The organism is Enterococcus sp. 3H8_DIV0648 (genome assembly GCF_002140655.1).
Classification (GTDB): Bacteria; Bacillota; Bacilli; order Lactobacillales; family Enterococcaceae; genus Enterococcus_A; species Enterococcus_A hulanensis.
Genome location: NZ_NGLG01000001.1, coordinates 2,418,419 through 2,475,350 on the forward strand (window position 1 = coordinate 2,418,419; position 56,932 = coordinate 2,475,350).

60 protein-coding genes and 1 riboswitch are annotated in these 56,932 nt (G+C 42.5%); of the genes, 12 read left to right on the top strand and 48 right to left on the bottom strand.

Annotation, left to right across the window (positions count from 1 at the left end; all coding sequences use genetic code 11):
* Positions 1 to 288: 288 nt before the first annotated feature.
* On the top strand, positions 289 to 1,269 hold the full coding sequence (locus A5875_RS11065; protein ID WP_088933634.1) for an L-lactate dehydrogenase: 981 nt from the start codon (positions 289 to 291) through the stop codon (positions 1,267 to 1,269).
* Positions 1,270 to 1,478: 209 nt separating this feature from the next.
* Positions 1,479 to 2,885: a L,D-transpeptidase family protein gene (locus tag A5875_RS11070; RefSeq protein ID WP_088933635.1), complete on the top strand. Its 1,407-nt coding sequence runs from the start codon at positions 1,479 to 1,481 to the stop codon at positions 2,883 to 2,885.
* A 78-nt stretch (positions 2,886 to 2,963) separates the two neighbouring features.
* On the opposite strand, the gene A5875_RS11075 is transcribed toward A5875_RS11070, so the two are convergent.
* The 20 genes from A5875_RS11075 to A5875_RS11170 form a co-directional block, all read right to left on the bottom strand.
* Positions 2,964 to 3,686, bottom strand: coding sequence for a YebC/PmpR family DNA-binding transcriptional regulator (locus A5875_RS11075; protein WP_088933636.1), 723 nt, complete (start codon positions 3,684 to 3,686; stop codon positions 2,964 to 2,966).
* A gap of 73 nt (positions 3,687 to 3,759) precedes the next feature.
* The gene (locus tag A5875_RS11080) at positions 3,760 to 4,263 is read right to left on the bottom strand and encodes a VanZ family protein (RefSeq protein ID WP_088933637.1); all 504 of its coding nucleotides are present in this window, start codon (positions 4,261 to 4,263) and stop codon (positions 3,760 to 3,762) included.
* A 63-nt stretch (positions 4,264 to 4,326) separates the two neighbouring features.
* Positions 4,327 to 5,736, bottom strand: a complete 1,410-nt coding sequence (locus tag A5875_RS11085; protein ID WP_088933638.1) for a C40 family peptidase — start codon at positions 5,734 to 5,736, stop codon at positions 4,327 to 4,329.
* A 217-nt stretch (positions 5,737 to 5,953) separates the two neighbouring features.
* Positions 5,954 to 6,484 (bottom strand): rod shape-determining protein MreD, encoded by a 531-nt coding sequence (mreD, locus tag A5875_RS11090; RefSeq protein WP_088933639.1) that lies wholly within the window; start codon positions 6,482 to 6,484, stop codon positions 5,954 to 5,956.
* Entirely contained in the window at positions 6,481 to 7,341 is an 861-nt protein-coding gene (mreC, locus tag A5875_RS11095) for a rod shape-determining protein MreC (RefSeq protein WP_088933640.1), read from the bottom strand. Before mreC (A5875_RS11095) ends, mreD begins: the two co-directional genes overlap by 4 nt.
* A 159-nt stretch (positions 7,342 to 7,500) precedes the next feature.
* Positions 7,501 to 8,139 (bottom strand): thiamine diphosphokinase, encoded by a 639-nt coding sequence (locus tag A5875_RS11100; RefSeq protein ID WP_088933641.1) that lies wholly within the window; start codon positions 8,137 to 8,139, stop codon positions 7,501 to 7,503.
* Positions 8,139 to 8,789, bottom strand: coding sequence for a ribulose-phosphate 3-epimerase (rpe, locus tag A5875_RS11105; RefSeq protein ID WP_088933642.1), 651 nt, complete (start codon positions 8,787 to 8,789; stop codon positions 8,139 to 8,141). Before rpe ends, A5875_RS11100 begins: the two co-directional genes overlap by 1 nt.
* A gap of 97 nt (positions 8,790 to 8,886) precedes the next feature.
* Positions 8,887 to 9,768 carry a ribosome small subunit-dependent GTPase A gene (rsgA, locus tag A5875_RS11110; protein WP_088933643.1) on the bottom strand — a complete coding sequence of 294 codons (882 nt, stop codon included), beginning with the start codon at positions 9,766 to 9,768 and terminating at the stop codon, positions 8,887 to 8,889.
* Between the two features lie 154 nt (positions 9,769 to 9,922).
* Positions 9,923 to 12,079, bottom strand: a complete 2,157-nt coding sequence (pknB, locus tag A5875_RS11115; RefSeq protein WP_088933644.1) for a Stk1 family PASTA domain-containing Ser/Thr kinase — start codon at positions 12,077 to 12,079, stop codon at positions 9,923 to 9,925.
* The gene (locus tag A5875_RS11120) at positions 12,076 to 12,819 is read right to left on the bottom strand and encodes a Stp1/IreP family PP2C-type Ser/Thr phosphatase (protein ID WP_088933645.1); all 744 of its coding nucleotides are present in this window, start codon (positions 12,817 to 12,819) and stop codon (positions 12,076 to 12,078) included. The genes pknB and A5875_RS11120 overlap by 4 nt, the downstream gene beginning before the upstream one ends.
* Before the next feature lie 21 nt (positions 12,820 to 12,840).
* Positions 12,841 to 14,193 carry a 16S rRNA (cytosine(967)-C(5))-methyltransferase RsmB gene (gene rsmB / locus A5875_RS11125; protein WP_088933646.1) on the bottom strand — a complete coding sequence of 451 codons (1,353 nt, stop codon included), beginning with the start codon at positions 14,191 to 14,193 and terminating at the stop codon, positions 12,841 to 12,843.
* Positions 14,194 to 15,135 carry a methionyl-tRNA formyltransferase gene (fmt, locus tag A5875_RS11130; RefSeq protein WP_088933647.1) on the bottom strand — a complete coding sequence of 314 codons (942 nt, stop codon included), beginning with the start codon at positions 15,133 to 15,135 and terminating at the stop codon, positions 14,194 to 14,196.
* Entirely contained in the window at positions 15,128 to 15,619 is a 492-nt protein-coding gene (def, locus tag A5875_RS11135) for a peptide deformylase (RefSeq protein WP_088933648.1), read from the bottom strand. Before def ends, fmt begins: the two co-directional genes overlap by 8 nt.
* Positions 15,620 to 15,647: 28 nt before the next feature.
* A complete protein-coding gene (priA, locus tag A5875_RS11140) occupies positions 15,648 to 18,050 on the bottom strand; it encodes a primosomal protein N' (RefSeq protein WP_088933649.1) in 2,403 nt (800 codons plus the stop codon).
* A gap of 161 nt (positions 18,051 to 18,211) precedes the next feature.
* Entirely contained in the window at positions 18,212 to 18,514 is a 303-nt protein-coding gene (rpoZ, locus tag A5875_RS11145; protein WP_088933650.1) for a DNA-directed RNA polymerase subunit omega, read from the bottom strand.
* A 4-nt stretch (positions 18,515 to 18,518) separates the two neighbouring features.
* A complete protein-coding gene (gmk, locus tag A5875_RS11150; RefSeq protein ID WP_088933651.1) occupies positions 18,519 to 19,133 on the bottom strand; it encodes a guanylate kinase in 615 nt (204 codons plus the stop codon).
* 111 nt (positions 19,134 to 19,244) lie between these two features.
* Entirely contained in the window at positions 19,245 to 20,129 is an 885-nt protein-coding gene (locus A5875_RS11155; RefSeq protein WP_088933652.1) for a YicC/YloC family endoribonuclease, read from the bottom strand.
* A gap of 34 nt (positions 20,130 to 20,163) precedes the next feature.
* Positions 20,164 to 20,379: a YdbC family protein gene (locus A5875_RS11160; RefSeq protein WP_088933653.1), complete on the bottom strand. Its 216-nt coding sequence runs from the start codon at positions 20,377 to 20,379 to the stop codon at positions 20,164 to 20,166.
* A 46-nt stretch (positions 20,380 to 20,425) separates the two neighbouring features.
* On the bottom strand, positions 20,426 to 22,045 hold the full coding sequence (locus A5875_RS11165) for a patatin-like phospholipase family protein (protein ID WP_088933654.1): 1,620 nt from the start codon (positions 22,043 to 22,045) through the stop codon (positions 20,426 to 20,428).
* Positions 22,046 to 22,166: 121 nt separating this feature from the next.
* Positions 22,167 to 22,871, bottom strand: coding sequence for a class A sortase (locus A5875_RS11170; RefSeq protein WP_088933655.1), 705 nt, complete (start codon positions 22,869 to 22,871; stop codon positions 22,167 to 22,169).
* 266 nt (positions 22,872 to 23,137) lie between these two features.
* Here A5875_RS11170 and A5875_RS11175 point away from each other — a divergent pair, with 266 nt between their 5' ends.
* Complete coding sequence (locus tag A5875_RS11175) at positions 23,138 to 23,908, top strand: hypothetical protein (protein ID WP_088933656.1); 771 nt, start codon at positions 23,138 to 23,140, stop codon at positions 23,906 to 23,908.
* Between the two features lie 48 nt (positions 23,909 to 23,956).
* Here A5875_RS11175 and thiT read toward each other — a convergent pair whose 3' ends face one another.
* The 3 genes from thiT to A5875_RS11190 form a co-directional block, all read right to left on the bottom strand.
* Positions 23,957 to 24,544 (bottom strand): energy-coupled thiamine transporter ThiT, encoded by a 588-nt coding sequence (gene thiT, locus A5875_RS11180; protein WP_088933657.1) that lies wholly within the window; start codon positions 24,542 to 24,544, stop codon positions 23,957 to 23,959.
* 51 nt (positions 24,545 to 24,595) lie between these two features.
* Positions 24,596 to 24,694: riboswitch (TPP riboswitch) on the bottom strand.
* 69 nt (positions 24,695 to 24,763) lie between these two features.
* Positions 24,764 to 25,126: a hypothetical protein gene (locus A5875_RS11185; RefSeq protein WP_088933658.1), complete on the bottom strand. Its 363-nt coding sequence runs from the start codon at positions 25,124 to 25,126 to the stop codon at positions 24,764 to 24,766.
* Positions 25,127 to 25,190: 64 nt separating this feature from the next.
* Positions 25,191 to 25,649, bottom strand: a complete 459-nt coding sequence (locus A5875_RS11190) for a low molecular weight protein-tyrosine-phosphatase (RefSeq protein WP_088933659.1) — start codon at positions 25,647 to 25,649, stop codon at positions 25,191 to 25,193.
* A gap of 53 nt (positions 25,650 to 25,702) precedes the next feature.
* Here A5875_RS11190 and A5875_RS11195 point away from each other — a divergent pair, with 53 nt between their 5' ends.
* The gene (locus tag A5875_RS11195; RefSeq protein ID WP_088933660.1) at positions 25,703 to 26,671 is read left to right on the top strand and encodes a 2-hydroxyacid dehydrogenase family protein; all 969 of its coding nucleotides are present in this window, start codon (positions 25,703 to 25,705) and stop codon (positions 26,669 to 26,671) included.
* Positions 26,672 to 26,673: 2 nt separating this feature from the next.
* Here the strand turns inward: A5875_RS11195 and A5875_RS11200 are convergent, their stop codons facing one another.
* The 12 genes from A5875_RS11200 to A5875_RS11255 form a co-directional block, all read right to left on the bottom strand.
* Positions 26,674 to 27,249, bottom strand: a complete 576-nt coding sequence (locus A5875_RS11200) for a TetR/AcrR family transcriptional regulator C-terminal domain-containing protein (protein WP_088933661.1) — start codon at positions 27,247 to 27,249, stop codon at positions 26,674 to 26,676.
* An 11-nt stretch (positions 27,250 to 27,260) separates the two neighbouring features.
* Positions 27,261 to 28,265, bottom strand: coding sequence for a Holliday junction branch migration DNA helicase RuvB (ruvB, locus tag A5875_RS11205; RefSeq protein WP_088933662.1), 1,005 nt, complete (start codon positions 28,263 to 28,265; stop codon positions 27,261 to 27,263).
* Positions 28,266 to 28,278: 13 nt separating this feature from the next.
* A complete protein-coding gene (gene ruvA, locus A5875_RS11210) occupies positions 28,279 to 28,872 on the bottom strand; it encodes a Holliday junction branch migration protein RuvA (RefSeq protein ID WP_088933663.1) in 594 nt (197 codons plus the stop codon).
* A gap of 136 nt (positions 28,873 to 29,008) precedes the next feature.
* Positions 29,009 to 30,469: a helix-turn-helix domain-containing protein gene (locus tag A5875_RS11215; protein WP_088933664.1), complete on the bottom strand. Its 1,461-nt coding sequence runs from the start codon at positions 30,467 to 30,469 to the stop codon at positions 29,009 to 29,011.
* Between the two features lie 51 nt (positions 30,470 to 30,520).
* Positions 30,521 to 31,219 (bottom strand): LrgB family protein, encoded by a 699-nt coding sequence (locus tag A5875_RS11220; RefSeq protein WP_422851526.1) that lies wholly within the window; start codon positions 31,217 to 31,219, stop codon positions 30,521 to 30,523.
* Positions 31,200 to 31,628 carry a CidA/LrgA family protein gene (locus A5875_RS11225; protein WP_088934679.1) on the bottom strand — a complete coding sequence of 143 codons (429 nt, stop codon included), beginning with the start codon at positions 31,626 to 31,628 and terminating at the stop codon, positions 31,200 to 31,202. The genes A5875_RS11220 and A5875_RS11225 overlap by 20 nt, the downstream gene beginning before the upstream one ends.
* A 143-nt stretch (positions 31,629 to 31,771) precedes the next feature.
* Positions 31,772 to 32,200 (bottom strand): peptide-methionine (R)-S-oxide reductase MsrB, encoded by a 429-nt coding sequence (gene msrB / locus A5875_RS11230; protein WP_088933666.1) that lies wholly within the window; start codon positions 32,198 to 32,200, stop codon positions 31,772 to 31,774.
* 121 nt (positions 32,201 to 32,321) lie between these two features.
* Positions 32,322 to 32,879, bottom strand: coding sequence for a Maf family protein (locus tag A5875_RS11235; RefSeq protein WP_088933667.1), 558 nt, complete (start codon positions 32,877 to 32,879; stop codon positions 32,322 to 32,324).
* A 21-nt stretch (positions 32,880 to 32,900) separates the two neighbouring features.
* Positions 32,901 to 34,901: a DNA mismatch repair endonuclease MutL gene (gene mutL, locus A5875_RS11240; protein WP_088933668.1), complete on the bottom strand. Its 2,001-nt coding sequence runs from the start codon at positions 34,899 to 34,901 to the stop codon at positions 32,901 to 32,903.
* A gap of 19 nt (positions 34,902 to 34,920) precedes the next feature.
* Positions 34,921 to 37,476 carry a DNA mismatch repair protein MutS gene (gene mutS, locus A5875_RS11245; RefSeq protein ID WP_088933669.1) on the bottom strand — a complete coding sequence of 852 codons (2,556 nt, stop codon included), beginning with the start codon at positions 37,474 to 37,476 and terminating at the stop codon, positions 34,921 to 34,923.
* Positions 37,476 to 37,862 carry a YlbF family regulator gene (locus A5875_RS11250; protein WP_088933670.1) on the bottom strand — a complete coding sequence of 129 codons (387 nt, stop codon included), beginning with the start codon at positions 37,860 to 37,862 and terminating at the stop codon, positions 37,476 to 37,478. Before A5875_RS11250 ends, mutS begins: the two co-directional genes overlap by 1 nt.
* A 15-nt stretch (positions 37,863 to 37,877) precedes the next feature.
* Positions 37,878 to 38,672: a TIGR00282 family metallophosphoesterase gene (locus A5875_RS11255; RefSeq protein ID WP_088933671.1), complete on the bottom strand. Its 795-nt coding sequence runs from the start codon at positions 38,670 to 38,672 to the stop codon at positions 37,878 to 37,880.
* A gap of 184 nt (positions 38,673 to 38,856) precedes the next feature.
* On the opposite strand from A5875_RS11255, the gene A5875_RS11260 reads away from it, so the two are divergent.
* The 4 genes from A5875_RS11260 (at position 38,857) to A5875_RS23995 (ending at position 41,865) form a co-directional block, all read left to right on the top strand.
* Positions 38,857 to 39,765 (top strand): ABC transporter ATP-binding protein, encoded by a 909-nt coding sequence (locus A5875_RS11260; protein WP_088933672.1) that lies wholly within the window; start codon positions 38,857 to 38,859, stop codon positions 39,763 to 39,765.
* Position 39,766: 1 nt separating this feature from the next.
* Entirely contained in the window at positions 39,767 to 40,534 is a 768-nt protein-coding gene (locus A5875_RS11265) for a hypothetical protein (RefSeq protein ID WP_088933673.1), read from the top strand.
* A 9-nt stretch (positions 40,535 to 40,543) separates the two neighbouring features.
* Positions 40,544 to 41,290: an ABC transporter permease gene (locus A5875_RS11270; protein ID WP_088933674.1), complete on the top strand. Its 747-nt coding sequence runs from the start codon at positions 40,544 to 40,546 to the stop codon at positions 41,288 to 41,290.
* A gap of 74 nt (positions 41,291 to 41,364) precedes the next feature.
* Positions 41,365 to 41,865: a helix-turn-helix domain-containing protein gene (locus A5875_RS23995; RefSeq protein ID WP_207113946.1), complete on the top strand. Its 501-nt coding sequence runs from the start codon at positions 41,365 to 41,367 to the stop codon at positions 41,863 to 41,865.
* Between the two features lie 48 nt (positions 41,866 to 41,913).
* Here A5875_RS23995 and A5875_RS11280 read toward each other — a convergent pair whose 3' ends face one another.
* The 4 genes from A5875_RS11280 to A5875_RS11295 all read right to left on the bottom strand — a co-directional run bounded on the left by A5875_RS11280 (position 41,914) and on the right by A5875_RS11295 (position 46,380).
* A complete protein-coding gene (locus A5875_RS11280) occupies positions 41,914 to 42,990 on the bottom strand; it encodes a hypothetical protein (RefSeq protein WP_088933675.1) in 1,077 nt (358 codons plus the stop codon).
* A complete protein-coding gene (locus A5875_RS11285) occupies positions 42,983 to 44,101 on the bottom strand; it encodes a DUF4352 domain-containing protein (protein WP_088933676.1) in 1,119 nt (372 codons plus the stop codon). The genes A5875_RS11280 and A5875_RS11285 overlap by 8 nt, the downstream gene beginning before the upstream one ends.
* Positions 44,102 to 44,946: 845 nt before the next feature.
* The gene (locus tag A5875_RS11290) at positions 44,947 to 45,726 is read right to left on the bottom strand and encodes a Cof-type HAD-IIB family hydrolase (RefSeq protein ID WP_088933677.1); all 780 of its coding nucleotides are present in this window, start codon (positions 45,724 to 45,726) and stop codon (positions 44,947 to 44,949) included.
* A 15-nt stretch (positions 45,727 to 45,741) separates the two neighbouring features.
* On the bottom strand, positions 45,742 to 46,380 hold the full coding sequence (locus tag A5875_RS11295) for a DNA alkylation repair protein (protein WP_088933678.1): 639 nt from the start codon (positions 46,378 to 46,380) through the stop codon (positions 45,742 to 45,744).
* Positions 46,381 to 46,741: 361 nt separating this feature from the next.
* Here A5875_RS11295 and rpsD point away from each other — a divergent pair, with 361 nt between their 5' ends.
* Positions 46,742 to 47,353 (top strand): 30S ribosomal protein S4, encoded by a 612-nt coding sequence (gene rpsD, locus A5875_RS11300; protein ID WP_088933679.1) that lies wholly within the window; start codon positions 46,742 to 46,744, stop codon positions 47,351 to 47,353.
* 372 nt (positions 47,354 to 47,725) lie between these two features.
* On the opposite strand, the gene mreC (A5875_RS11305) is transcribed toward rpsD, so the two are convergent.
* Positions 47,726 to 48,574 carry a rod shape-determining protein MreC gene (gene mreC / locus A5875_RS11305; protein WP_088933680.1) on the bottom strand — a complete coding sequence of 283 codons (849 nt, stop codon included), beginning with the start codon at positions 48,572 to 48,574 and terminating at the stop codon, positions 47,726 to 47,728.
* A 179-nt stretch (positions 48,575 to 48,753) separates the two neighbouring features.
* Between mreC (A5875_RS11305) and A5875_RS11310 the strand changes: the two genes are divergently transcribed.
* Positions 48,754 to 48,999 (top strand): DUF3592 domain-containing protein, encoded by a 246-nt coding sequence (locus A5875_RS11310; RefSeq protein ID WP_088933681.1) that lies wholly within the window; start codon positions 48,754 to 48,756, stop codon positions 48,997 to 48,999.
* 82 nt (positions 49,000 to 49,081) lie between these two features.
* On the opposite strand, the gene A5875_RS11315 is transcribed toward A5875_RS11310, so the two are convergent.
* From A5875_RS11315 to A5875_RS11325, 3 genes are read right to left on the bottom strand one after another with little or no spacing between them, the layout of a single operon-like run.
* Complete coding sequence (locus A5875_RS11315; protein WP_088933682.1) at positions 49,082 to 49,615, bottom strand: helix-turn-helix domain-containing protein; 534 nt, start codon at positions 49,613 to 49,615, stop codon at positions 49,082 to 49,084.
* 28 nt (positions 49,616 to 49,643) lie between these two features.
* Positions 49,644 to 50,027, bottom strand: a complete 384-nt coding sequence (locus A5875_RS11320; protein ID WP_088933683.1) for a hypothetical protein — start codon at positions 50,025 to 50,027, stop codon at positions 49,644 to 49,646.
* Entirely contained in the window at positions 50,028 to 50,240 is a 213-nt protein-coding gene (locus A5875_RS11325; protein ID WP_088933684.1) for a helix-turn-helix transcriptional regulator, read from the bottom strand.
* Between the two features lie 181 nt (positions 50,241 to 50,421).
* Between A5875_RS11325 and A5875_RS11330 the strand changes: the two genes are divergently transcribed.
* Positions 50,422 to 51,336, top strand: coding sequence for a DUF975 family protein (locus tag A5875_RS11330; RefSeq protein WP_088934680.1), 915 nt, complete (start codon positions 50,422 to 50,424; stop codon positions 51,334 to 51,336).
* Positions 51,337 to 51,380: 44 nt separating this feature from the next.
* On the opposite strand, the gene A5875_RS11335 is transcribed toward A5875_RS11330, so the two are convergent.
* A complete protein-coding gene (locus tag A5875_RS11335) occupies positions 51,381 to 51,968 on the bottom strand; it encodes a TetR/AcrR family transcriptional regulator (RefSeq protein WP_176244662.1) in 588 nt (195 codons plus the stop codon).
* 155 nt (positions 51,969 to 52,123) lie between these two features.
* On the opposite strand from A5875_RS11335, the gene A5875_RS11340 reads away from it, so the two are divergent.
* Positions 52,124 to 53,242, top strand: coding sequence for an alpha/beta hydrolase family protein (locus A5875_RS11340; RefSeq protein ID WP_176244663.1), 1,119 nt, complete (start codon positions 52,124 to 52,126; stop codon positions 53,240 to 53,242).
* A gap of 53 nt (positions 53,243 to 53,295) precedes the next feature.
* On the opposite strand, the gene A5875_RS11345 is transcribed toward A5875_RS11340, so the two are convergent.
* The 4 genes from A5875_RS11345 to A5875_RS11360 all read right to left on the bottom strand — a co-directional run bounded on the left by A5875_RS11345 (position 53,296) and on the right by A5875_RS11360 (position 56,788).
* Complete coding sequence (locus A5875_RS11345) at positions 53,296 to 54,000, bottom strand: TVP38/TMEM64 family protein (RefSeq protein ID WP_088933687.1); 705 nt, start codon at positions 53,998 to 54,000, stop codon at positions 53,296 to 53,298.
* Entirely contained in the window at positions 54,000 to 54,926 is a 927-nt protein-coding gene (locus A5875_RS11350) for a sulfurtransferase (RefSeq protein WP_088933688.1), read from the bottom strand. The genes A5875_RS11345 and A5875_RS11350 overlap by 1 nt, the downstream gene beginning before the upstream one ends.
* A 355-nt stretch (positions 54,927 to 55,281) precedes the next feature.
* Positions 55,282 to 55,725 carry a DUF2922 family protein gene (locus tag A5875_RS11355; protein ID WP_088933689.1) on the bottom strand — a complete coding sequence of 148 codons (444 nt, stop codon included), beginning with the start codon at positions 55,723 to 55,725 and terminating at the stop codon, positions 55,282 to 55,284.
* A 43-nt stretch (positions 55,726 to 55,768) separates the two neighbouring features.
* The gene (locus tag A5875_RS11360) at positions 55,769 to 56,788 is read right to left on the bottom strand and encodes a hypothetical protein (protein WP_088933690.1); all 1,020 of its coding nucleotides are present in this window, start codon (positions 56,786 to 56,788) and stop codon (positions 55,769 to 55,771) included.
* Between the last annotated feature and the right edge of the window lie 144 nt (positions 56,789 to 56,932).

The following is a 56,932-nucleotide window of genomic DNA, read 5'->3' on the forward strand; positions in this document are numbered from 1 at the left end:
GGCATACGAGATTCATGAGCGTCTCGTGGGCTCGGAGATGTGTATAAGAGACAGGTATAACACAAACTATCCTGTAGTGACCGTTTTCAGTGCTTTAAGACTCTCTAAAGATTCTGTTATTTTTGAAAAAAGTTTATAGCATCAGTCTCCCAAGCTATCAAGACATGAAGCGTTTTCTTCTGAAACAGCAAAAATAACTGTATTATTAATGAGTAAAATACGTGACAAGTTTCATTAATTAGTGTTATCATTCCACTGAAAAACAAATAGAAGAAGGGATTGGTACACATGACTGCAACAGCAGCTAGTAAAACCCATCAAAAAGTAATGTTAATCGGAGACGGCGCAGTAGGTTCAAGTTATGCCTTTGCTTTAGTCAATCAAAATATCGCTCAAGAAATCGGTATTATCGATATCGATAGCAACCGTACACAAGGAGATGCCATTGATTTATCACACGCATTAGCCTTCACATCCCCTAAGAAAATTTATTCTGCTTCTTATGAAGACTGTCACGATGCTGACCTAGTTGTCATCACTGCTGGTGCTCCGCAAAAACCAGGCGAAACTCGTCTAGATTTAGTCGGCAAAAACCTGCGCATCAACAAAAGTATCGTAGAACAAGTTGTGGCATCTGGCTTTGACGGTATCTTTTTAGTAGCCGCAAACCCTGTAGATATCTTAACTTACTCTACATGGAAATTCTCTGGCTTCCCTAAAGAACGCGTAATTGGTTCTGGAACTTCTTTAGATACAGCACGTTTCCGTCAAGCAATTGCTGAATTAGTCAACGTTGATGCTCGTAACGTCCATGCTTACATCTTAGGCGAACATGGCGACTCAGAGTTTCCAGTTTGGTCACATGCTAACGTTGCTGGTTTACAAATTTACGAATGGGTCAAAGACAATCCAGAAGTTGATGAAGAAGCTTTAGTAAACCTATTCTTCGGTGTCCGTGATGCTGCTTACGAAATTATCGAGAAAAAAGGCGCAACCTTCTATGGTATCGCTGTTGCCCTAGCTCGTATCACTCGTGCGATCCTAAATGATGAAAGTGCAGTATTCCCATTATCTGTTTACTTAGAAGGTCAATATGGACAAAATGATATCTACATCGGTGCCCCAGCAGTTGTTAATGCTAAAGGAATCCAAAACATCATTGAAATTCCATTATCTGATGCTGAAAAAGATCGTATGGATGCTTCTGCTAAACAACTTAAAGAAGTTATGGACAAAGCTTTCGCTGATCTTGAAGCGGAAGGAAAATAAAAAACTTTTTAAGTCGTAAAGAATATGAATATTCTTTGCGGCTTTTTTTAATATTTGCTAACATTTCAAGGCAGATCACTCGTATTTTAGCTATTCTGTGGTATATTTGTATTCGGTATATCATTTTAATAATCGATTACTCTTTTGGTAGAATACTTCGATAATGAATGAAGACCAAATAAAAGGAAATGCAATGAGGAGTTATTTCGATGACAAGAAATGAAAAAAGAAATTCTCGTAGCCGAACGCGAATCGGTGTGATTATTGTATTAGGTTTATTGGTAGTTTTAATTGGCGGATACGCTGTTCGCAGTACATATTATGCTCAAAGGTTTCTTCCAAATACAGTGGTAAACGGAGTGAAGATCAATAATTTAACGGTGAGCGAAGCAAACCGAAAGATTACTCGTGAGCTGACAGATTCACCCTTCCTAATAAAAATCGACAACGAAAATTGGAAAGAGATCAATCGCAAAGATCTAGGCTGGCAAAATGACTACCTGCCGGGCTTAAAAGAACTACAGAAAAAGCAAAACCCATTTAGCTGGGGGATGCAATTAGTTTCAGCAGCAGATACAAAAGATGTCGACGGTAATACGTTAGACGAAAACAAATTGAACGCTGTCGGAGAGGCAGTTCGTGCAGAATTGACTCAAACCAACACAACCCGAACAGCAACAGAAAATGCGAAAGTTGCTCGAACAGATGATGGTTTTGAGATTACACCTGAAAAACAAGGAAATACGATTGATGTTGATGCTGCCGTAACTGCTTTTAAAGAAGCAGCCCAAAACGGCAAACATACGATTGACTTTGATGACTATCTAGCTAAACCAACTATCACCAAAGATGACGCGGATTTGAAAAAGACCATGGATAAAATGAATGCTGTCGCAAAAATCAAAGCGAACTACAGCATTAATGGCGAAAATTTCCAAATTCCTTCAGCTGATATCAATAGCTGGTTAGTGGATGAAAATGGCACGATGACTCTTGATAAAGAGAAAGTGACTGCTTACGTAACAAGTTTAGGCGAAAAATACAATACAAGTTCAAAACCGACGGAATTCAACAGTACTCGTCGCGGTAAAGTTTCAGTGCCAGCCGGTACTTACAGTTGGACAATTGATACTTCCGCAGAAGTTGAAGCTTTAACAAAACAAATTTTAGAGGGTAAAGACTTCACGCGTTCACCAGTTGTTACCGGTGCAACGACCGCGGACGAACCATTAATAGATAAAACCTATATTGAAGTAGATCTGCAAAATCAACATATGTGGTATTACAAAGATGGTAAAGTGGCTTTAGAAACCGATATCGTCAGCGGAAAGCCAAGTTCACCAACTCCTCCAGGGGTCAATTATGTGTGGTCGAAAGAAACCAACAAGACCTTAAAAGGAAAAAATGACGACGGATCAGATTATGCAAGTCCTGTTAAATATTGGATGCCAATCGATTGGACAGGCGTTGGTCTTCACGATTCTGACTGGCAGCCTGAATACGGCGGCGAGCTTTGGAAAACCCGCGGCTCTCATGGTTGTGTGAACACACCACCAGCTGTAATGGCTCAACTCTTTGATATGGTTGAAGTCGGAACTCCTGTATTAGTCTTTTAAAGTAAAGTAAAGTAAAAACCAGCGAAAATTTCGCTGGTTTTTTTGTTTGCTCTACAAGCTAGTTTTTAACTTCACACTCTATTCTGCGGAGGTAAACACTTCAGATACATCGTCATCATCTTCCAATTTCTCCACTAAACGATCCAGCTTCTCTTGCTGCTCTTCATCCAAGTGAACCGTTGTTTGCGGAATCATGGTTAATTCTGCTTGTGCTAACGTGAATCCATCGGCCTCCAGTTGATCCCGCACACTCGTAAAATCTTCAGCGGCAGTATAGATTTCAAAAACTTCCGGCAGAATCTCCATGTCCTCTGCGCCCGCCTCCAGCACATCTTCAAACATCGTATCCTCGTCCACCGTCAAGTTCTCACGTTCGATAGCGATATAACCTTTTCGATCAAACATATAATTGACCGAGCCGGTCTCGCCTAAATTTCCACCATTCCGAGTAAAGGCCACACGAACATTTGTCGCTGTTCGATTTCGGTTATCAGTCAACGCGTGAACTAAAATCGCTGCGCCGCCAGGTCCATATCCTTCATAAGTAATTTCATCGTAATGTTCACCCTCACCTGCCGAAGTCGCTTTTTTGATCGCTCGATCGACATTATCATTTGGCATATTGGCTGATTTAGCTTTATCAATTACTAAACGCAATGCAGGATTCGTACTCGGGTCAGGACCACCAGCTTTAGCTGCCATATAAATTTCACGCGACATCTTTTGAAAAATCTTTCCTCTTTTCGCATCTTGGGCGTTTTTACGTCCTTGAATATTGTGCCACTTACTATGTCCTGACATGGTACATTCCTCCAATATTTTTGATCTCTTTCATTGTCCATCTGAAAACATTTTTCGTCAAGAATTATCCCTATCAACGCTTTTTACGAATAGTTCGATAAGCGATAATAATCAAACAGGCTGTCAACGCTCCACATGAATCTAGCATCACATCTTGAAATAATGGGGTCCGTCCACCAGTCAACATTTGGTGGAATTCATCAGTAGCCGCATAACCAGTTGCAGCTAGCCAAGCGAAAAACAGACCTAAGACCGATGATTTCTGTTTCAATTTGGGTAATAATCCTAAGTACAGGCTGCCGCCTAAAATGAAATAAGTCATAAAGTGAGCGGCTTTCCGAATAAAGAATTCGACAAATTTAACATAGCCTTTTCCAGCTATACTTACTTCACTGCCAGCATAGTTAAATGAAATTCGACTAAAGAAATCTTTCAGCGGTTCATTTACCAATATTTTTTCAATTAATGAGACTTGGCTTTGCTGCTGATAGGTCATTGAAGAACTAATGAATAAGACCAGCATCATCACAACCGCCAGGCCCAAATAGAAGTTGCCATTTTTCAATTGTTTCTGCATTGCATTTCCTCCATTAAAAAAACCGGTACGAAATTCGTACCGGTCATGATTGATTAAATTTGATTACATACGAACTGCAAAGCTTGGTGCGTAGTAACTTACAGAACTTACAGTAACTGTTTCGCCAGGTTGTGGTGCGTGGATATATTGTCCGCCGCCCATTGCGATTGCTACGTGATATGAACCACCAGGACTACCCCAGAAGTATAAGTCACCAGCTTGTGCTTGATCAACAGAGATGCGTGTTCCAGCTGATTCTTGAGGAACAGTCCATCCGCCGATTTCACGACCAGTTGCTTGACGATATACATATGAAGTGAAGCCTGAGCAGTCAAATCCTGCAGGTGTTTTTCCGCCCCATACATAAGGTGTGCCGATATATTTCATCGCTTCAGCTACTACTCCGCCAGTATTTCCAGATGGTGCTGGAGCTGGTGTCGGTGCTGGAGTTTCAGGTACAGCAGGTGTCTCCGGTGTTGATGGAGTCGTTGGTGCTGGTGTCGGAGTTGCTCCGCCGCCTTGGAAATTATCTTCGCTAGTTGAGTCTGTTGAAGACGATTCAGTTGCACTTGTTTGTGTTTGTTCTTCAGTTGATGAAGATTCTACTGTAGATGAAGACTCAACTGTTGAGCTTTCAGTCGTAGTAGTGCTTGCAGCAGCTTCTTCTTGCGCTTTACGATCTGCTTCTGCTTTCGCATCTGCATCAGCTTGTGCTTTACGGTCTGCTTCTGCTTTTTGAGCAGCTTCTTGTGCTTCTGCAGCTTTGCGAGCTTCTTCTTGAACACGTTCTTGTTCTTTGATTGCAGCTTCTTGTTTTTCTTTCAAGCTAGCTTTTTCGCTTTCAACCGTTGCTTGCTCAGCAGCTAATGTCGTTGTTTGAACATTTAAATCTGCTTGTTTAGCAATTAAATCACCTTTTTGGCTTTCCAATGTTGCTTGGTTAGCAGTGATTTGTTCTTGTTGTTTTTGATTTTCAGTTTGTTTTTTCTCAACTTCAGCTTTGTCAGCTTTTTGTTGTTCAACTAAATCATTGTTCGCTTTAACGATCGTTGTCATTGCTTGAACACGGCTGACAGCATCTGTAAATGACTCAGCATTCAATACTACATCAATAACATTAGCTGATGATTGTTTTACTTGTACATTACGCGCTTGCTCTTTGATTGCTTCTGAACGTTTTTCGATACGTTTTTTCAATGTTTCGATTTGTTTTTGCAATTCTTGAGATTCTTGTCTCAATGCTGCTTGTTCATTTAATAATCCTTGTGCTTTATCATTAATTGAAGCAACTTCGCCTTCTAATGCACTGATTTGTGATTGTGCATCAGTTTGTTGGTTTTGTAAACTTGAAATTTTTGCGTCTTGGTCAGCAATTTTACTATCAAATTCATCGGCAGAAGCTGCGGCTGGAGCTGCTAATGCGCTTAATGTTACTGAACATACCATTAATGCTGATAACAAACTTTTTTTCACTCTAATGTCCTCCGACTACTTAATCTTTTATTTTGAATTTAATTAGACTTTTTTCTAACACATCCATGAGTTTACCATAGCTGTGTGTCATCCGTATAATAGCTTTGTTACAAAAACATTTCATTTCACTATTTTTTAGTTACAAATCCAGTCCACAAAAAAACAGAAGAAAAATTCTTCTGTTTTTTTCGTTTATTTAAATAGCTGCAGATATCCTTTATATGCCAAGTTCTTCTTCTGGCGGACCGATCAAAACTTTCTCTAATGGGAAAATTAAAATAACGAAGGTTAGAATATTTAAAAGCAGTGTTGGACCTAAATATCGCGGTACAAAAAAGTCGCTGCTGACCCCAGTCAGACCAAAGACAGATTGCAGTAATAGGCTGATCAACTCAAAGAGCGTCACACTGATTACGACTGTAAAAAAGAGCGTCAAAATATTTTGCTGAATCGTCTTTTTGAAGAAATAAAGCAACATAACTAATAGCGGAAAAATCACAGCATAGATTCCGATCACGCCGATATAATATAAATCGTATAGAATTCCCAAAACCAAAGATGTTCCTAACAGGAACCGTTCATTGACGACTCTGGAGATGATCATCAGCACCAGCAGCGCCAAATGCGCGTTCGCTACATAAACATTATCGGTTAGAGACGCAATGATGCGAGTCACATGGGCATCCAGCAAAAACAATAAAAACAATAAACCAGGGGTAATGTATTTTAAGGTTGTCCGTCTAATCATTCGGTCGCTCCCGCCATTCTTTGGATAATCGTTACGACTGAAATATCATACATTTGCGCATAGGGCTTGATGTAAACTTCTTGATTCAAGCCATTGCTGTCGGGTTTGACCTTGACGACCGTCCCGATAGCTAAATCCGCTGGAGAATTCCCACCAAGTCCGGAAGTTTGGACCACATCGCCTTCTTTGATGTCTTGCCCTTCAGTAATTTCAGAAGCAATCAATTGCTGCTCTTTTACATCGTATTTATTCAAAACACCAAAAGAATTGCCTTTAGCTGAACTTATTTTTACAGGAAAATGATTACTACTTTTATTATCTGAAGTTAATAATTGAACCTTGGATGAATGAGCATTCACTTCCATCACCCGTCCGATCAGACCTTTTTGAGACATAACCGCCATATTCCCTTCAACACCATCACTGCTGCCTTTATCAACAATCAGCATATCCTGCCACGTATCCGGTGAACGCGTGATAACATTTGCCGTAACCTTTTCATAACTGGTCAAGGTTTGATTCAACTCAAGTTCATCTTTTAAACGCTCGATTTCTTGTGCTTGATTCTTCGTTTGCTGCTTCACTTCATCGTATTGATCAACTTCACTCTTCAATTTTTGATTTTCGTCGTAGGTGTTAATCAAGTTAGAAACCGATTGAACACCGCCGCTAAGCCAACGTCCTGGTGCAGTAATTACCTTATCAACAACACTGATAGTGTCATTCACAGCTGATTGAACAATGTTCGTGTCACTGTCTTTCGCACGATTTGCTGCGGTAATCGAGACAGTTGCCACAACAATAATAACAACAATTAATATAATAATAATATTCTTATTTGGATTAAACTTTCTCACTTAGGCACCTCTGAACGCTATAATATAGAATGAATTTTACCACTAAACTCAAGGATTAAAAAGCATGGGCGGTTGATTTTAAAGAATTTTAGTATCTCTTATAAATAAAAAAATGAGTAGCAGATTCGTTTCAAAAAAAACGATTCTTAGCTACCCAATTTATACATCTCGGCTTTGGATCACAGCGATCAAACCTTCCGAAAAACTAACCTCAGCCTGCCCAGTCAAAAATTCATTGCTTGCCAAGCTAGTAGGCTGTAAAAAATCAACCTTCGAAAGTTCATATTTTACATTCTTCAATGACAATTTTCTAACTGGCGTCAAACAGCAGAAAGCCAAATATTTCATACTCGCTATTTTAGCAATCTGATGACTTCCTGGAGCAATATAGCTCACAACATTTCCTTGGTCCGCAATTTTAATTTGAGAAATAAATGGAGAGAAGCGCGGTTCAACACCTAACCATAAATTTGCTAACAAATGATCTAAACGACCACCAGTTGCTCCGATTAAAGTCACTTCTGCTTCGGGATAACGTTCGAAAGTCTTAACCAACGCTAGTTGTGTATCCGTATCATCTTTTTCTGCCGGAGAGGTCGACACTTCACCTACACCAGCGAATACTTCTTTTCTTTCATCCTCGTTCAATGAATCAAAATCGCCGATTGCCAGATCAGGTACGATTCCTCGACGCAAAAGGAATAGATTGCCTCGATCAATCCCGATGATTTTAGTAAAATCCTGTGAAAAAGCAGGCCAGTGATTAGGATCACCGCCTGCAACAAGTAAAATCTTCATTAGTCAATAGCTGCCCGCAAAGCATTGATTTTTTCTTGCGGATTTTCTGCGTCATAGATATATGAACCGGCAACAAAAACGTCAGCACCTGCAGCTGCACATTTTTTAGCTGATTCCGGTTGAATCCCGCCATCTACTTCGATTTCATAGTGATAACCATGTTCTTTTCGTAAACGATCTAGTTCTGCAATTTTTTCGACAGTACTTTCGATAAATGATTGTCCACCAAATCCTGGATTAACTGTCATCACCAAAATTTGATCGACATCGCCTAAAACATATTTGATTGCTTCAACTGGTGTTCCTGGATTTAACACCACACCCGGTTTTACACCTGCAGCTTTGATCATTTGAACGACACGGTGAATATGAGGTGTCGCTTCTACATGGGCCATAATGATATCAGCACCCGCCTTAGCAAAATCATTGATATAATTTTCCGGATTGGCGATCATCAAATGGACATCCAAAGGCAGTTTAGTGACTGGGCGCAATGCACTTACCACTACTTGACCAAAAGAAATATTCGGAACAAAGTTTCCATCCATCACATCAATATGAATGTAATCAACACCTGCATCCTCTACCATTTTCACTTCTTCGCCTAGGCGTGCAAAATCTGCACTTAAAATCGATGGTGCAATTTTCATAGTCTGTACTCCTTTTTCATTTTAATGTATTTATTTTCCCTTCCAGGAAAAATAATTCTGATCTTCAAGCCTTACTTCCGGATAAAAATAAAACAGATCATTTATTTTTTTTATAAATAGGCCGGCGTTTTTCAATTTCTTGTAAAAACTGCAAGTAATTGTCGTAGCGTGTTTGAGCGATCTCGCCTTTTTCTAAACGATGTTTCACTTCGCAGCCTGGCTCTTTTACATGACGACACTCCCGAAAACGACATTCAGGTGCTGCGGCACGAAACTCAGGAAATTCTTTTGGCAGCTCCTCAGCAGATATTTCTAAAAAGTCAATTGAACTAAATCCAGGTGTATCTGCGACCAAACCACCAAACAAATTTAATAATTCGACATGGCGTGTGGTGTGCCGTCCTCGTCCTAGTGCATCAGAAATTTCGCCAGTTTCTAAATTTAAATCTGGCGACACATCATTCAATAAAGTCGACTTGCCAGCTCCTGACTGTCCCATGAAAACAGTTAGTTTATCTGCAAATAAATCCGTTAATTTTTGTTTGTCCTGTTCGCCATCAATAACCGGGTAACCAAGAGGTTCATAAACTGCGCGGATTTCTTCCACCAATGCTTGATCAGCGACCAAATCCGTTTTGGACAAATAAATAATTGGATGGATATATTTATTTTCCAACGTCACTAAAAAGCGATCCAATAAATTGTAAGAAAAATTAGGCTCAACCAAACTCGTTACAATCACGCCTTGATCAACATTAGCGACCGGCGGACGAACCAATTCATTTTTTCGCGGCAATAATTCAAGAATATAGCCCTCGCTGTTTTCTTCGCTGCTAAAAACCACTTCATCGCCAACTAAAGGTGTCAGCTTCTTTTTTCGGAAATTTCCTCGTGCACGTGTTTGATGAATCTTTCCTTCACTTGCAACATAATAAAAACCACTTAAGGCTTTACGAATCTGTCCCTCGATCCGTCTCATCTCCTTTTTTCGTATCAAACAATTAGAATCTCTCTGCTACTCTAATAACTAAAAAACAACGTCCATAAATTCAGTCTTATTGTAGCATACTTCAAAACCAATTACAGTACAAATTACCTAAAAACCTTTTCTGAAAAATCAGGAAAGGTTTTTTCTATGGTACAGTAATCGTTTCGGCCTTTTGAACGGTCTTAGTTACAGCTGATTTGCCGTTTCTTCGTACCTCGATCGTAGCCGAACCGCCTTCTGTAGTTGTTACAGATACGGTTTGCTCGGTTGATGAGGTATTCTTATCCAATGGAAAATCTAAGACCTCTGTCAAACTTGACCTTTGAGCATCTTTTACCAATACAGTAATCTTATCTTGCTGACCATCAGTTCCAGTGAACTTAGCGGCGATCGTCACGTCAAAAGTATTCTCTTTATTTTCAGGCCCCTTGGAAATGTATACAGTTACAGTATCCCCGGCTTTTAATGATGTTGATCCTGCACCAGGGTCTGTCCGAATAACTTTGCCCTCTGCTACATCATCAGAAAATTCTTCCTGCTCTGTGTAATTCAATCCTAATTCAGAGAGTTTGCTTTCTGCCGCTGCTTTATCTTGACCGCTTAGATCATCCAGTTTGATATAGCTTGAACCAGAGCTGACTTTTAGCGTAATCGTGTCTTTCGAAGTCAAAGCAGTTCCGCTGACTGGATCTTGGCTGATAACTTCTTCGGCTGGGATAGTCTCACTTGATTCGTCCACTCGTTTAATCTGATTTATTGTGATACCGAGCTGTAATAACTTGGCTTCTGCTTCCGCATAAGTCATCTGAGAATAATCATCGATTTTATACGTCTTCGGTCCATCTGAAACTTCAAGAGTAATCTCATCTTCTTTCGGATCAACCCTTGTACCCGCCTTCGGATTTTGGGTTAAAACCTGATCTACGGGAGCCGACTCATCGTTGACCTTCTTGATACGAATATTCTTCTCTAAAAACCCGATTTCTTCCAATTCGTCTTTCGCATCTTCTAGCGAGTCGCCTTCATAATCTTTCAAGGCTACTTTTTTAGTGCCAGAGCTGATGTACAGACGTACAGGTCGGCTCTTTTTGATCATAGTTCCTGCAACAGGATTCGTTTTAACTACTCGTCCTTTTTTTATCGTGTCGCTTGCCACTTCATCTGTTTTACTATCCACCGTCAAGTTTGCATCTTCTAGCGCTGTTCGCGCTTCCGCTTCTGTCATATCCTCGACTTGGGGGATGGAGACCTCCGCGGCCCTAGTCAGAAGGTAGCCCGCTACTCCACCGATTGCCAGCATCAATAACAAGAAAATAGCAATAAAACGTTTCTTGCCTCTTTTCTTCTTTGGCTTCTCCTCAGAAACTGAAGGTTCTTCTTGCGGTTTCTCAACTGGAATGTCTTCAGGCTGGATTGGGGTCAGCACTTTGGTTTCATCTAACATGGCTGTTGGACGCCACGGTAATTCATTTGCACGCTCTGGCGACAATGCTGTTGCCAGATCTGCCGCCATTTCATCTGCTGTTTTATAGCGATCAGCCGGTTCTTTCGCAGTAGCATGCATAACAATGTTTTCTAACGATTGCGGAACTTCTGGGTCAAAACCTTTTACTGACGGCATTTCGTCTTGAAAATGTTTTAGCGCAATCGTCACAGCAGACTCACCATCAAAAGGGACGCTGCCGGTGATCATTTCATAAAGAATGATCCCTAAAGCATAGATATCTGATTGCTTGGTTGCCATGCTGCCACGAGCCTGTTCAGGTGACAGATAATGCACAGAACCTAGCATAGAATTTGTTTGGGTCAGAGAAGTTTCAGATAAGGCGATCGCAATTCCGAAGTCGGTGATTTTTACCACGCCTGCCTGATCCATCAAAATATTTTGCGGCTTCAAGTCACGGTGAATGATGCCATGAGCATGAGCCAAACTTACTGCAGATAAAATTTGATCCATAATATCCACAATTTTTCCGTAAGGGATTGGGGAACGCGTTTGGATATAGCGTTTCAGATCCATTCCCTTCACATATTCCATAACCAAATACTGCATACCGCTTTCTTCATCCACATCGTAAACTCCAACGATATTAGGGTGAACCATTTCAGTAGCGGCCAATGCTTCTCGCTGGAAACGGCGGATCGCAGTTTGATCATTTTGAAAGTCGAAACGTAATATTTTGATGGCAACATCACGATCCAAAATTAAATCGTGGGCCAAAAAGACGTTAGCCATACCGCCGCTGCCGATATTGGCGATGATTTTATATCGTCCATTGACCAACTTGCCTATTTCAATCATGGACGAGCCTCCCCTTCAAAATGAATCAACAAGACAGTGATATTATCCGCACCACCAGCATCATTTGCTGCGTTGATCAATTGCTTAGCCTTTTCTTCCAAAGTTTGATCGCTTTCCACAATCGCTAGGATATTTTCTTCACTTACCATATTTGTCAATCCATCTGAACATAAAAGCAAATAATCATTCTGATGACATTCATGTTCCGAGACATCGATTTTGATCGTTCCTGCAATTCCCACTGAACGAGTTAATACATTTTTTTGCGGATGGATCGCTGCCATCTCTTTTGTGATTTCCCCGGATTTCAATAATTCATTCACTAATGAATGATCATCCGTCAATTGTTGTAATTGCTTATTTTGGATTAAATAAGCGCGACTGTCACCTACATGAGCTAAGACAAACTTTTCATCTAGCAAAGCAGTACTGACGATTGTTGTGCCCATTCCCTGCATCTCCGGATGAGCGATTCCTTCTTGATAAATCGCTTCATTGACCTTTTGAATCTCTTCTGAAAACCATTGGGCAGCTTCTTCCGGCTTTGCAATAGTCGAGGTCGACCAAGCAGCACCTAAACCGTCAACAGCCATCTTACTAGCTACATCGCCAGCTAAATGACCTCCCATGCCATCGGCTAATATAGCCAAATACATACCTGCTTGATTAGTAAAAACATTTGCATAATCTTGATTCATGTTGCGCCGCTTACCGATGTCTGATTGAAATTGAATCTCCATCTTTTTGTCCACCTCATTTATCTATTTTTTTCGCATTGCACAAATAAAGAAGCCATCCGTCATAAACATCTCTGGGTATAAAACCAACATTTGCTCATGAATCGCCGGCTGTAATTTCATTTCTAAATCTAGTTCATTTTTTTCAAATTCAGGATGTGCCGCTAAAAATTCTGCTACTACCTGTTGATTTTCTTCCTTGGCAATCGTACATGTACTGTATACCATAATTCCACCAGATTTCAACGTGGGAGCGCAATTCTTTAAAATTTCTAGCTGAATTTCGGGTAATTGAATAAAATCTTGCGGTTTTTTCTGGTATTTAATATCCGGTTTTCGCCGCATTAGTCCTAATCCTGAACATGGAGCGTCAACTAGGATTCGGTCAAAACTTTCTGGTGCAAAATTTTTGGCTGCTTCACGAGCATCCATTTTTTTCGTTACTACGGTATCTGTCACTCGTAACCGTTCCGCATTTTCGCGAACTAACTTCAACTTATGATCATGAATATCTAACGCTGTTACTGATCCTTCATCTTGCAGCAAAGAAGCAATGTGTGTCGTTTTGCCACCAGGAGCAGCACATGCATCTAAAACTTTTTGTCCTGGCTCTATTTGTAAAGCTTGAGCAACTAACATTGAACTTTCATCTTGAATCGTCAACCAACCATTTTGAAATAGTTCACTGCCAGCTAAAAAACCTCTATCAGCTATAATACCATACGGAGTAAGTTCACTGATACGAGCTTCGATCCCGTCTTCTTCCAACGCTTCGATGGCCTCTGCACGTGTCAAAAAGCGCAAATCAATTCGTGCACTGACACGGCTAGGCTCCAATAAGGATAATCCCAGCTTACGTGTTTCCTCTACACCGATTTCGGTGACAAATTTTTCAGTTAAAAATCTCGGCAAACTAATTTCTGTTGCCAAACGTTCGATCGGATCTTTTATCAAATCCAAAGAGGGAATTCCTTCACGCTGTATTGAACGCAATACGCCGTTGACAAACTTTCCAGTTCCCGGATTGCCTTTGGCTTTAGCAATTTCAACAGCTTCATTAATAATAGCATGGTCAGGAACCCGATCTAAATAGAGCATCTGATAAACAGATAACTGCAATAAGCTTTTAACCCATGGATCAACCTTTTTGGCTTTTTTGATAAAAGGTTCAATATCATATGCCAATAAAAGTTGGCGGCTGATCGTTCCATAAACAAGCTCTGTTAATAGAGCGGTATCTTTACCATCAACTTTATTTTTTTGGATCAACTCATTTAATAATAAATTTGAATAGGCTCCGCCGCGATTGATCCGTTCAATTGCTTCAAGTGCGGTAAAACGAACCGAATGTAATAGTTTCTTTGGAATTTTTGCCATTTAGCCCACCTGCTGTCCTTCAGTAACCGCTTGGCCACTACCATTTAGAAAGGCTTGGATCGTTTGTTTAGCCTTGCCAGCTGGCTGCAGTTCATCTAACGCTAACACCGTGCCATTTCCACAAGCAATGTGCAGGGCTTTTTTCGTGCGAGCTACAATCGTTCCAGGTTCCGCTGTTGTCGTCTCTTCCAACGGTGTCGTGTGAAAAATTTTCCAACGGGCGCCGTCATATGTTGTAAAAGCTACCGGCCAAGGATGCATCCCGCGAACTTGATTATCAACTTCCTCAGCTGTTTTCTGCCAGTCAATCGCTTCTTGCTCACGACTGATATTTGGCGAGAAGGTGGCTTGTTCTTCATCTTGCGGTGTTGGCTTTAATTCACCGGAGATTATTTTAGGCAATGTTTCCAATAATAAGTCTTTACCAACTTGGCTTAATTTTTCAAACATCGTTCCAACGTCGTCTTGTTTAGTGATCGCGATTTTTTGTTGGCTGAAGATACCGCCAGCATCCATTTTCTTGATCATCTCCATGATAGTCACACCTGTTTCTTTTTCACCGTCCATAATAGCGTAATGAACAGGTGCTCCGCCACGATATTTTGGTAATAGCGAAGCATGAACATTGATTGCGCCTAGTTTAGGAACCTGCAATAATTTTTCTGGCAGAAATTGGCCAAAAGCCGCAGTGATTAATAGGTCTGGCGCCAGCTCTTTGATTTTTTCCATTTCTGGTGAACCGCTGATTTTTTCTGGTTGTAAAACCAGCAAGTCGTGCTGCAATGCAGCTTCTTTCACGGGGGTAGGGGTAATGATTTTCTTCCGTCCAACAGGGCGATCTGGTTGGGTAACAACAGCAGCGACATCATAGCCTGCTTCAATCAAACTTTTTAAAATCGGCACTGAAAAGGCCGGGGTACCCATAAATACAATTTTAGTCATCGGCATGTTCCTCCATATAACGTTCTAAATCTTCCGGTTCGATCTTATCGATCACTTGATCGATAAACAGCTTACCATCTAAATGATCAATTTCATGTTGAAAGGCACGGGCTAAGTAACCATAAGCCGTAACTTCCATCTCTGAACCTTCATTGTCATAGTAACGTACAGTTACTTCGTCAGCACGTTCGACTGTTCCATAAGTTTCTGGAATCGAAAGGCAGCCTTCAACATCGATACTAGTCCCTTTACGTTCAATGATCTCGGGATTGATAAAATCAAAACGATCGCCTTCTTCAACTTCGATGACTGCGATTCGCAAATTTTTTCCAATTTGGGGAGCAGCAAGTCCGATACCGTCATGAGCTATCATCGTTTCATACATATCATCTAACAAAGTAACAATCTCATCAGTAATGTATTCGATCGGTGCAGCTTTTTTTAATAGACGTTCGTCAGGATGAATAATGATTGGGTAACGCATAAATTACGTCCTCCTTTATTGTAGCTTCCTAAATAAAATACATAGGTTCGTTGTCAATGGCGATCAATAAGCCTTGCCGCTGATCTTTTTGGCTCACCTGCAAAATATCTTCTAAGGTCGCTTGTAGTTTTGGTTCATTTTTATATTTAATGATTAGTTGATAGTAATAACGATTCTTTATCCGCAATATTGCCCCAGGTGTCGGTCCTAATAAAATACTTTGAGGGCTTAATTGCTTCCGTATTTGCTCAGCCAACTGGAAGGCTTTTTGCGCTGCCCGTATCTCTTCTTGATGGGAAACTGTCACCTTGACCGTGTAATAATACGGCGGGTAATCAGTTTGATGCCGGATGCGCATCTCTTGCTGGAAAAAGCTTTCGTAGTCATGGTGCTGTGCTAATTGAATCGTATAGTGCTCTGGATTAAACGTCTGGATAATTACTTCACCGGCTTTATCACCACGCCCTGCTCGACCACTGACCTGTGTCAGCAATTGAAACGTTCTTTCACTAGAACGAAAGTCGGGTAAATTCAATGCTGTGTCCGCATTTAATACCCCAACTAAAGTCACATTTGGAAAATCCAAACCTTTTGCGATCATTTGCGTACCTAACAAAATATCCGCCTCTTTATCACCAAAGGCCGTTAAGATTTTTTCATGTGCTCCTTTGCGGCGAGTTGTATCAACGTCCATTCGCAATACACGGGCTTCCGGAATCAGTTGTTCCAACTCTTCTTGAACTTTTTCTGTTCCTGTTCCAAAGTAGCGAATCTTATCTTTGCCACAGTTCGGACAACGATGAGGAATTCCTTCTTCATGACCACAATAGTGGCAGCGCATCGTCTTCGTATCCATATGAAGGGTTAAGGAAATATCACAATTCGGACAAGGTAAAACAAACCCGCAATCGCGACACATAACAAATGAAGAATATCCTCGACGATTTAATAAAAGCACACTTTGTTCGCCCTTAGCCAAACGATCTCTTAATTTATCTTCTAGTGCTTCAGAAAAAGATGAATTCAGACGTCGCTGCATTTCTTCACGCATATCAACAATCTCAACTGATGGTAATTTTGCTTGATCGTTGGCTCGTTCAGTTAATTTCAATAAACAGTAGACACCTTTTTGTCCTCGCGCACGTGATTCTAAAGAAGGTGTGGCACTCCCTAAAACGACTGGACAGTTATGATATTTTCCTCGCCAAATTGCTAAATCTCTAGCATGGTAACGCGGTGTCTCTTCTTGTTTATAGCTTGTCTCATGCTCTTCATCAATAATAATCACACCAAGATTTTCAAGCGGAGCAAAGACAGCCGAGCGAGCTCCTACCACTACATGAGCTTCACCACGTTCTAACTTACGCCATTCATCGTATTTCTCTCCTTGTGACAATCCGCTATGCAAGACTGCCACTTCACTGCCAAAACGCGCTTTAAAGCGTGTTGCCATCTGCGGTGTTAAAGAAATCTCTGGTACTAGCATCATGGCCGTTTGTCCATTTGCCAATACATCGTGAATAACCTGCAGGTAAACTTCGGTCTTTCCGCTGCCAGTTATCCCTTCCAACAGGAAAACTTGATGCTCGTTAGCCGTGCTCTTTTGACTGATCGCTTCATACGCAATCTTCTGTTCTGGATTCAAATCTAACGCTGAAGTCTGCTTGATTTCTCGTTCAGCGTAAGGGTCCCGGTATTTTTCAACAGCAACAAATTCCAGCCAGCCTTTTTTCTCTGCTTGATTCAAATTGGCTAGCGAGAAATCTTCCGCCTTCATTTGTTTGACCGAAATCAGTGCTTCATCGGCAAGCATAGCTAAATAATCTAATAGCTGTTCTTGCTTATATGAATTTTTGCGCAGCTCAGCTTTTAATTCAGCTAATTTTTCTGGTGCAAAAGTTCGTTTGATATAGCGTTCAGTTTTTATTTTATTTTTTGTATGGACTTCATAACGCAACTCAATAATGCCCTGGTCGCGTAAAACAGCCAGTTCCTTCAACCAACCCTCAGCTTCTGCTTCTTCCCAAGTTAGTGAATCAGCATCACCAAAGTATTTTTCTTGCACAGTTGGATCATCGCCAATGTAATACAAGCGTTTTTGATAGTCAGCTTTCATTACGCTGGGAAGCATAGTCTGCAAACAAGTTACCTTAAAGGCAAAAGTAGTTTCCTTCATATAGTCAGCCAACGCTAACAGCTCTTGATTTAAAACAGGCGTTAAATCCAACACTCGAATAATTGGTTTCAAATTATCAGGCAACGGTTCAGGTGCTGACTCAAAGCCAACGACAAAGCCTTGGACATGCCGCGATCCAAATCCGACTTCTACCCTCATCCCGACTTCTACCGCTAGTTGAGGCGGGATCAAATAACTAAATGGCTGATCCGTCTGCATCGCCGGTACATCCACAATCACTTGTGCTAATTTCATTCTTTCCGCCTCCATTCCTAAATAGTGTACTAAATTTTATGTAGGTCCGTCTAAATTTATGAAATTATGTAAATAATTCTTTGACACAAAAAGAAGGGACTGCGCCAAAAGTATTTGGTACAATCCCATTTACGTTTCATCCGCGAGAAATTTTTCTACGCTTAGTTTTGTTCGTTGCGAATCCGTTCTTCTAAATCGCGCTGATCACGTTCACGTTGCAAGTGACGTTCTTCTTCTTCCATTTTCAAACGTTCCCGTTTGATTTCTGGATGAGGATCATTGATTACAGCACCTGCATCGATTTCTTCCAATGCTTGGCCAACACTTTTAACTGATTCAAATGAATCTAAAGTTGGTTGAGCCCCGGCATCTAATTCATGTGCACGTTTGCTGGCTAAAATTACTAAAGAATATTTTGAATTTACATGGTCTAACAACGTATCAATTGAGGGTTTTAACATCATAAGCTTATATCTCCTTTAACATTTTAATATATTTACCAATCACTCGGTCAACTCGGTAATGTTCACTGACGATGATATCTTTGATACGATCAACAGCTTTTGGTACTTGATCATTGACGACAGCATAATCATATAACGCCATCATTTCGATTTCTTGGCGTGCAACACGCATCCGTTCCTCGATCACTTCAGGGCTATCGGTACCTCGTCCAACGATCCGCGCCTTTAATTCCGCTAGATCTGGCGGTGTTAGAAAAATAAAAACACCATCAGGGACTTTTTCTTTTACTTGTTGAGCACCTTGGACTTCGATCTCTAAAAAGACGTCCTTGCCCTCATCCAATGTTTTATTTACATAAGTCAGTGGGGTGCCGTAGTAATTTCCGACATACTCAGCGTATTCCAACATCTCGCCCGCTTCGATCATTGCTTCAAACTCTTCTTTCGTACGGAAATAATAATCGACGCCGTCAACTTCCCCTTCCCGCATCGGACGGGTGGTCATGGAGACAGAGTATTGGAACTCATTATCGTCTCTTTCAAAAATGGCTTTTCTGACCGTTCCTTTTCCTACTCCGGAAGGTCCCGACAATACAATCAACAGTCCTCGTTCAGACATACTAACGCCCTTTCATGCTCTTTTTAGCTAACGCCTATTGTGCACTTTTTTTGTGAATATTTCAAGAGGTATCGTGAACCCGGCACCTATTTCTTATGAAATTTCACATAACTATTCGACATTTTGAATCTGTTCACGGATTTTTTCTAGGATCGTTTTTAGTTGAACAACAATATCTTTAATCTGAATCGGGCTTGATTTTGAGCCGATCGTGTTAACTTCGCGATTCATTTCCTGCAATAGAAAATCCAGTTCACGTCCAACAGGTTCTGTAGTTTTTAAAAGATTTGCCAGTTTGTCTAAATGGATCGTCAAACGGTCCAGTTCCTCATGGATGTCGCCGCGTTCCAATAAAATCGCTAATTCCGTCAGCAGGCGGTCTTGGTCCACCGTATTTCCTAGATATTCTTCTAATTTTGTTTGGTAACGTTGTTGGAAGTCTGCTTCATACTCAGCTACAAATCCTTTTAGCTCATTTACTAACGCTTGGACTTTGCTGCCATATTCTACTAGAACTTTTTGAATCCCTGTACCTTCATGTTCACGGCTTGCCGCTAATTGGATGAAGGCTTCATTCGCGACTGTTTGAACTAATTCTTCCAATGTTTCTTCTTCAGTCGGCTGATCGACTAATGTTACAAAATCTGACTGTTCCATCGCTTTGACCAGAACTTGTTCCACGGGGAAATCAACGATTCCAAAATGTTCTTTGCCACCATTTTGCAATTCTGCAACTAATTGCTGCAACAACTCCCAATCAACAGAAACTTTTTTATTGCCGCTCTTCAATGGTGTCAAATTAATAAATACATCTACTCGGCCTCGTTGGATTTTCTCTTTCGCAATTTTACGAATCTGCGCTTCAAACGGATTCAATTCTTTTGGCATTCGAATCTGCAAATCTAAGAAACGATTGTTAACACTTTTTAATTCGATATTTAGCTCGTAGGCCTCGTTCGCTTGGAACGCCTGACCATAGCCTGTCATACTTTTCATCTGGTTTGTTCCCTTCTTTTGAAAAAATCACTTACTACATCTTGCTCAACGTTTCTTTCAGCACAACAAATTCTTCATTGCTTAAGGTAACACCCTTACCCATTTTTTCATGTCCCGGTGCCCAGTCGCGTAAATCAAATTTTGGCGGCCGTTCATTCCAGCTTACCAAATTCAATTCTTTGCGCCAGCCTTTAGGATTTTCTGATAAGACCGCGATTTCTTCTACGATTTCATAATTAAATTCTGCCATTGCAGTTCCTCCTAGTTTCTATTAATAAGCTTATGTTTTTGAAGCATCAGGTTATTTCCTCATTACGTATATATCTAAAAAAAAGTGCCAGCAAGGTTGGAATCGGCCAACGACGATAAGCCGTTTCCGGCGATCCTTTCAGCTGGTAAATTTGTAGAACCCGATAGTAATCTGAGAAAACATTATGGTTTTCGATAAAGTCTTCAATTTGCTCCTGAACCGAAAAGACTGCGTTCAATTTGATCGGCATTTCAAACTGCTTTAGTATCGTCTCGATAAATTGCTCAGGTGTAAAAACCTTCACCGGCGAAACATTCACCCAATAAGCAAAAAATTCTAAAAATGCTAAACTAAGCATTTCTATCGGCACGCTTTGGCGGAAAAACTTCTGCAGTTCTGGATAAAGTGCCCTCATATCTACCGCAAGCTTGTTTTGAAGATAACGAAAAAAAGCTTTGGTTATCGCTTCAAAATCAGCATGACGGCTGAAAAAATAGCGATATCCCTGCAATTCGCCAAAAGCACGTTTAGTCTCTAAATAGCCTAAATCGATATTTTCTGATGAGCGGTCGCTTTGGAACAATAATAGGTCTCCTAAACTCCACGGACTCGTTAATACTAACTCGGCAGTTTCATCCGGCAAGCGATATTTTTTATCAAATCCAGGTCCATGCACATCCACCACGATCAACTCAGTTATTGGTGTTTGCAACGCAATGTCCACTGGTAAATTATTACGATATCCGCCATCTACATAAAGCTCACCTTTGATTTTCGCCATTGCCATCATAGGGAAAAAGGCTGAGGAGGCCAGCAGCCAATCGATGATCTCTTCTTCTGGACACTTGTGAATCGGTACTACTATTTCTTGGAAAACAGGAACCTTTGTCGTGACAACATAAAAAGGACAGCCAGCATGAATCTTTTGCGCCTCTAGCCGCTCTTCCAGTAACCGTCTAAGCGGTTCTGAAGAGACTCCCCGCTGCTGCAAAGAGGTTCGAATAAAGGTTCGCAGCTGATCGACTTGCGCTGAAAAATCCAACTCTTCAACTTCCTTGAAGGTAATATCCAGCACTTTATCCGTTTCGATCTCTTCCCATAGTGCTAACGCCTGATTATAATTTCCTTGCGCGATCAATGCGCCATTCAAACCGCCGACCGAGGTTCCAGTGATTACTTCAAATCGAATATCTTTTTCCAACAACGCCTTCCAAACACCAATTTGATACGCGCCGCGAGCGCCGCCTCCGCCCAACACCAAACCTGTATGATAGACCAGTTCTTTTCGCCAAACGTTCTCTACTAATCGGTAGCCCTGAGCAGTTAACCACTGCTGTAAAATCAAGTTGGCCTCAAGGTTCAAAACCAACACGCGTTTAAATTTTTGACGAGCTGCATTTTCTAACCATAAAAAAGCTGTCCGCCAGCCAAGATCCGTTGAGATCAGTAAATTATTGATCCGCCAGGTGTCACCTTCATCAATTTTGTCTACTAGCAGCCAGTGTGACTTGCATTGAATCCAATAGCCGTTTCCTCGCTTGACCGCCGCTAAAAACTCCGAATGCGCTTGACTGTGGGAACGGTAAAAAGGAAATAGCAAATGTGACTGTTGAAATTTATCCCAAGCTGCCGACAAGTCTGATAAATAAATTTTTTTAAGTTCCATCGCTTCCTCCCGGATTTGCTGTGAAACGATTATTCAGCATGTTGGCTTTAGTATAGCAGAAATTTTCCCGCAACAAAAAACTTCAAGGCGGGCCTTGAAGTTTCTGAATAATAAATCGTTGCTAATATGTCCGTTGCTCCATTTCAAAAGCCTTGCGCATTGTATCCGTAGCATTATTGACTGGTGTCATAGCCACCAAATCGCCTTGAACAATGATCCGTGTCACACCCTCGATCTCCCCACAGGTGATCAGCGTTATCTGCTGTTTGTCCGGCTGCACATCCAAATATTTTACTTCTGTCGGCTGTACACGAACTCTCAGCGTTGTCTTATAAGTATAGATGTTGTGCAAATCGGTTAAATAAATCATATCGCCTTCTTTAACACTTTCAAGCGGTGTAAATAAAAGTCCTGGACGATCAGCTCGGTGACTTGCCAACGCATAATTACCTTCACCCATTTTCTGGTCTGGCGACAACGTCCCAGCACCATATAGAAGCACTTCGTTGGACAGTCCTTTAAAAATCGGCAAATTTATTTCAACAGATGGAATCGCGATTCCGCCGATAACAGGCAGGCGTTTATTGTTTAATTGCGCTTGCAACACTGCCTCCGTACTAGCCGGCTGCACGGCGTCAAAATCAAATGAAGCATCTTTTTCCATATTTTGATCGATCTCAGAACGATCCATTTTCGCTACTGCATAGCGATCACCATTATATTGCATTAAAAAATACTTAATTTGATTGTTAAAAATCAAGGCTAAACCTACTAATAGCAATAAGAAAAGAAAAATATTTATTAGCCAATTTCTTTTTTTCTTCATCTCAATCCTCCCGCATTCTCCTGTTAATAATATCATATTCCATTTCATCCCGTGACGCTACTGCCACATTATAGAAAAAAAATTAAAAAAGAAATAAGTGCATTAGAAAGTTGTTATTTATTAAAATGATTTTAATTGTTAAAAAGGTGCTTCAATGTTGCATCTTTTAAGACTTTTGTAATCTAATTTTAAAATAAAAGATACGAGCTTTTTTTTTATTATTGGGTTAAAATGGTTGTGACGACTATTAGAAAGGGTGAACATTTGTGCCAGATACGTTATTTGCTTATATTGATTCCACAAGTAATGCTGTGCTCTCAAAAGGTTTTTCACCCAATGATTTTGTTGACGGAATCGTCCACAAACCTAAGCACTTGTTATTGCTAGACCCTGTTGCAGAAGCTGGCGAATACGAGCCCCACACAGGTTTAAAAATCATTAATAGTCCGGAACAAGTTCAACAATTTTTTACTAATAAAATCTTCACTCAATCAAAAGGTCTGAAATGGATCGATTTTAATGATTTAGCAATGCTGAAAGAGCTGACACCATTAGAAATCTCAGAATTATTATATTTTGGACATATGCGGACACATCTGCATTCTCCTTTTTTCTATAAGCTGCAAAATAATTTCGTTTACTTCAACTTAGGCAACGAAACAATGCGTGTATACTACCGTTACTTGGATGAATTTTATCGCATCCTTGCCAGCAAATTGACACGAATCGTCTTAGAGAAAGTCAATGATCGGCGCTCGTTTTTCCGCCGCGGCTCTTCTGTTGCACCATTGGACGGTGAACTACTGAAAGAATTATATCCGATCTTGCAAGAGGGTGCTATTTTTTGCTTAGACCTGGCGGAACTAAAAAATAAGAGTTACCATATTCCGGTTTTTTTATCTGATGAAAAAGGTTGGCGCCGCAGTCCAAGAAATTATAAAAAAGAACAGCGAATTGCAGAGATCATTTACGACACTTCCAAACAGTTGTGGTCCTTGGAAGTCGAAAATGATGATCCCGTCTTCTCATTCCGTTAATATTGAGCAAAAAAGCATTTGTCCGGCAAGGACAAATGCTTTTATTATTTATTGATGACTTTGCTTTTGGATCAAATTACCATCTTTCGGCAAGTACAGCTGCGGTGCTTTTTCTGCAACTAAGACTGCGACGATCGCGGTTACGACTGCTGTTGCCAAACCGCTGACACCATTCATGACAAGCGAGAATATCCACGGATTCATCCCCCACAGAGCATAGCTGCCCCAAAATACTACCCCGGCAATAAAATGCCAGAAAAATCTTGCACCAGTCCCCACAAAGGAACCCAATACAATATTCTTTCGAACGTTCCACATATCTTGTGCGGCCAAACTTTTTTGAACCTTCTTTGCATATAGTCCGGCAAATCCGGCAAAAGTAAAAGCAATCGGATACTCGATCAACACTTGAACAACGCTCAGGTAAACCACTTGGCTCGCGGGAAAATGTAAAATCCCCCAGATGAACGCCGACATTAAGGCCGGCTTGAATCCTCTTCGCAATGCAAACAATGTCATGGGGATCATCCCCAGTGAAATCGTAAAGCTGCTGCCGATGGTCGTTGGAATAAAGGATAACACCAACGAAAGGGCCGCTACCACTGTACCTTCCACTAAAATTCTTGTTTTATACATATAAAAAAACTCCTCCTTTTGAACATACAGTCCACAAAGGAGAAGTAACTATCATTACTTCATCACAATTCCTACGCTCGAATAACCGAAACAGGTACTAGGGTTTAGAGTAATCTCAATCTCAGCCCGAGGGCTCCCCTTTGCGACAGTATTATTCTATTTTTTAGTACCTCCCGAGTATAGCAGATGTCTGCTTGCTCGTAAAGGTATGAAATACTTTTATCGTGAAATACTTTCTTGATCGCCGCTTGGTGACAAGGTCGTTACCTTCTTGATCCGATCAATCGTCAGCATCACTAACTGATTATCTTGCGTACGAATAACGATGGATTCATTCGTCACTACTTTAGGCAGCCAGCCTGAGATCGTTTGAAATTTTTCTTCGTCTTTTTCGTCTTGAACCTGCATGACCACTAAACTATTCTGTAGAGCTGCCATCTTCAGTTTAAGAAAAATGTTCTCGTTGGCTTGCTCTTGGGCGCGTTTCTCAGCAGAATCATTCAAAAAATCCGAGATGAAACGATACGATGAATTCGAAAACAGCTTGATTAAATTCTTTTTAGGCTTCTCGTTTTTAGTCATTCAGCTTCCTCCTATCAAGAGCGTAGTTTGATTTTACTTAAATTTGGAAGAAAAAACAAGGAATCTAGTCCAATTCAAAAAAAGTTAACCATTCGTTTAAACCTTTTTGAATTAAATCATAAGTTTCTTCAAAATTGCCGGTGTACCATGGATCTGGAATACTTTCACCGACATGTCCCGGTACCCGATCTAGGTATAAATAAATTTTGTTTTCAGTACCTTTTGGGGCGATTGCTTCTAAGTCAGCGACATTATCTTGATCCATGCCGATGATATAATCGGCATCATAAAAATCTTCTGTTGTTACTTGGCGTGCCCACATTCCCTTGGTAGAGATGTGATGCTGCGACAATATCTTCTGCGTTCCTTGATGGGGCGGATTGCCGACCTCCCAGCGGCTTGTCGCTGCTGAATCAACTTGGAACTGATCTTCTTGATTTTTCTGGAAAGCGTCACGGAAAATCGCTTCGGCCATCGGTGAGCGGCAAATATTTCCCATACAAACAAATAGAATCTTTTTCATGTCATTCCTCCTGTGCTATAGTCAATTTATCGAAATGAAACGAGGGATCGTAAATGAGTAAAATTTATCTTTCCGCCAAACTGCCTGAGCTTGGCACAAAATTGTTAAAAGAAGCTGCACTTGAATATAAGGTCTATGAAGGCGACGGTTTAATTTCGAAAAAAGATTTGATCGAAAATGTCGCTGATTGTGAAGTTTTGATTTGTCCGCTCTCTACGCAAGTTGATCGCGAGGTCATTGATGCCGCACCAAAACTAAAATTGATCGCAAATTTTGGAGCCGGCTTCAATAATATCGACACCACTTATGCAAAAGAGCAGAAAATCTATGTAACGAACACTCCGGTAGTCTCCACCAATGCGACAGCAGAATTGACCGCGGGTTTGATCATCGCGTTATCTCGCCGAATCGTTGAGGGAGATCATTTGATGCATGGCAAAGGATTTGATGGCTGGGCTCCATTATTCTTCCTAGGTCATGAATTAAAGGATAAGACTTTAGGAATCATTGGTATGGGTCAGATCGGTCAAGCCTTGGCGCAGATGATGACGGCTTTTGGTATGAAAATCATCTATAACCAACGTCATCCATTAGCCCCTGAGCTGGAGAAAAAATTACAGGCGACGTATGCCTCGCAAGATGACGTGATTCGTCAAGCCGATATTTTGACCCTGCACGCACCTTTATCAGAGGATACTCGTCATCTATTAACCAGTGAAACCTTTAAACAAATGAAAGACAGTGCCTTTTTGATCAACGCAGCACGCGGGCCATTGATTGATGAGAAGGCCTTGCTTCAAGCATTGCAGGACAAACAAATTGCCGGAGCCGCCTTGGACGTCTATGAGTTCGAACCAAAGGTGACTGACGGCTTAAAAGAACTGAGCAATGTCGTCTTAACACCGCATATTGGCAACGCTAGTGTGGAAGCCCGAGATCAAATGGCAGAGATCGTCGCAAAAAATGCGATTGCCCTTTTCAACCAAGAACCAATTAAACATATCGTAAATGGACTGGATTGAGCTTAACGCTCGTTCCAGTCTTTTTCATATAAACGGTAGGCGAAAAATTCAATATCTTTAGCAAAACGAAACAACTGTGCCGCAATTGTGATCGGCGGCTGGTCAGCTCCGGCTAAAAGCCAGTCGATCAAAATCCCGCCGCAGCCATGAGCCAAAAAGCGGGCATAAAATTCTTTATCGGTTTGAGAAAGTTCCCCTTCTTGATCGACTTCATCAAATAGACGAACGAATAGACGCTGCGCCAATTCATTGAACTCTTTCGTTAATACTTCCGGCTTTGCCTGCACGGTATTCAAATAAAACTGATGACAGATTTGCATTTCTTTCAACATTTTCAAAACGGATTCTTCCCAATTCGTTAATACCAGTTCATCGGAGACTAGATACTGCAATCCACGCTGATAATACGCGTAGTGGAGCAGATCGTTTTTGTCCTTAAAATGATAATAAAATGTCTGGCGGTTCAAGCTGACCTGTTGACTGATATCTTGAACAGTGATTTTATCGTAACTTTTTTCTTGGCACAACGCGACTAACGCTTGGACAAATGTTTCCTTGGTCGCTTTTCCTTCCGCCATTTTTCCACCTTCTATGCTTGTTGATAAGGATAATTAAAATGTTCATAAGCTAACGGGGTCGCCATGCGTCCTCGTGGTGTTCGTTTGATAAATCCTTTTTGAATCAGATAAGGTTCGTACATGTCTTCCACGGTTTCACGTTCTTCACCGATGTTAACCGCTAAGGTACTTAGTCCGATCGGTCCACCATGATACAATTCGATCATCGTTTTAATTAATTTTTGATCGACATAATCCAAGCCGGCTTTATCAACTTGTAATAACCCCAGAGCCTGATCGGCGATTTCTTGATTGATTACCCCATCAGATTGAACCTGAGCAAAATCACGAATCCGCTTCAGCAGACGATTGGCGATCCGCGGGGTGCCCCGTGAACGACGAGCGATCTCCACCGCACCTTCTTCCACGATCTCCGTTTGAAAAATATCCGCCGAGCGCAGCACAATCTCTCGCAGATCCGTTTCTTTGTAATATTCCATATGAGAGATGATGCCAAAGCGATCACGCAAAGGCGCTGACAGCATTCCTGCTCGTGTAGTCGCTCCGATTAACGTAAACGGCGGCAACGGAAAATGTACTGGGTGGGCTGTCGGTCCTTGTCCCACCATAATATCTACGTAATAATCCTCCATCGCTGAATATAAAGTTTCTTCTGCAACCCGGGGCAAACGATGAATTTCATCAATAAATAAAACATCTCCCGGTTCCAGCTCATTCAAAATCGCTACCAGATCACCCGGTCGTTCGATTGCTGGTCCGCTAGTGGAACGAATCTGTACGTCCATTTCATTGGCAATCACCATTGCCATCGTTGTTTTCCCTAAACCAGGTGGTCCATACAGCAGAACATGGTCGAGGGCTTCTTGCCGATTCTTTGCCGCTTCGATGTAGATTGACAGCTCTTGTTTGACCTTATCCTGTCCAATGTATTGTGCAAGGTACCGAGGACGCAGTGATTTTTCTAAACTCTTATCACTTTCATCCGCATCGGGTGAAAGCAAACGTTCTTCATCCATCTATCTCGTCCTCCTACTTCTTCATCATTAATTTCAAAGCTGCCCGCAGGTAATCGTCGGTGTTTGGTAAGGATTCCTTCTCCAGCACTTTTTCGACTTTTTTGATTTCTTTTGGACTATAGCCTAACGCCTGCAAAGCTTCCATCGCTTCAGCCAGAGCCGTATCATCATTGCCTTCATAAAATAAGGACATTGGATCTTCGACCAGCTCAGTCAGTTTGCCTTTCAAATCCAAGACCATTTGCTGCGCAGTTTTTTTACCGACACCTGGGAATTTCGTCAAATAGGTCACATCACCGGCTTCGATTGCTTGGATCAAGCCTTGGTGATCTTCATTTGCCATGATCGCCAGTCCACTTTTTGGTCCGATTCCAGAAACAGAAAGCAGCCGTAAAAACAGTTCTTTTTCAGCCAAAGTTTCGAAGCCGTATAATAAATGAGCATCCTCGCGAATGATCTGCTGTACATAGATTGTCACGGATTGTTCCATTTTGCTGCTATAGCGATAAGGGTTTCCTAACGCGATTTGATAGCCGATACCATTTACATCCAGCACCACATAACTGGGGCTGATGAAGGTCAAACGACCTGTAATATATTCGTACATAATTGATCCTTTCTTGATATGTAATATGCAGTTTTTTTTAGTTTGCCGACCATTCACCTAACCCCTATAGAATAGTTAAGTTTGGGTTGGCATTTCTGCACATATGTTCTCATTATTTTAGCACAAAAGGCGGCGGTTAAAAACTCTTACCGCCGAATCCTTGCAACAACTGTAATAAAGCAAAATAATCAGCCATCCGCAGTTCCTGCGTAATCGCCAGTGTCGGAACGTCTTCATCCTCATAAAGCAGACTCGTTGTTAAACACAAGTCGCTGTCCTCTAAGGTCTCTCCAAAAACAACTTGAAAGTCATTCATTAAAAATCGCCGCAAATCTTCTTTTAAAATAGTTTCTTCAAACTCTGGCAGATCCGTCTGTAAAAAGATCCGTACAACTTTTTTTGCAGTCAATTCAGGCAGGCGGCGCAAGACCGATAGATAACGGCCAAACAAAATCGATTCACTGCCCCCTTGATCCGATAAAATTTCCGTCACAAATGCTGCCAGCTGCGGTTGCTGCTGCGTGATCTTAGTCCAAAAAGCTTTGCCGTTGATATTAAAACGGATCATCGGAAATAGACGATGATAAAGATGTCCGCTGATCAAATAGTTTTCCGCCTGCAAGCTCTGAAATTTTTTCCAAGTAGTACGATCATTGATTTTCTTTTCCAAAAGTCGGTACATCGCATCGACCTCATCCATCACTAAAAAGGGCGGCTTCGCTAGCAAGCAATGAATTTTTTTGGTGATGGCTGGAGCATGATAATATTCTTCCCGCGTCAATAAATTCAAAAACAAGTTGCCGATTGATTCTTGTTTGTGAAAATAAGTCGGCATGATTGCCTTTATATGGTGATAAAATTCTTGGAAAAGCGCGTCGTCGGCCAGTGTTTTTTGACTGGCTGTGTTTTGCTCTAACGAATAGTTTTGAACTTCTCGTAATAAATGAGCTGCTACTAAATATTCCAGCCGCTGCTCTTTGATAGGATTTAACGCTACTTGAAAAAATTGTTGAATCGCTTGGCTAATTTTTCCAACTAGTTCATGCTGCAGCGGCGCAAACGGCCAATCCTTTCCGCGGAATAAACGCCAATAATAGACAGATAAATACATTCGCACAACGGACTCCGGTGCTTCAAAAAGAACTTTCCCGCGTTCGATCGTTAATTGCAGCGGCAGCAGCTCTTTGTTCAGCTCCTTTAATTTGCGGCGGATCGTGGACTCGCTGCGAAACAGTTTTTCACTCAATTCTTTGACTGTTCGGGCCTTTCCGGAGATCAATAAATTTAACACGCGATAAGACAAAGAATGGCGGATCAAATCCACCAAAAACTGATTTTGCTCCATCGTTTGATCCGCAATCAGCAGACGATAATGATTGCTTTTTTTTTCAAATAAAGCTAAATCCGTCTCAGTAAAACGATGATAATTTTTATTTAATTCTTCCAACAAGCGCTGCACACTGCGGGCATCTAAACCTACTGCCGCGGCCAAGTCGCTTTTTTTATGTGAGCCTCCGTCATTTAGCACTTCCAGCAAACGGACGCCAAAGTAAAGATCTTTTTCGTAATTTTCTAATTCCAGCGCTTTAAGATACATAAAAAAACTCCTTCACACTCTATTTTAGCAAAAGAGCGCAAGGAGTAGTTACTAAAGACCTTCGAACAAACGGAACAAAAGCGGCAGCAGCGCCACAGTCACTATGCCGTTGACACAAATACATAGGCCTGCCAAAATACCTTCCAGCTCCCCAATCTCGATCGCCCGTCCGGTGCCGATTGCATGTGAGGTACTGCCTAGAGCAATACCTTGAGCGATCGGACTCTTGATGTTAAAAATTTGAAAAACCTTGGTTCCTACCAAAGCACCAAAAATACCCGTGGAGACAACGATTGCCAATGTTACTGATGAGATACCGCCCATTTGACTGGAGAGATCAACAGAGATCGCTGTCGTCACAGATTTTGGCAGCAAGGAAACGACGATCCCATGATTCAATGAAAACAGACGGCCGATCCCGACACTCAACAAGCAATTAAGGACGACACCAACTAGTGTTCCTAAAACGACGGGCAGGAAATATTTCTTGAGCTTGTCGAAATTCTGGTACAGCGGCAAGGCCAACGCGACGGTCGCAGGTGTAATCATCATGGTAAATAGGTTGCCGCCCATATTGTACTCTTTGTAGCTGATACCGCTGAATTTCAACAAAACAATGATGATTACCACGCTAGCAATCAACGGATTGATAAAAGGAACGTTGACTTTGCTCAACAGCTTTTCCATCAGGGTATAAATCAATAACGTAAGGGCAAGGCCAAACAGCGGATTACTCGCCAGCGCTGAGATCATCTGCTTCACCTCGGATTTTTTCGACTTTTTCAACTAAACGGGCTTTTTCTTCACGGCTCTTCATGCTGATCTTTTCGACAAATTCCGCTGTCTTGCCAACAGCGATAAGTGATACGAGCGAGCACAATACGACTGCGCCGAGCAGAATTGGCCAAGTATATTTGATGGCTCCGTAATATTGCATTAACCCGACACCTGCCGGTACAAATAAAATCGTCAAATGATTCAATAAAAAGTTTGCGGTATTTTCAATGGCTGATGGTTTCAAAAGCTTGGTTTGAAAAGAGAGAAATAAGAGTAAAATGCCGATGATACTTCCCGGCACCGGCAAATGGAAAAATATTCGTACCCCTTCTCCAATTATGGAATAGAGTAATAACAAACTTAATTCTTTAAACATCTTCATAGCTATCGCCTTTTCTAAAAATAGGATATTTCTAGTATAGCGAAAAAACAAACGTCCCTTCTCCAAGTTTTGTTTGTATTTCTTACATTTTCTGAAAAAAAGCCGAGGCACCTTGCCCCAGCTCTTGGATAAATTCACCATTTTTATTTCACAATATTTTTATAGTCGCCATAGCCAGCTTCATCCATCTCATCGACTGGAATAAAGCGCAAAGCTGCAGAGTTGATACAATAGCGCAAACCGCCTTGATCTTGCGGACCGTCATTAAACACGTGGCCTAAATGAGAATCCGCTTCCTTGCTGCGGACTTCGACTCGGTGCATGCCGTGTGAAAAGTCAGCTTTCTCAGCAACGCCGCGTTTTTCAATTGGACGGCTAAAGGCAGGCCAGCCGCAACCGGCGTCGTATTTGTCACTCGAAGAAAACAACGGCTCGCCGCTGACGACATCGACATAAATACCCTTTTGATAAAAGTCATCATACTTGCCAGAAAATGGACGCTCTGTCGCATTCTCCTGCGTGACTGCGTACTCCATTGGCGACAGTTTCTTTTTCAATTCTTCTCGTTCCATGATTCATCCCCTCTTTCAAGATTGCTTCACGCTAAGCATACGCTCGCTGACGAAAAGTTACGAAGAATTTGCTCATATTCAACTTTATTTATGAAAAAAACACCGAGCAATCACTCGATGTTTAATAATTAAATTTTTTCAGCATTTGATTCACTACACCTACCGGGAATCCGACGATGCTGTAATAGTCGCCTTCGATCTTTTTGACGAAGACTCCGGCACCATTTTGGATTCCATATGCTCCGGCTTTGTCTTTGTAGTCATCGCTATCGAGATAACGATTGATCTCATCATCGGTCAGATCATAAAAGGTCACCGTGGCAGAAGACAGCTCTTCGCTCAACTGCTCTTCCTTTTTCAGAACGACTGAGGTATAAACCAGATGGCTGCCGCCGCTCATATTTTTTAACATGCCGAAAGCTTCTTCGCGGCTCTTGGGCTTGCCCAAGATTTCTTCGCCTAATACCACTACGGTATCACTGGCGATGACCAAGGCCTCGGGATGCTCCTCAGCCACTACGGCTGCTTTTTGCCGCGCCATTTCCATCACGTATTCCTTCGGTGCGTACTGATCTTTGACCTCTTCATCGATATCCGCCGGCTGGATCGAAAAATCCGTGATCAGCCAGCTCAATAGTTCTCGTCGTCTTGGCGATTGTGAAGCTAAGATAACTGTCATGATTTCGTGCTCCTTTTTTATCTAGTGAGGATCTTGGATGCGTTTGAACATATGCTCCATGTCGCTGTTGCTGAAGTGAATCAGTACCGGACGACCGTGGGGGCAATTGAAAGGATTCTCGCATTGAGCTAAATCCGTCAATAAAACCCGCGCCTGCGCTTCATTCAAATGATGATTGGCTTTGATGGATCGTTTGCAGCTCATCATGATCGCAGTTGCTTCACGGAATTTTTTCACACTGACGGAACCGGTGATCAGCAGCATATCGATCATCTCACGAATGATGCTTTCTTCTTGTCCTGCCGGATACCAAGTCGGATGGGCCCGCACGATAAAGCTGTTGGGACCGAATTCTTCTAAATAGATGCCGACTTCCTGCAATAATTCCGTCTGCTCTTTTAGCTTGATAGCATCGTTGCTAGGATAATCCAAGACAAAAGGTACCAGCAATTCTTGCAGATCGTCAGATACATCACCGATTTTTTCGCGGAAGTATTCGTATTTGATCCGTTCTTGTGCCGCGTGCTGGTCAACGATGTATAAGCCGTCTTTACTTTGGGCAAAAAGATATGTTCCATGCATTTGACCGAAGTATTCCAACATCGGAAAACGTTCTTTCGGCTGTTCCTTTTCCAGCTTCGTGATGGCTTGTTCGATCACTTTTTCGCCGGATTGGGTGCTTAGATCAAATTCGGGATGATCAGAGCTGGCTGCTTCTTCATAAACTTCCTCTTCAACGGGTGCAGGTTCTTCCATCAAGGGCTCTGTTGTTTCTTCTATAACTGAAGCTTTTTCTTGCTCGGTTTCCAATGGGACAGTCATTGTTTTTTCGACGATCTCTTCTTTCAAAGGCACCGCTGCTTCAATAGTTTCAGGTTCTTTTGGTTCGACATAAAAGATCCCGGTCTTAGGATCGTAATTCAGATCACTTTTTTTCTTCGGCTGTTCCTCTAACGGCAAGTCTAATTGTTCCGTTTGGATTTTTTCGACCTTGCGTTTGAAGCTGGGATTCTCGCCTACATCAGGGATCAGATTGATTTGGCGCAGACTTTCGGCGATCCCGCGGCTGATCAGTTCCATCAATTCTTTTTCTTTTGATAAGCGGACTTCTTGTTTAGTCGGATGAACGTTCACATCGACTAACAACGGGTCCATCGTAATCTCAAGGACTGCGATCGGAAAACGTCCCACCATCAATTTTGACTGGTAGCCGTTGATGATCGCTTTGTTCAGCGCATAGTTCTTGATATAGCGGCCATTAATGATCACGGATAAGTAATTGCGGCTTGCCCGTGTCACCTCTGGCAGCGAAACATAGCCGTTTAGGGTAAAGTCCAAGTCTTTGGCTTCGACCTTTAACATTTTTTTCGCAGTTGCCACACCATAGATACCGGCGAGGGTTTGTTTTAAATCTCCGCTGCCGCTGGTGCTCAACATCTTATGTCCATCATGAACTAAGCGAAAGGCGACATTCGGATGACTTAAAGCCATTCGGTTTACAATGTCGCCGATGTTTGACAGTTCGGTTTGAAGGCTCTTCACGTATTTTAAACGGGCGGGTGTATTGAAAAACAAATTTTCAACAGTGATCTTCGTACCTGTCCGTAAGGAAGTTGGTCGTTGTTCTTCGATCTTGCCGCCTTTTAAAAAGAGATAAGAACCTTGTGTTTCGTCAGCCGTCGCAGTCTCCAAGGTCATCTCAGAAACAGAGGCGATCGACGGCAAGGCCTCACCGCGGAAGCCCAATGTTCGAATGCGGAACAGGTCGTCGCGATTGTGGATCTTGCTAGTAGCGTGGCGCTTAAAAGCATTCTCGACATCGTCTTGACTGATGCCTTCGCCGTTGTCTACGATCTGGATTTTTTTCAAGCCGGCTTCTTCGATCAAAATATCGATTTGCGTCGCTTTCGCATCAAGAGCGTTCTCGACTAATTCTTTGACGACTGATGCTGGACGTTCAACCACTTCTCCGGCGGCGATCTGATTGGCTAAGCGTTCGGATAATTCTTGGATTTTTCCCATCGAATTCCTCCTCGTAAAGTTAAATCCGTTTTTGTAATTCGTATAGGAAGTTTAATGCTTCCATCGGGTTCATTTCAAGCAAATTGGCTTTCTTGATGCTGTCTACCACGCCCAGTTCGGTGGTGGAAACTTCACTGAATAAAGAAAGCTGTTCATTTTCTTCAGCGACCTCTACATTTTTCTGCACAGGTGTATCAGCTTCTAAAGCGGATAAAATCGTAGCCGCGCGAGAAAGCAGATCAGTCGGCATTCCGGCAATCTTCGCTACGTGAATCCCGTAACTCTTATCAGCGGGACCATCCATTAATTTGTGCAGGAAGACGACTTCACCATTTTGTTCTACTGCGCCAACGTGTACATTTTTCAACTGCGGCAAGGTTTCTTCCAAAACGGTCAACTCGTGATAGTGGGTCGAAAATAGTGTTTTGGCTTTGACATTTTTATGGATGTACTCAATGATCGCTTGGGCTAAAGCCATTCCGTCGTAGGTCGCTGTGCCGCGGCCCAACTCATCAAAGAGGATCAAGCTGTTAGGTGTAGCGTGGCGCAAGGCTTGATTGGCCTCCATCATTTCCACCATGAAGGTAGATTGACCGGCGATCAAGTCATCGCTGGCACCGATTCTAGTAAAGATCTGATCAAAAATCGGCAGCTCGGCACTTTCCGCTGGGACAAAGCAACCCATCTGCGCCATAATCACAGTTAAAGCAAGCTGACGCATGTAAGTACTTTTACCGGACATATTCGGTCCAGTGATCAGCAGCAATAGTTCATCCGGGTTCATGTGGACACTGTTTGGAATGTACTCTTGATGGCCCAGCACTTTTTCTACCACCGGATGGCGGCCTTCTGTAATCTGTAAATTGTGGGTCCCGACTTCCATCGTCGGCTGCACATATTGATAACGTTCGCTGACGGTTGCGAAGCTTTGCAGCACATCGGTCGCACTCAAGCTTTTGGCTAATTTTTGCAGACGCGTAATGGCTTTTTTGACTTCGTTGCGGACTTCTAGGAAGAGATTATATTCCAGCGCAACCGATTTTTCTTCGGCTTCTAAAATCAAGGTCTCTAGTTTTTTCAGTTCCGGCGTGATGAAACGTTCCGCATTAGCTAAGGTTTGCTTGCGTTCGTATTTGCCTTCTTCTAGGTTGGCAAGATTTGATTTTGTGATCTCGATATAGTAGCCGAACACGCGGTTATAGCCGACTTTCAGCGTTTTGATCCCAGTTGCTTCACGTTCACGGGCTTCCAATTCTGCCAGCCAGGTCTTGCCGTTTCTCATCGCTTCGCGGTATTGATCTAATTGCTCGTTGTAGCCGTCTTTAATGACATTTCCCTCGGTGATTTGCAGCGGTGCTTCATCGTTGATGGCTTTTTCAATCAAGTTGACCAAGTCATTCATCGGTTCCATGTCGACTAAAAGATCGTTCCACTCACCTTGGTTGATGCCGGTTAATAATTGACGAATCTGCGGTACTTGCATCAAAGAAGTCTTCAATTGGATCAGGTCGCGGCCGTTGACGTTGCCAAAAGCGACTCGGCCAGCTAATCGTTCCAAGTCATAAACCTTCGTCAATGTTTCGTTCAGGTCCATCCGTTCAAAATAAGCGTTCAATAAAGAAGACACCATCGCTTGACGGGCATTGATCTGACGTTTTTGGATCAACGGACGATCGATCCATTGCTTCAACAAGCGGCCGCCCATCGCTGTTTTCGTTTCATCTAATAACCACAAAAGTGTTCCTTGTTTTTTTCCAGTACGGATCGAGCGGGTCAATTCCAAGTTGGTCTTTGAGAAGTAATCCAGCTTCAGGAAATGCTCCGGCTGATATTCTTCGGCTTTTTGGATATGACCTAGACTGCGTTTTTGCGTTACTGATAGATATGTCAGCAGTTTGCCTGTTGCTTCTTTTTCCAGTTCATCGGTGATGTCGGCTGTTAAGAAGCTGAACTCGGCATTGTCTTCGATCGTTTCTTGTTGAGAGAAGACCAAACCAAGCCGTTCTGCCAGATTTTTCTGCAGGCCTTCGGGAATCTCGCTGCCTAAGACGATCTCTTTTGTTTGCAGGGCTGTTGCTTCGTTCATGACGGCTTCTTCATCATGTAGTAGGGCTGTTTTTAACTCGCCTGTCGAAAGATCGACATAGGCAAAGCCGAATTTGTCTTTAACCTGAGTGACCGCGGTCAAGAAGTTGTTGGCTTTTGCTTCGATGCCTTTACCTTCCATCAAAGTCCCGGGGGTGATTAATTGGACGACTTCGCGTTTGACCATGCCCTTGGCTTGTTTCGGGTCTTCCATTTGTTCGCAGATCGCGACCTTATATCCCTGTTCGACTAAGGTATCGATATAGCCTTGAGCCGAATGATGCGGCACTCCGCACATGGGGATCGGATCATCTGCGTTGCGGTTGCGGCTGGTCAATGTTAGTTCTAATAGCTGGGAAACCTTGATCGCATCCTCGTTGAAGAGCTCGTAAAAGTCTCCAAGACGATAAAACAGAAAAGCGTCTTTATATTGTTCCTTGATCGCCAAGTATTGTTCCATCATTGGCGTATTTTTCGTTTTTTGAGGCATTATTGCTCTCCTTCCTCGATAGATTCATCTGCTTCTAATGCGGCATTGACCTCTTTTTGGATCATAGTGGTCAAATGCTGAAGCAGGTCATTGGCTTCAAATAGCTGTTCACGGTAGGCGATCACTAATGGATGCTGATCGAAGGCCTTCGTCAGACGATCGGCCTCTTTCAGTGCTTCCCGCTCTGCTTCCGGCTTGCCGTAATGGGCAAATTGGACCGCGTCTTTTTGTGCGGCTTTGATACCTTCTTCTAATTCTTGAAGTGTGTCGTTTTCCGCTACGCGCTTTTTAAGCTGCTGGAAACGGACGATTACTTCATTTTCACCTAATAATGCTGTTAAATGAGATAAAGCCGCTTCGACGGCGGCTTCATTTGCTAGATTCATTTTATCCCTCTGCTTCTATTCTCTAAATGGACGATCTTCATTGATGACGATCGTTTCGATTTTTTGTCCGTGACCATTTTTATCAATGTCGATCACACAAGCGGACAGCACCGTGCGGCCTTCTTCGATCACTTCAAAGCGATGCGGCAGCGCGGTTAAAAATTTTTCAATGATCGGCTCTTTTTTCATACCTAAAATACCGTCATAAGGCCCCGTCATCCCGACATCCGTCAGATAAGCCGTGCCTTTTGGCAAAATGCGCGCGTCATTGGTTTGGACATGGGTATGAGTTCCCACTACCGCTGAGACCCGACCGTCCGCAAACCAGCCCATCGCCTGCTTTTCACTCGTCGTTTCGCCGTGGAAATCAACGAAAATATAAGGGGTACGTTTCTGCGCTTCTGTGATCAGCTGATCAGCAATGCGGAAAGGATCATCCAAATCCGTCATAAAGGAGCGTCCCTGCAGGTTGATGATCGCTAGTTCCAGATCATTCACCTTTACATACAAATGACCTTTACCTGGCGTCCCTTCTGGAAAATTCGCCGGTCGGATCATTTTCTTCGCGTCAGAAATAAACTCAAAAATCGCTTTATTGTCCCATGTATGATTCCCCATCGTAACAACATCGACACCGTCTTGCAAAAATTTCTTATAGATTTTTTCCGTGATTCCGCGACCTGCTGCCGCATTCTCGCCGTTGACGATCGTCAACTGTGGATGGTATTTCTTCTTTAAGCGCGGTAAATAATCGCTCAGCATCTGCCGACCTAACGAACCAACAACATCTCCAATGAATAGTAAGCGCACTTTTTTTCCCCTTCTCTAGTTAAGCATCTTGTCTTATTATAGTTGTTTTTGCTTGAAAATAAAAGATTCCTTTCAACGGAGCAGCCAGAAGCCGGCAATCAGGAAGTCGAGTCCATTCGACGAAGCGTCGATTGCGGCTGACAACAGCAGTACGTACACTGGATAAAACGATATGGAGGGATTTATGGATACTGCAATCAGTGTAAGAAACTTAACGAAGAGCTATAAAAACAAGCCTGTTGTAACGGACTTAAACTTTGAGATTGAAAAAGGAAGTATCTTGGGACTGCTGGGGCCAAATGGTGCCGGCAAAACAACCACCTTAAAAATGCTGACAAACCTGATCGGTAAAACGACCGGCGATATTTTGATTGATGGCATCTCTTTAGAGTCGAATCCGAAGCAGGCTCTGCGATTAGTCGGAGCATCTTTAGATACTCCGGCTTTTTATAATGAATTTACTGCTTTCGAAAATCTGGACTATATCGCCAAGCTTCATGATCAGATCAGCCGGGAAAAGCTGCTGGCCTTACTCGAGCTGGTGGGTCTTTCCGAGGAGACGACTAAGAAGGTGAAGCATTATTCACTGGGGATGAAGCAGCGACTAGCCTTAGCTCGCGCGTTGGTCCATGACCCTAAGCTGATTATTCTGGACGAGCCGGCCAACGGCTTAGATCCGCAAGGAATGCGCAAGCTTTATCAGCTGATTCGCACGTTAGCCGAGCAGAAGGTGACATTTATCATCTCTTCTCACCAGCTTTCTGACATGGAGCACCTTTGTACCGATGTCCTGATTTTAAATAAAGGGAAGTGCCTCATTCATGGGAAAACAAAGGAGCTGATCCAGTCGGACAACTCCTTGATCCAACTAGCCTTTTGCGATCAGCAAAAAGGACGATCATGGCTGCAGGGGCTGGCGACGGTCGAAATCCTTCAGGAAAATGAAGCAGATTTTAGTGTGAAGCTTAAAGAAATCTCCTTTGATGCCTTTTTAAAGCAGTTGGTAACGAGCGGACAAATCATTCAAAAGCTCAGCATCCGGCAAAAGAGTTTAGAAGATCGCTTTATTGAACTGACGGAGGGGTGGGATTGAGATGACACTTATGACAAGAATGGAACTAAGACGAATTTTCCAGCAGAGATTAGTGTATTTTTTTCTGGCACTGTTTGTTTTGGCGGTGATCGCCTATTCTGGACTGTTGACCACTGCTGAATTGCGGCCTTTAGTTGATGCGGATGAACGAATCCTTGGGGGCAGCTATTTTCCTGAGTTTATGCTGCGATTTTATTCCACCAATGTCGGTGCCTTGTTCATGGCGATCATTACCGCCCTTTATATCTGCGAAGATCGACAGGCGGGACTGCTGGTGCAGCCGCTGCTACATGGACGAACCAAAAAGGAAGTGCTTGATGCCAAAATTGGGATGCTTTGCCTTTTTTCATTCATAATGGTAGCGGCGATCGCTTTGATTGTTTATATCGTCGCGTTTTTTCGTTGGGGCGGAGAAATGTTAACGACTCCGATTTTGGCCCAGAGCTTGAGCAAATATGCTTTGGTCGCATTTTCTTTCCTGCCGCTGGAGCTGTTTTTGATCCTGCTGGCCTGTTATGCCAAACAGACGGTCATAGTAGTGGGCGAAACGTTTTTATTTTTAATGCTTTTTGGCTTTCTCAATCAGGAAGTCCCGCAGGCAGCGCGCTTTTTCCCGCTTTATTATCCTTATGAGTGGGTTATTAAACATGAATTTCGGTCATTGCAGCTGGCGGAGATTTGGCCGGGATTGCTGATTTTCTTGCTTTATTCCGTTTTGCTTTACCTGCTGATCATGTCTCGCAGAAACAAAATAACCTTTGATAGATAGGAGTACCCGATGTCTCGTTTATTACGTTTTCAATTAGTGCAGGCTCTGCGGCAAAAAGCCTTTGTGCTATACCTGCTCGCTTATGCCGTCATTATCACCTCCGAATGCCTGTCCTTTCGGCAGAATCCGCAAAATGATTTTGCCAAGGCCTATGCTGGCGGAAAATTCTTGATTTATTCGCTGCAGCTGCAGGCTGCTTTGATCGGCCCTTTGTTCTTTTTATTGTTGGCTGCTTTTGCGATCAACTTGGAGAAGACCGCGGGAACTTTTCATTTACCGTTATTGAATGGTCTTTCTAAAAAACAACTTCTTCACAGCAAGCTGCTTTATTTAGTTATTTTGATGATTAGCAGTGTGCTGTTGATGAGCCTTTTTGCCTTTTTCGTCAGCGGGTTGCTGAATGGCTTTGACTTTGTTCTTCTCGGTATCAACCAAGCCCTTGGCAACATTCTTTTGACGCTTGTTCCGCTGCTGACCACCTGCATCGCCGCCGTGCTGTTGTGTCTTTATACGAAAAATGTTGCGCTTACGATGGGAATCGGCTTGCTGCTGCTTTTGGTGGACAATCTGGTGAATCAGTTTATGGCCGGCTTCGTTTCAAAGTTTTCCTTTCTATTTTATAATTACGCCTTTTCGCTTTATAATGGACGTCCGCTTCCAGCTAAGGAACTGCCGCGGGGGATTGGCTTGAGTATTGGCTATGGATTGCTCTTTTATTTTTTAGCGCTGAGGAGAATCCAGACCATGGAATACTAAAAATCATGCTTAAGTTGGACGCAAAAAGAGCCTTTCTTCGTTAAACTAGAGAAAAGCCTTGAGGAGAAAAGACAATGTTAGAAAACTCGATCGGAAAATACATTAAAGAATTACGTACAGCCCAAGGTCTGACGCAAAAAGAACTGGCTGAAAAAATTTTTGTTACAAATAGTGCCATCTCAAAGTGGGAGCGCGGTCTGGGCTGTCCAGAAGTCCAAACATTTCCCCTGCTGGCAGCTGCTTTGGACACCACCGTCGAAGAACTGATCCAAGGTGGCCCGAATCCTGCCGCAGAAGATCCGTCGGAAGAAATAGTTCAAGAGAAAAAGCCTTCAACTGGCTTGAAAGCTAAAAGAGGAAAGGTCTTCTTTTTTACTGCTTCAATCCTTTCCACTGCTTTTTTTCTAGTGATTATTTTGATCAACACCGTTTTAAATCTGGATTCTGGTCTTTTGAGCGTATTGGATATCGTTCAACCGCTGACGGTCGCTTGGTTAGCGGCGACCAGTATTATCGGCTTCATTCCTTGGTTGTTTTTCTATTTAATGGATCGTTGCCAACCAGCTGCTGAATAAACACAAAAAGGGTGAGATAGCTGCTATAACAGCTATCTCTCCCTTTTTTTAAACGATATCGCCTGCGGACTCTTTGCCCCAATGCGCTTTCTTTTCAGCGTCGCCGCGGTAGCTTTCGACATGCTCCCATTTTTCCGGGTCCTGCTGATAGGTGCTGAAGTCCAGCTCGTCAACGAGCCATTTTTTCTGATCCTCGTCGTAAACAAACGAAGTGATGGCATTTTGCTTATCAGAGGTCAGGGTCTCATCGATCCCGACTTCTTCCACCAGCTTCATTGAACGCTTGAGATCAGTATATAGATCTAATTGAACCTTGGTCTGGCTCGCATTCACAGCGATCGAATCGCAATCAATCTTGACTGTTTGAAATTGCTGGTCAAAGCTTTCCAGATAAGGCTCCAGCTCTTCAAAGCTGGCTTGCAGATTTTCCTTGTGCTCTTTTGAAGCGATCAGGCTCGATACATTTAAGCCGTCGCGAATCCCTTCATTCAACGAATCAAAATAATTCACCGCTGATGCCAGCAGATGCTTTTGGAATTTCGGATTGTTCTCATACAGGTGATTTTCTTTGACTGTTAGTCGCTGATCCTCTGCCTTGAGATCGACCGTTTCTTTTTCCTTTTTTGAACCGAATTTTGGATGGGCCATTTCGTAAGCGACCTTATACTTTCCCGGTAAAAAGGGGCCAAAGGTGTACTTGTTCCAGTCCTCGACGTATTCGCCGGAAATCTCCTGTGCTTGGATCTCTGCCCGAAGTTCGGTTCCCTTAGGCAGCTCGATCACCAAAAAGCGAGCATTCGGATAGACCTGCGCCGGCTTTAGAAAAGAAGCTCCTTCCTTAATCGAAAAGTTCTCCTCATCTTTTAACAGCTTGACGACTTGTTCCTGCTTCAGCTTTTTCAGCTGCTGGTAAAATATATTTCGTGCATCCTTTGAAATCTTTTTCTTGTTGGAATACCTCGGCATGTACTGTTTGACTGCCGCTTCATCATTTTCGATTAAAGCAGCCGCAAGCCGATCCACCGTGGCATCCTCACTATTTTTATAACTGGAATAGCTGATGAAGCCAAAAACAATTACCACAAGGAGCGCAATAATTGCCAGCGTTCCAGTCTTTCTAGTCATCCAGTCCGCCTCTGAAGGCCGCTTTCATGGATTTGAAATAGTAGTTTCGGCTTTCGTTGGCTGAGTTGATCTCCCATTTGCCGTCCTTTTTCACCAATTTCACTTGGAAACCCTCACCGTTCATGTTGCTATCGGTGTTGATCGGCGTCTCGTTGATTTTGCCTGGCAATTCCTGCAGCAGATATTTTTCCGCATCACGGTAAACACTGGTGTAGTCGGTGTATTTGCCTTTGTTTTCCTCTACGAATTTATCTGTGATCGATTCTGTGTCTACATCATCTAAAAAGACCATTTCCGGACGAACATAGATCGTCGCTGATTCTGGGAAAAATTCCTTGAAGCTGTAGGTCACTTTGCCCTTTTCAGCATTGGTCTGCTGAATCTGAGTGATGACTTTATCCAGCTCAGCCGTAGAAGGCTCGTAATCTGAGAATTCATCCTTCAAGCTGTTGCTGCTTTCTTCTTTGAAGGCTTTGCGCTCTGCTTCCACATCGTTGGCTAATTCAAGCTTTCCAGCCGCCTTCTTATCTTCTTCCTTCACTTCATCGGAACCATAAAAGACCTTCGTCACGTATTGGCTCATCAGCGCCTGTACTGCCTTGGTGTCATCGCTGTATTTCTTCGTATTGAGTTTCAGCTCCACACCTTCGTCTTTTTCATCATCTGAGTAATACATTGGTTTGTAATGCAGTTCGTATTCCGCATCCTTCTTGACTTCAAATACCAATGGTTCAGTAAAACTCTTATCTTCGGATAAACTTTCGCTGCTCATGACCTTAAAGTTGTCTTCGGAATCATAAACATGCTCTGAAGAAACCTTTTTCCCGTCTTCATCATACAAAGCAAAATCACTAGACGACACGTCTAATTTGTCCTTCGATTTGTTTTTTACTTTGATATCCAGTGCCAGAAAGCCTGTCGTATCATCAACCTTTTTCCCATCAGGGATGATATAGCTTCCTCCTTCGACACTCAATTCAACCTTCGATGATTGCGCCGAATTCTCCTTTTTCTCCTCTTTTTTTGTCTCGCCGCCGCCTGAGCAGGCAGCCATCGTCAACAACAAACTGCTTAGCAAAACAAACCCGCTGAATACCCTAAACTTCTTCATGCGTTTTCCTCCTATGTATTTTATTTTTAAGCGTATAAAAAAACACTTATTATCCATATGATATACGGAAATAGTCTTCTCCGTCAACACGGTTAAAGAAATTAACAACAAGTCTATTGATTTTAAAAAAACAAATAGAATTAATAGAGGAAAATGTTAAATAAAGATTTTATAATATTTAAATCTATTTAATTTGTCATTTTCCTTTTCAATTTCCATCAACTAAATAAAGAATTCACCCGCGATTTCTTAATTCTCAAGCTGACAATTAAAGAAAGCTGATGTTTATTTGATGCTTTATTTTTTTAGGAAAATAAAAGTGGCAGTTTTTTGGGAGGGGTTAGTTGATTTTTGTACGAAGTGGGACTCGCAGCTAACTCCTAGTTAGGAGAACCTTTTTCCAGAACCGGGAAAAAGGTTTTTATTGTCGTTGCGCATACGATCCCACTAGATGCGCTGAAGCGCAAAGGAGGACTCGCAGCTAGTTCAGTTTGAGGGATTCATTTTTCTTGAGGAAAAAATGAGTATTATTTTCACTGCGCATATGATTCTGCTAGTCTTGCTGAAGCAAGAAGTGGAACTGGTAGCTAACTCCTAAGTTAGGAAAGCCTTTTTCCAGAACCAGGAAAAAGGCTCTTATTGTCGTTGCGCATACGATCCCACTAGTTGCGCTGAAGCGCAAAGTGGAACTCGCAGCTAGTTCGGTTTGGGGAATTCATTTTTCTTGAGGAAAAATGAGTATTATTTTCACTGCGCATACCATTCTGCTAATCTTGCTAAAGCAAGAAGCAGAACTGGTAAAAAGAACCGGGAGCTGCGGGCTCCCGGTTCTTGAGGTCGGTCTATTAATGAACCAATTCTAATTGGCGTAGGGCTTTGTAGATGCCGTCTTGGTCGTTTGTGTCGGTTACAAGGTTGGCTGCTTCTTTAACGTGATTGGCGGCATTCCCCATTGCAACACCGGTGCCTGCCAAATTCAGCATCTCAATGTCGTTGTTGCCGTCGCCGAAAGTGACGATGTTTTCTGGTTTGATGCCGACTTTTTTGGCTAAGGCTAAGATCGTTTGCGCTTTTGAGCCAGGATTTGGAATGATATCGACACTATTTTCGTGCCAGCGAACCAAACGAAATTCTGGAAAGGCTGCTTGAAACTCTTCGTCCATCGACTGGTCATAAAAGGCACAGCCTTGGTACACTTCATGCTGAGAGAAATAATCCGGTTCATAAGCTGGTGCTTGTTGGCCGAAAGAGGCCATCGCATTGCTTACTTTTGCCCCGTCAAAGTTCGTCACACGTCCAAATGAATCTAATCCGAAGAGCATGATGTCAACATTGCGCTCACTTGCAAAATCGATCATCCGAGTCACTGCGTCGCGATCAAGGGTGTGCTTATACACCTGCTCATGATCCAAAAATCCAGCCGAGCCATTACAAATAATGTAATTCGTACAACCTAATTGATGAATCACATCACCAGCCAACAAGCGGGAACGTCCCGTCGCAATAGTCACTAAATGTCCAGCTTCACGCAATACCTTCAACGCCTTCATCGTGCTGTCCAAAGGTTTTCTTTGGCTGCTCAACAAGGTACCATCAATGTCTAGTGCGATTAATTTTCTTTCCAAAATTTATCTCTCCATTTATATGTATTTGCTGCCCTCACGTAGGGCTAACTTACTTAATGAATGCTGCTGCATAAAATTCTTTACCCAATCAGGATTCACTTTGCTATAATCTCGCAATGCCCAGCCGATCGCCTTCTGGATAAAAAACTCCTCCGTCGTCAAATCTGCCAAGATCGCTTGCGCCAATAACGCTGGATCGGTCTGCTCCTTAAACAACAACTGCAAATTGATCGCTATGCGCCGATACCAAAAATTCTCGTGCTGATAGAAAAACGCGTAAACCCGCTTGAGCTCCGTCGGGTGCGCCAAGACCCACGTTGCAAAAACTTTACGCCACGCATCGATACTGTCCCACCAGCTTTTTTCCGCCAACAAGGGCAGCAGTTCCGCTAGGTCCGCCAGTGAAAATCGCTGAATGTTCTTCTGCGCCAGATCGATCGCATAATACTGGTATTCCCGCTCATCTTTGTGATAATTACGGAAAATCTCTTGGATCAGCTCCGGCAGCGGCAGGGTCAGACTTTCCTTTAAAAAAGGGCGTTCCAACAGGGCTCGCTGCGGTTTTTTGACACCGCAAAAAGGAAATAGATTTTTCATGTAACGTGCCATGGGTTCGGCAAGTTCCGGTTGCTGCGGAAAAATCAAAGGTTCCATGCATTCCCACCTTTATTGTAGAGAAGTTTCAGAGAATTTGCAAAAACTTCTCCCTTAATTTTCATTCAATTTTTCGCTGTCTTTGAGAAAAAGTAATCGTTTTTTGTCAGCACCCCACATTTAACACATTTTTTTCAAAAAAGCAACAGCTTGACTTGACTCTGCGTGCGCTTTTCCGTTATACTGACGTTTGTGTAAAATAATGCAGCAGAGAAATAATAGCCCGTCCCCAGTTCGTTGCCAGTATTGGTTCAATTGTGTAACCGCGGCTGCGAAGGTGAAGATTGAAGAACGAACTACACGGATATGAATTTTTCAACGGATTATTTTACTCCAAAACAATTTATTGGAGGAATTTTTAATGTCACGTTATACAGGACCATCATGGAAACAATCTCGTCGTCTTGGTATCTCATTATCAGGAACAGGTAAAGAATTAGCACGTCGTCCATACGCTCCAGGTCAACATGGACCAAACAGCCGTGGAAAGAAATCTGAATACGGCTTGCAAATGTCTGAAAAACAAAAATTACGTTTCATCTACGGATTAAACGAACGTCAATTCCGTAACTTATTCGTACGCGCTAGCAAAATCAAAGAAGGTAAACACGGTGTTAACTTCATGATCTTACTAGAACGTCGTCTAGATAACGTGGTTTACCGTCTAGGTTTGGCTTCAACTCGTCGTCAAGCTCGTCAATTAGTTAACCACGGTCACGTAACTGTCGATGGCAAACGTGTTGACATCGCTTCTTATGAAGTAGAAGTTGGCCAAGTTGTCGGTATCCGTGAAAAATCTAAAAACATGATTACTGTGAAAGAAGCAGTTGAATCAGCAGTTGGTCGTCCAGCTTTCGTAAGCTTCGACGATGAAAAACTTGAAGGTTCATTATCTCGTTTACCAGAACGTGATGAAATCAACCCAGAAATCGACGAATCATTAGTCGTTGAATTCTACAACAAATTAATGTAAGACTTCTTACAGACACTCAAGTCCTTGGTTATCAAGGATTTGGGTGTTTTTTTGTATCATAGCTGAACTCTGGAAATACCAAAAAAAGAGCAGGCTCTTTACTCAAAAGTAAGAGAGCTTGCTCTTAGTTATTTCATTGTTTTATTCATAATCATTGTCACTATTGATCTCAAGTACAACTAAATCATTTTTTTGTCGAAACTCAACTAGCTGAGCATCCTCTTCTGATTTCCATTCACCAGAAAAGAGCTGTGCAAACTGAGTATTTGTGACTGCAAAAGAAAAGTGAAAGGACTAAAAGTTTTTATGTTGTTTCTCCATCCAGATTTTCCTCCAGAATTCGCAAATGCACTTGGCGCAAGGTATCTAATCCTATTCCGCCATTCCTTGGATAATCGTCACGAAAGAAATATCGTCCATTTGTGCATAGGGTTTGATATGGGCTTCCTGATTCATTCCATAGCTGTCTGTTTTAACCTTAACGACTTTCCCGATCACCAGATCTGCTGGGGAATTTCCGCCTAGACCGGAAGTTTTAACAACATCGCCTTCTTTAATATCTTTTTCTCGGCTGAATTGCGAACCAATCAATTGCTCGGCCTCTTCATCGTATTTATTCAGAACGCCTAAAGAATCTCCGTTCTTTGAACTGATTTTTATAGAAAAATGATTGCTGCTTTTATTGTTAGAGGTTAATAACCGGATTTTGGCTGAATGGGCATCCACATCCATCACGCGGCCGATCAATCCTTTTTGCGACATCACCGCCATATTCTTTTGAACCCCATCGTCACTCCCCTTGTCCACGATCAGCGTATCCTGCCACGTTTTAGGAGAACGAGTGATAACCGTGGCGGAAACCTTTTCATAATTCGCCAGCGTTTGATTTAATTCCGCCTCCGCTTTTAATCGTTCGATTTCTTGTGCTTGATTCTTCGCCTGCTGTTTTAGATCATCGGACTGATGAACCTTGTTTTTTAATTTTTGATTTTCTTTGTACGTACTGGTCAGATTAGAAACGGATTTTGTGCGGTTGTTAAGCCAACGTTTTGGGGCAGTGATGACTTTATTGACGGATGCGATCGTGTCGTTGACCACCGCTTGAACGTTATTTCCCTCACTGTTCTTGGGCTGATATATCGCTATAAGCGAGACAATTCCCACAACGATGATAACAATTGGTATGATGATATTCTTCTTACTGGTGCTAAACTTTCTCACTTAGGAACCTCCGAACTCTGCTATATAGAATGGATTTTACCAGTAAACGGTGGGATTAAGAAGCGCGAATGGTAGATTTTTGCTGATTTTAGTTTCTTTTTTTAGTGAAGAAGGACTTATTTATCGGCAATGTCGCTAGCTGCTGACCAGTAGTATAATTACTTTAAGGAGTGATTGAAATGAAAAAAGCAGAAACGGTTGAAACGACTGTTACTATCGAAGAAGTCGTGACCGTCGCACCAGAAAAAGTTGTCGTTGGGAATGTAAAATTTGCCATCGTATCTTATGTAATCGATGGCGTCAAACACATCGCCAAAAAAAGCATTACTGTTCCGTTAGGGTATCAGGTCGGCGACACGGTAAAAATCAGATATGACAAAAACGATCCAACGAAGATCAAGAGGATATCACCACGCTTCGCATAATGCTCTACAATTACTGCTCAGCATATAGACACAGCAAAACACCCGCAACCTTATTCTCAAGGCTTGCGGGTGTTCTTAATGATTAATAATCCAATTGCTTCAAGCGCAGTTTTGCGGCAGCGTCGTCAATAAACTTAATCGTGTACAGCTGGGCGATGTCTTGCTTTAAGTTTTCTGTTTTTGAATCTTCTTCAAAGAAATTGATTACACGTAGAACACCGCGTGCTCCCAATGATCCCGATCCGCCAGAGCCTAAGTCAAAACCTGTCTCTGCCATTTCAGAAACCTGACTGCGTTTGATTTCCTTCAAAAGTTCGCGTAAATCGCCTTTGACCAGAAACTCTTCTTCCTGCTCCTTCACTCGTTGTCTCAGTTCATTCGCATCTGTCACTTCATACAGTTCTTGGCTGTCACGGATATTTTTCAAATCCGCCAAAAGCTCATCAGAGTTGACGTTCAATTCTCTTGCCAGTGTGTCTAATGTTTTAGCGGAATACTTTTCCGGATCTCTTTTACTGATCCTAGCTAATTGCGCTTCCGATAGTTTTCCGCTTCTTAAAAGATCGATTCTGGTTAGTCCATGCTTTTGTAAATAAATAGCTAAGACATTCTTCACAAGATTTCCTCCTTTTGCCCTACTCTGCCTAAAGTCGATAACGCAAGCGATTGATCAATAGACATATCGCAAAGATCCCTAAGTCTACACCAACGGATTCAAGGTGCAAACTTCTTTCGCCTAGCAGATAAATCGCTAATCCTGGTGTTACAACTAGATTGATATCTTGTCCGGTTTTATTAAAATGAACCACTCGGATAATCATTTGCACGATGTGTAAAAGCACGATTATCACAAAGCTCATCGCCATGGCATCAAAGACGATTTTTCTTACCAGTTCATCGTTCTTCTTAAATATTTCTTTGATTAAAAAATAAAGTGATGAACCCATTGCATACGTAGACAGCAATGCGAAAATCAATAGTGCACCACTAATAAAAGCATTCACTCCCGTTACTCGGAAAAAACTCATCTATTCCTTCTCCCCCTTGTCTAAATAAAATATTTCATCAAAAGGCATCTCAAAATATGCCGCGATTTTCAATGAAAGCTCCAAACTAGGATTATATTTGCCTTTTTCGATCGCTGTCATTGTTTGACGCGAAACATCTAATGCCTCCGCCATTGCTTTTTGCGGAATCTTTTTTTCTTCTCTGATTTTTCGAATATGATTTACAACGCTCAAGTCCTTCGCTCCTAGTAAAGATATCTTTACTAAATGATAAGCCATTGACCTCGGGGAGTAAAGCGGGAATTCCCCAGTGGTGGGCTCTGTGAAATCTTTTATGGTCCGCTTGTTGACGAACGTTGCCTGATCAATGATAATTACTAGATGATACTGAATGAAAAAGGAAAAGGGTGGAGAAATGAAATATTGTCCCAACTGCGGTGCGGAATTACGAACGGATGCGAAGTTTTGTCCGGCCTGCGGTTATAGCTTAGAACAAGGTGCGCCAACTGAAGACGGCAGCAGCAATCCCTTCGTTCAAGCAACTACCAACGAACCATTTGAATTAGAGTTAGAAAAAGCGGAAGGCTTGAATATCACACGGGCGGAAATTAAAAAGCATGCTCAAAAGAAATTATCCGGCAGATATGGTGAATGGTGCAAAACGATTATCCTGCTGATTGGCGCGAATATTGTCGCAGGGTTTATTTTCCAATTCGCCTATGTGCGCTTTTTTACCAGCAGCCTTTTTAATCTATTTAGTCCTTATGATTATTATGAGTATTACGACTACGGCTCCAGCTACGCTCGTCCGTTTTCTGGTGTTTCAATCCTATGGTGGTTCTTGGTGATGATTGCTGCCTTGATCCTGATGTTTTTGATCTCGGCATTGTCTACGGCTGTCCTGCAATGGTGCGCGATTCATACATTGAGAGGCAATCGGGCGGATGGTTTGCAGATTTTTGCTTATTTCCTCAAGGCACAAAAAAATCGCGTGCTGAAAGCAAACGTCTTGATCGCGATCTATACCTTCCTTTGGTCGCTGCTGTTCGTCATTCCGGGGATCGTAAAAAGCGCGTCCTACGCCATGACCAACTACCTATTGGAAAAGGATGACACATTGACCGCTTCGGATGCGATCTTGTTGAGCCGTCAAATCATGCACGGCTACAAAATGGAATTTTTGATCCTGCGTTATTCCTTCTTCTTTTGGAATATGCTCGCTGCCTTCCAGCTCACGAATTTCTATGTCATGCCTTATCAAAACGTGACGGAGATTCAATTTTTAGATACGCTCTATGAACATTATGTAGAGCAGCATGTTGAAGCCTAAGCAAAAAAAGTCTTGAACGCTCATAAAAAGCGTTCAAGACTTTTTTATTTCATTTCTTTACCCGTCAAATACGGCTGAATCAGTGAAGTTAAGGTTTCTGATAAGGATAAATTCTCCATATCATCATAGTAAGGTGTCGTTACTTGGTACCACGTATAAGTAAGATAAGAAATCGTAGTAACTAAATGATCATAATTCGCAGCCGCTAGATCAGCTCTCATGGTCCCTGTCTCAACCAATGTTCGAAAAATATTTTGATAAAAGCTCGTCAATCGTTTTCTAAACTTCAGCAATTCCTCTTTCATACTAAAGAATTCCTCATGAATATTTACAATGTACTCGTAGTAAAATCGATTCTTTTCACGGATTTCCTGTATCTCACGAAAAGAGTCCAACAACACATTTAGTGCATTTTCCTGCGTGATGTCACTATCGAACACAGAAAAAAACTCCTCGTAAAGTTCCTTTTGAATCCTTAGTAGCAAATCTTCTTTTTTAGGAAAGTGATAGGTCAAATTACCGATCGTTGTACCAGCCGCTTCCGCGATATCTCGCAACGACACGTTCTTATACCCTTCTTGTACAAACAATTCCTTCGCACTTTCATAAATAGCAGTCTTTTTATCCGTCATAAGCACCCTCAATTTTTCTATTTCATTCATCATAATCGAATCTTGAAAAAAAGTAAAAAACAATTTGACAACGCCTCCAGTACATTGTACTATTTCAGTATAGTACAATGTACTGGATAGAACAAACAATAAAATCAACTAAAGGAGAAGACGAGATGACTATTAGAAGAAGACCACCCGCACAAGATATCGGCAGAATATTAGGCGGCAAAATGGCGCCAGAGGATTTCATCAAGATGATGAATGCCACTGAACTCAATTGCGATACGTTAGAGAAAATTCCTGAGGAAGATGCAGAAGATTTTGTAAACGTTTGCGAACGACTAGGAGACGAGGCCTTCTCCTATGCAGAAAAAAATGAGCAAAACGGTCACTTGGAAACTGCTAGTGAGTACTACTTTAATGCAAATGCCCTTTATCGCTTAGGCGACTATGGCATCAAATCGGTTGATGAGGAAAAATATCGCATCTATGGAAAACTTGTGGATAGCTTTAAACGCAGCAAACAATTAATGAAAAATGGCGAAACGCAATATATCGAAGTCCCTTTTGATGGCAAAAAAATGCCCGCCTACTTATTGATTCCCGAAAATGCGCCAAAGGATGTTCCGGTAGTGATCTGCGTCGTTGGTGCGACTGGATTTAAAGAAGAGAATTTCATTATCGCCGAAACCGTACTGAATCGCGGAGCCGCTGCCATCATCTTTGACGGACCCGGACAAGGTGAATGTAACTTGAATCGCGACCTCTATCTGACTGAAACGAATTATGATGACGCCGTTTTAGCGATCGTTGATTATATAAAGGGCCATCCTGATTTAGGGGATAAAATTGGACTTGCCGGCGTGAGCTTTGGCGGGTATCTAGCAACTAGCGCAGCTTGCCGATATCCAGAAGAGTTTTCGGGGTTAGTTGTCAGAGGCGGTTGTTCACAACTGGATCAGCTGACGATGCACAGCTTTGCTGGTATCGATAAATTTTATATGTACAATTTCTTGAATAAATTCAATGTTGAGAGCTTAGATGAGGCAGAGGAGATTTCTCACAAAATGAACCTTGATGATGTTCTTAAGAATATCACCTGCCCTGTTTTAGTTCAGCATACGACAGAAGATCCTGTGATCGGTACAGTTGGCGCAAAAACCATTTATCAAAATTGCTCCAGCAAGGATAAGGAATATTACGAGATTCCCGGAAATGTTCATTGCGGCAATAGCGAAGCACAGAAAACTTGCACCTATGGAATCGATTGGCTTTTAGATCGCTTGAAATAAAACACAAATATCCTGCACAGAATGATTGTGTAGGATATTTGTGTTTTATTCACTTACTTATTCCCCTTCGCCTGTCGTCCTTGATAAATCTGCTTAAAGACATAGACTGCGATAAACAACGCGAACATGCTCAATAAGCCAAATAGGATGGTTTTTGTACTGCCGGTCAAATTACTGCCGACATACGAGTACACGATTGTCGCCGGCAGTTGTCCGATCCCTGTTGCGATCAAAAAGGGGATCGGCTTGATCGCCGTCAGTCCTGCCGCATAGCTGATAAAGTCAAAGGAGATAAACGGCAGCAGGCGGCAGATCAAAATCGTGTGCTTGCCGTAACGATCAAAATACGCGTCCAGTGTATCCAGTGAAAAGTTTTTGTTCAGCCGTTCCACTAGATCTCGGCCTGCGATCCGCGCGATATAAAAGCAGACCAGCGCCCCGGCCATCGCACTCGTCCATGAAAGCAAGGCGCCCTGCCACCAGCCGAAAACGGCCGCATTGGCAAAGGTGATCAAAAAGGCCGGCAATGGCGCGATGATCGATTGGAACATCATCAGCAGAAAGGAAATGACGACTGCCCAAACACCAAAGGAGCGCAGATATCCTACGATACTCTCGACACTCATGGAACGAAACAGCATCAGAACCTGCGTGACCTTCGAGCGGATGCCCGGAACGAAGTAAAAGCCAACCACTGCCAGCAGGATCAATGCGATCAATACGATCCGCGCCAGCGTGCGTTTCTTTATTTTAGCCATTATTTTTCTACGTCCTCGACTTTTGCCCAACGATAGTATGAGCCGTCATAGTTTTTCACCTGCTTGAAGCCGCACATGTCCATCACTAATTCCATGTAAGCCGAGCGAATCCCTGCGGTACAATAGGTCACGATCTGATCGTCCTTAGCTAGTCCAGCGTCTTCAAAGAGCTTCGTTAAGTCTGCTTTGCTCTTCAAGGTGCCGTCTTTTTTGAATAAATCAGTAAAAGGCAGATGGATCGCGTCAGGCAGGTGTCCGCCTTTGGCTTCGCCGTACATGACTTCGCCTTTGTATTCTTTGTCTTCACGAACGTCGACGATCTTGTAGTCGTCATAGTCTTTTTTCAATTCATCGGTCCGAATAATATGCTTCTGATCGATCGAATCGATTGTGACCTCAACGGGATCAAGCTTCGTGCTTTCAATCGCCGTTTTTAGTCCTGCTTTTTTCAAAGCCGCAAAGCCGCCGTCGACCATTTTGACATCCTTGTAGCCCGCTGCCAATAATTCCCAAGCAATCCGGCCATCATCGCCCCAGCCTTTTTGCGCGCCGGCAAATAATACAACTTCTTTGTCCTTTGCGATACCCAGCTCGCCTAAGCGTTTGGCAAGCTCAGCCGGTTCCAGAACCAAGCCCCATTTTTCATCGCCGGAAGCCCCTTCTTCAACAGAAGCCAAGTTCTGCCAACCGATCGCGGTCGCACCCTTGACGGTCCCTTTATTCGCTTCTTCTTCGCCGCGGGCATCGATCAAAATAATGTCATCCAAATTTTTCTTCACGTAATCGGCATTCACGATGTAGTCGCCTGTAAAAGCGGCGGAATCTTTCTTTTCTGCTTTGATCGAATCGGTCGTTTCACCGCCGCCACCGCAAGCCGCCAAGCCCAAAGTAACGAACGCCAGCAGTCCAATAATTGTTTTTTTCATCATCTTCTCCATTCATTTGTCGTTTTTGTTGACTCCGACGTTCCTGTCGAAGTCCAGGAATCTCCCTCTTTTTGCGCCGCGATCCATCAATCTGACGATATTTTTCGCTGCACATGTCAAATGACACAAAGAAACATACCCCACTATGTTCCCAAACGACTTCCCTTCAGTATGATTAGACTGATGATAAAAGAAGCTTCGTCGGGGAGGAGAATTTTAAATTCACATTCTTAGAGACTCTAAGGCAGAGTGCTACTCACAATCACCGATGAAAATTCAAAATGCTCCCTCCCCTCTTGCTCGTTCTTGCCCTTATTAAAGTATATAAAACGCTTTATCTTTTTACAACACGTCATTAGTCAAGTTCGCGCAAGAATACCTCTGGTTCCTTGTCAGATTCACTGTCTAAATCGTCTGCAACAGCTTCAAAGCGAAACCCTTTCAGCTTCATCCCGGCTGAGTATTGTTCAAAAAGCAAATCGATCTTTTGCGTCAGCTCCAGCTTTCGAGCAGCGGCTTCATCTGGCAACAGCCGTTCGAGCGCTTGGATTCCCTCTGCTTCTTCACTGTCTTTGGCGCTTACTTCCCCAAACAACACCGTTTCGATGGTTTCGACAAACTTCGCATCCAGCACCTGCTTAAAGATCTCGATGCCCGCTTCGTCAAAAATATTGCTGGTGGTCAAGCGTTCCAGCGCCTGACGGATTTTAGCCCCTGATTCATCCGGCTCCACCTGGTCAAAAGACCAGCAATGGGTTTTATTCTCGCCGTTTTTAAAAGTTGCGACTATCTTTCTCATTTTTCATCCTTCTTTACGTTTTATTTTAAAAAATAGCGTTCTGCTACTTTTTACCCCTTTTCTTGAGGAACTTAGCGATTTTCTGGCTAACCTTTCGCTCATTTCGCCCCTCCTCGATCTGTTCCCGCGTTTTTTCCAAATAGCCTTCCTTATTTTTCTGATTGCCCTTGGCTGACTTCGGCGGCTTTTGGTTGCTGGCTCGCTGGTTCTTATCAGACTGAGTTGCGGTTGTCGGCGGATCGGTCTTGTTTGTCGTCTTCTTAGGCGCAGCATTGCTTGATGATTGCGCCTTGTTCGGATCGCCAGCCGAGCGGTCTTCGTTTGGAAGGACATCACTAGCTTTTTGTTTCCGATTTGTATTCTGCATCACTTTTCCTTGAGCCGCTTGTTCCGTTTCCGTCCCACTGTTGACAGAGCCTTCCTCACCAGCTTCTTCCTCCTCTTGACCTTCTGCGTAATGCAGATCAGCCACGGTCGCATGACGAGTAAACTCGACAAATTCAGTAAACTTGCGAACGCCATTCGTCTCAAAAATCGACAGCAGCGGAAGAATCTTTAATGCTCCTGCAAGTTCTTCGTCACTCTTCGTCGGATGGGCGTTTTTCAACGTCCACGTATGTTTACGGCCATTCGCACCCATGAAGACAGATTTTAGAATGAATTGATGATTCGCCAATTCATCCGTTCGAGTCGGATCTTTTTCCTTCAAATAGCCTCTATATAAACGAGCCTCCTCGGTAGCAGCCAGATAATCCTTTTCATTCTTATACAAACGCGCAACGACCGTTTTCCATTCAGCCGCGTCAAAATAACCTTCAAAAAAGGCGCTAAAACGGCGCAGTGCCTCACTAGGCTCCCCGCTAAGAAAGATCTCTCGGATCAGCTCCCAACAAATCAAAGAAAAACCAGCAGCAGACAAAGAATCCCTTACAAGGACGGTGATCACGTACTCGATCACCGTCGAAGCATCCTTTTTCTCGCTGTATAGATTGATGATTCGTTTTTCAAGGTTACCTGTCAGCATATTGAATAATTGTCTTTGGCCTAGTCGTTGCGTTTGCATATACTCTCCACTCCCTATTTTATGTATTTATCTTTCTGACGAAACGTAAAACCAATCGCTTATTTTTTCGTCAGCACCCCTTAAATGCTGTCTCTTATACACATCTCCGAGCCCACGAGACGCTCATGAATCTCGTATGCCGTC

Bases quoted from the DNA above. Each gene is read 5' to 3' on its own strand.
- A5875_RS11200 (WP_088933661.1), bottom strand. From the start codon at position 27,249: ATGGCGGAAGGAAAAGCGACCAAGGAAACATTTGTCCAAGCGTTAGTC.
- msrB (WP_088933666.1), bottom strand. From the start codon at position 32,200: ATGGAACGAGAAGAATTGAAAAAGAAACTGTCGCCAATGGAGTACGCA.
- def (WP_088933648.1), bottom strand. From the start codon at position 15,619: ATGCGTTACCCAATCATTATTCATCCTGACGAACGTCTATTAAAAAAA.
- A5875_RS11340 (WP_176244663.1), top strand. From the start codon at position 52,124: ATGACTATTAGAAGAAGACCACCCGCACAAGATATCGGCAGAATATTA.
- A5875_RS11260 (WP_088933672.1), top strand. From the start codon at position 38,857: ATGGATACTGCAATCAGTGTAAGAAACTTAACGAAGAGCTATAAAAAC.
- A5875_RS11235 (WP_088933667.1), bottom strand. From the start codon at position 32,879: ATGACAGTTATCTTAGCTTCACAATCGCCAAGACGACGAGAACTATTG.
- A5875_RS11350 (WP_088933688.1), bottom strand. From the start codon at position 54,926: ATGAAAAAAACAATTATTGGACTGCTGGCGTTCGTTACTTTGGGCTTG.
- A5875_RS11250 (WP_088933670.1), bottom strand. From the start codon at position 37,862: ATGAATCTAGCAAATGAAGCCGCCGTCGAAGCGGCTTTATCTCATTTA.
- rpsD (WP_088933679.1), top strand. From the start codon at position 46,742: ATGTCACGTTATACAGGACCATCATGGAAACAATCTCGTCGTCTTGGT.
- A5875_RS11065 (WP_088933634.1), top strand. From the start codon at position 289: ATGACTGCAACAGCAGCTAGTAAAACCCATCAAAAAGTAATGTTAATC.
- A5875_RS11070 (WP_088933635.1), top strand. From the start codon at position 1,479: ATGACAAGAAATGAAAAAAGAAATTCTCGTAGCCGAACGCGAATCGGT.
- mreD (WP_088933639.1), bottom strand. From the start codon at position 6,484: ATGATTAGACGGACAACCTTAAAATACATTACCCCTGGTTTATTGTTT.
- A5875_RS11100 (WP_088933641.1), bottom strand. From the start codon at position 8,139: ATGAAGATTTTACTTGTTGCAGGCGGTGATCCTAATCACTGGCCTGCT.
- A5875_RS11225 (WP_088934679.1), bottom strand. From the start codon at position 31,628: ATGAAGATGTTTAAAGAATTAAGTTTGTTATTACTCTATTCCATAATT.
- A5875_RS11215 (WP_088933664.1), bottom strand. From the start codon at position 30,469: ATGTATCTTAAAGCGCTGGAATTAGAAAATTACGAAAAAGATCTTTAC.
- A5875_RS11155 (WP_088933652.1), bottom strand. From the start codon at position 20,129: ATGAAAAGTATGACAGGCTATGGTCAGGCGTTCCAAGCGAACGAGGCC.
- thiT (WP_088933657.1), bottom strand. From the start codon at position 24,544: ATGTATAAAACAAGAATTTTAGTGGAAGGTACAGTGGTAGCGGCCCTT.
- rpoZ (WP_088933650.1), bottom strand. From the start codon at position 18,514: ATGATGTTAAAACCCTCAATTGATACGTTGTTAGACCATGTAAATTCA.
- gmk (WP_088933651.1), bottom strand. From the start codon at position 19,133: ATGTCTGAACGAGGACTGTTGATTGTATTGTCGGGACCTTCCGGAGTA.
- mutS (WP_088933669.1), bottom strand. From the start codon at position 37,476: ATGCCTCAAAAAACGAAAAATACGCCAATGATGGAACAATACTTGGCG.
- A5875_RS11295 (WP_088933678.1), bottom strand. From the start codon at position 46,380: ATGGAACCTTTGATTTTTCCGCAGCAACCGGAACTTGCCGAACCCATG.
- A5875_RS11170 (WP_088933655.1), bottom strand. From the start codon at position 22,871: ATGAAGAAAAAAAGAAATTGGCTAATAAATATTTTTCTTTTCTTATTG.
- A5875_RS11080 (WP_088933637.1), bottom strand. From the start codon at position 4,263: ATGCAGAAACAATTGAAAAATGGCAACTTCTATTTGGGCCTGGCGGTT.
- A5875_RS11270 (WP_088933674.1), top strand. From the start codon at position 40,544: ATGTCTCGTTTATTACGTTTTCAATTAGTGCAGGCTCTGCGGCAAAAA.
- rsgA (WP_088933643.1), bottom strand. From the start codon at position 9,768: ATGAGACGGATCGAGGGACAGATTCGTAAAGCCTTAAGTGGTTTTTAT.
- A5875_RS11195 (WP_088933660.1), top strand. From the start codon at position 25,703: ATGAGTAAAATTTATCTTTCCGCCAAACTGCCTGAGCTTGGCACAAAA.
- A5875_RS11160 (WP_088933653.1), bottom strand. From the start codon at position 20,379: ATGGCAGAATTTAATTATGAAATCGTAGAAGAAATCGCGGTCTTATCA.
- A5875_RS11335 (WP_176244662.1), bottom strand. From the start codon at position 51,968: ATGACGGATAAAAAGACTGCTATTTATGAAAGTGCGAAGGAATTGTTT.
- pknB (WP_088933644.1), bottom strand. From the start codon at position 12,079: ATGATTGAAATAGGCAAGTTGGTCAATGGACGATATAAAATCATCGCC.
- A5875_RS11280 (WP_088933675.1), bottom strand. From the start codon at position 42,990: ATGACTAGAAAGACTGGAACGCTGGCAATTATTGCGCTCCTTGTGGTA.
- ruvB (WP_088933662.1), bottom strand. From the start codon at position 28,265: ATGGATGAAGAACGTTTGCTTTCACCCGATGCGGATGAAAGTGATAAG.
- A5875_RS11320 (WP_088933683.1), bottom strand. From the start codon at position 50,027: ATGAGTTTTTTCCGAGTAACGGGAGTGAATGCTTTTATTAGTGGTGCA.
- fmt (WP_088933647.1), bottom strand. From the start codon at position 15,135: ATGACTAAAATTGTATTTATGGGTACCCCGGCCTTTTCAGTGCCGATT.
- A5875_RS11165 (WP_088933654.1), bottom strand. From the start codon at position 22,045: ATGGAACTTAAAAAAATTTATTTATCAGACTTGTCGGCAGCTTGGGAT.
- A5875_RS11285 (WP_088933676.1), bottom strand. From the start codon at position 44,101: ATGAAGAAGTTTAGGGTATTCAGCGGGTTTGTTTTGCTAAGCAGTTTG.
- A5875_RS11310 (WP_088933681.1), top strand. From the start codon at position 48,754: ATGAAAAAAGCAGAAACGGTTGAAACGACTGTTACTATCGAAGAAGTC.
- A5875_RS11345 (WP_088933687.1), bottom strand. From the start codon at position 54,000: ATGGCTAAAATAAAGAAACGCACGCTGGCGCGGATCGTATTGATCGCA.
- A5875_RS11190 (WP_088933659.1), bottom strand. From the start codon at position 25,649: ATGAAAAAGATTCTATTTGTTTGTATGGGAAATATTTGCCGCTCACCG.
- A5875_RS11330 (WP_088934680.1), top strand. From the start codon at position 50,422: ATGAAATATTGTCCCAACTGCGGTGCGGAATTACGAACGGATGCGAAG.
- rsmB (WP_088933646.1), bottom strand. From the start codon at position 14,193: ATGGCAAAAATTCCAAAGAAACTATTACATTCGGTTCGTTTTACCGCA.
- mutL (WP_088933668.1), bottom strand. From the start codon at position 34,901: ATGGGAAAAATCCAAGAATTATCCGAACGCTTAGCCAATCAGATCGCC.
- priA (WP_088933649.1), bottom strand. From the start codon at position 18,050: ATGAAATTAGCACAAGTGATTGTGGATGTACCGGCGATGCAGACGGAT.
- A5875_RS23995 (WP_207113946.1), top strand. From the start codon at position 41,365: ATGTTAGAAAACTCGATCGGAAAATACATTAAAGAATTACGTACAGCC.
- rpe (WP_088933642.1), bottom strand. From the start codon at position 8,789: ATGAAAATTGCACCATCGATTTTAAGTGCAGATTTTGCACGCCTAGGC.
- A5875_RS11360 (WP_088933690.1), bottom strand. From the start codon at position 56,788: ATGCAAACGCAACGACTAGGCCAAAGACAATTATTCAATATGCTGACA.
- A5875_RS11185 (WP_088933658.1), bottom strand. From the start codon at position 25,126: ATGACTAAAAACGAGAAGCCTAAAAAGAATTTAATCAAGCTGTTTTCG.
- A5875_RS11075 (WP_088933636.1), bottom strand. From the start codon at position 3,686: ATGTCAGGACATAGTAAGTGGCACAATATTCAAGGACGTAAAAACGCC.
- ruvA (WP_088933663.1), bottom strand. From the start codon at position 28,872: ATGTACGAATATATTACAGGTCGTTTGACCTTCATCAGCCCCAGTTAT.
- A5875_RS11120 (WP_088933645.1), bottom strand. From the start codon at position 12,819: ATGGAGATTCAATTTCAATCAGACATCGGTAAGCGGCGCAACATGAAT.
- A5875_RS11265 (WP_088933673.1), top strand. From the start codon at position 39,767: ATGACACTTATGACAAGAATGGAACTAAGACGAATTTTCCAGCAGAGA.
- A5875_RS11355 (WP_088933689.1), bottom strand. From the start codon at position 55,725: ATGAGAAAGATAGTCGCAACTTTTAAAAACGGCGAGAATAAAACCCAT.